We start from the raw sequence: 57,671 nt of genomic DNA on the forward strand, positions 1-57,671 counted from the left end.
GCTCACCCGACTCAAGTCCGGCCTGACGAGCATTGGCTGGATGCCCGAGCGCATTGCGCCGGTGCTGACGGCCGTGGCCCAGATGGCGCCCAGCGCGCTGGTCGAGCTGCAGATGGTGCAGGAAGAGGGCCGCCACGCCGTGCCTGCAGTCGCTGGCCCCTTGTCTGCCTCTGCCGCGCCCATCAGTCTGTCGCCTGCGCCGTCTCCATCGGCCTGGGCACAGTTGCCCGATGCTGTCGATGCGATTGGCGAAGACGAGCCCGCGATCATCGTGACCGGCTCCATGCTGGATGCCCCCAGGCCCGACAGCGTGGGGCTCTGGATTGGTGGCAAGCGGCTGGAAGCGGGTGTCTGGCTGGAGTTTCTGGGCCAAGGCGGTGGCTGGGTGCCCAAGCAGCTGAGCTGGACCAATGCGCGCGCGACCATGTTCCTGTTTGTGGCCAGCGGGGGCGCCAGCCAGTCGATCACGCGGCGCATGCTGGAGAAGCTGGCGCAGGAGCAGGCGGTACGTCCGGTCTGAGCTCCGTAGGCGGGCCGAGCAAGGGTCTTAGCAGGTTCAGACCCTCTAGGCCATGGCACAATCTTGGGTTTTGGAGCAACACGCTCCAAGGCATGCAGCCACAACAAGGCAGCAGCCACCATAAGCCAACCGCCTGGATGTGCTCAGCGTCCAGGTGCCAAGGAGACACCATGAGCCCATTCTCGCGCAGCCGCATTGCGGCCGCATGCCTGCCCTCGCGCCGCAACGTTCTGGCCGCCACCCTGCTGGGCGCGGCCGCACTGTTGCCACTGGCCTCGCAAGCCGCAGATCCCAAGAAGTACCCCGAGCGCGCCGTGCGTGTGGTCGTAGGCTTTTCTGCCGGCGGCACCACCGACGTGGTGGCACGCATCATGGCCAAGGAACTGACCGCCGAGTTGGGCCAGTCGTTTGTCGTGGACAACAAGCCAGGCGCTGGCAGCAATATCGCCACCGAGCAGGTCGCACGTGCCGAGAACGACGGCTACACCCTGCTGTTTGTCGCGGTGACCAGCGCCATCAACCAGACCCTCTACCCCAAGGTGCGCTTTGACCTGGAAAAGGACTTTGCGCCCGTCGCGCTGGGCGCTAAGGTGCCCAATGTGCTGGTTGTGAACCCCAGCGTGCCCGCCAACAATGTGCAAGAGCTGATCGCCTTTGCCAAGGCCAACCCCGACAAGGTGTCCTACGCGTCCTCGGGCAGCGGCACCTCGATCCACATGGCCGGTGAGCTGTTCAAGCTGCGCACGGGCCTCAAGACCCAGCACATTCCCTACAAGGGCAGCTCGCCGGCGCTCACCGACCTGATGGCCGGCCAGGTGCAGTTCATGTTTGACAACATGCCTTCGGCCTGGCCCCATGTGAAGGCCGGCAAGCTCAAGGCGCTGGCGGTGACCACCACCAAGCGCTCGCCCACCGCGCCCGATCTGCCCACGATGGAAGAGAGCGGCATCAAGCCTTTCGATGTTTCGTCCTGGTTTGGTCTGATTGCCCCGGCCGGTACGCCGCCTGAAGTGGTTGCAAAGCTCAATGCCGCGATGAACCGCGCCTTTGACAAGCCCCAGGTCAAGGAAGCCTATGAAAAGCTGGGCGCCGTGGCCGAGAAGAACACGCCCGAGCAGTTTGGCGCCTTCATCAAGTCCGAAGTGGCGGCCTGGGCACCAGTGGTCAAGTCCTCGGGCGCGACGGTGGATTGAGGCTGGCCCCATTCCATTCCGCACAGGCAGCTTCGGCTGCCTTTTTTATCGGCCTCACCGACCTTTGCAATCGCGGTGGGCTGGGCCTGCGTTACAGTCCCAAGCTGGCACAGCCCGACCGATCTTTCCCCTCTGATGCAATCCTCCCCCGTCCCAGCGATGACCCCCGGCCTGATGGTGATACACAGCAACCATCCGGAGGCTTTGCGTGACCTGGTCGTGGCCTGGATGCAGCGCTACCCGCTCAGGCCCCTGGAGAGCGAGACAATTCTTGTGCAAAGCAATGGCATTGCGCAGTGGCTCAAGCTCTCGATGGCGCAGCCGGTGGCAGAGGGCGGCTGCGGCATTACCGCGGCGGTCGATGTGCAGCTGCCTGCGCAGTTTCTGTGGCAAGCCTACCGGGCGGTACTGGGCAAGCACGAGGTGCCCGAGGTATCGCCATTGGACAAGCAACCGCTGACCTGGCGGCTGATGCGGCTCTTGCCTGACTTGCTGGCCCAACCTGCCTTTGCCGCATTGCAACGCTTTTTGGCGGAGGACCATGACCAGCGCCGGCGCTACCAACTGGCCGAGCGCATTGCCGATTTGTTTGACCAGTACCAGGTCTACCGCGCCGACTGGCTGCGCGACTGGGCCGAGGGCCGCGACCAACTGCGCAGTGCGCGCGGCGATGTGCAGCCGCTGGACGAAGAACAGCGCTGGCAGGCACAGCTGTGGCGGGCGCTGCTGGACGATGTGGGCGCCGCCGGCATGGAGACCAGCCGCGCCGCCGTGCACCAGCGTTTTGTGCAGTTCTGGCAAGCGCCGCAAGCCAGCAGCCCCGGCCTGCCGCGCCGCGTGGTGGTGTTCGGCATCTCGTCGATGCCGGCACAGACCTTGCAGGCGTTGGCCGCCATGTCGCGCAGCTGCCAGGTGCTGCTGTGCGTGCACAACCCTTGCCGCCACCACTGGTCGGACATCGTCGCCGACAAGGATTTGCTGCGCCACCAGTACCGGCGCCAACAGCGCAAGGGCAGCATGCAGGGGCTCATCCATGACGACGACCTGCACCAGCATGCCCACCCGCTGCTGGCCGCCTGGGGCAAGCAGGGGCGCGACTACATCCACCTGATTGACGAATTCGACCAGCCGGACCAGTACGCCTCATTGCTGAGCCCGGTCAATGGCGGACGCATTGACCTGTTTGGCGAGGCCGAGCCCAGCCACATGCTGGCCCAGTTGCAGGACGACATTCTGGACCTGCGGCCGCTGGCCGAAAGCCGCGCGCTATGGCCGGCGGTGGACCCGGCGCAGGATGGCTCCATCCGCTTCCAGACCGCGCACAGCCCGCAGCGCGAGGTGGAGGTGCTGCATGACCAGCTACTCGCCCGCCTGGGCGCCGACCCCAGCCTGCGGCCGCGCGACATCATCGTCATGGTGCCCGATATCCAGGTCTATGCACCGCACATCGATGCGGTGTTTGGCCGTATCGCGCGCAGCGATGCGCGCTTTATCCCGTATTCGCTGGCCGACCAGAGCCAGCGCGGGCGCGAGCCCATGCTCGTGGCACTGGAGCATGTGCTGGCCATGCCCGAAAGCCGCTTTGCCGTCAGCGAGGTGCTCGATCTGCTGGCCGTTGATGCCCTGCGCCAGCGTTTTGGCATTGACCCGGATGATCTCGCTTTGCTGCACCGCTGGATTGAAGGTGCCGGGGTGCGCTGGGGCCTGGACGCTGCGCAGCGCGCCCGCATTGGCCTGGCGCAAGCGGGGGAGACCAACAGCTGGCGCTTTGGCCTGCGTCGCATGATGCTGGGTTTTGCCGTTGGGCGCGGCGAGGCACTGGAGGACATCCAGCCCTACGACGAAATTGGTGGCCTCGATGCCGCTGCGCTGGGCGGCCTCGCAGCCTTGCTGCGCGCGCTGGAGGCGGCCTGCGATCTGCTGGCCGACGAGGTGGCGCCCCGCACCTGGGTGGAACGCGCCCGCGAGGTGCTCGCCTTGCTGTTTGACCCCCAGCAAGAACATGAAAAGCTGTTGCAGATGCAGCTGATCCAGGGCCTGGAGCGCTGGCTGGGCCAGTGCGAGGCGGCAGCCTTTGACGAGGCCTTGCCGCTGTCGGTCGCGCGTGAGGCCTGGCTGGCCGGCATGGATGCCAGCAGCCTGAACCAGCGTTTTATGGCAGGGGCAGTGAGCTTTTGCAGCCTGATGCCCATGCGCGCGATTCCGTTTCGCATGGTTTGCCTTTTGGGCATGAATGACGGCGCCTACCCGCGCCCGGTGTCGGTGCTGGATTTTGACCTGATGCGCCAGCAGTACCGGCCCGGCGACCGCTCGCGCCGCGATGACGACCGCTACCTGCTGCTGGAGGCTGTATTGTCGGCGCGCGAGCAGCTCTACATCAGCTGGGTGGGGCGCAGCATCCGCGACAGCACGGCCAGGCCGCCTTCGGTGCTGGTCGGCCAGCTACGCGACCATCTGGCACAGGGCTGGCAGTTGGCCGGTGCCCCTGCTGGCCTGGCAGGCCCCGCCGCTGGCGAAGCGCTGCTGCGCGCGTTGACGCAGGAGCACCCGCTGCAGCCCTTCAGCCCGCGTTACTTCGCGCAGCCATCGTCGCAGGCGGGCAGCGATGGCCTCTACACCTATGCGCAGGAATGGCATGGCGTGCATGGCGATGGCTTGCAGACCGAGTCGAGCGAAGACGCACTGGAGGCCTTGCCCGAGATGGGGCTGGAAGCAGCGCTGAACCTGCGCCAACTGCAGGACTTTGCGCAAAAACCGGTGACTGCCTTCTTCCGCCAGCGCCTGCGTGTGTATTTTGAGGACGAGGACCTGACCGGCCAGGACGAAGAGATGTTTGCGCCCGATGGCCTGCAGGCCTGGGCCTTGCAGGCCAGCTTGCTGAACGCCTTGGAGCCCTGGGTGCGCGACAACCCCCAGGCCGCAGCCGATGCGCCCCGCCTGCGTGCGCAGCTGGATGCTGCCGCCCAGCGGCTGCGGCTGGAAGGGCGTTTGCCGCTGCGTGCCTTTGCCGATTGCGCGCTGGAGCCCGCCTGCGATGCCGCCCAGCGTGCCTTGCAGGTCTATGCGGCGGCACTGCGCTACTGGCCGCAAGCCGGCAGCGATGCGCTGGAGCTGCGCTACAGCGATGCTGCAGAGGGCCCGGCCGTGGCCGACTGGCTGCGCGGCCTGCGCTGGGCCGATGCCGGCCAGCAGCATGCCGCCAAGATCAGCCTGTCCGCCGGCCGCTTGCATGCTGGCGAGCAACTGCGCTATGACCGCCTGGTGCGGGCTTGGGTCGAGCACCTGGCATGGCACAACGCGGGCCAGGCGCTGACGACGGTGGTCTGCACCGAATCGGGCATTGCGGTGTTCCCCGCGCTGGCTGCAGGCGCTGCGCAAGCGGCCTGGCGCCAGTTGCTGGCGCTGTGGCAGCAAGGCATGCGCGCGCCCTTGCCGGCCGCTGTGCGCACCTCCATCGCCAGCCTGTCGCCCACGGCATCGGCCGGCCAACTGGCCACGCTGTATGACGACAGCTACCGGGGCACCGGTGAGCTGCAGCGCTCGGCCGAGCTGGCCCGGGTGTTTCCGGATTTTGATGCGCTGCTGGCCGCCGGTCTGCTGGATGTGGCCCAGCAGCTGTACGGCGACATGCTCGCCCATGTGCAATTGGTCAATGGTCAGCATCCGCAGGCGCTGGCGCGCTTTGCGGAGGGAGATGCGGGCGACGGGGAGGGGCCGCGATGAGCGCGATGCCAAGCGATACCACCTTGCCTTTGGAGCCGCTGCGTTTTCCGCTCTGGGGCAGCCGCTTGATCGAGGCCAGTGCCGGCACCGGCAAAACCTATACGATCGCCGCGCTCTACCTGCGGCTGGTGCTGCAGCATGGCGGCGAGCAGGCCTTTGGCCGGCCGCTGGCGCCGCCCGATATCCTGGTGGTGACCTTTACCGATGCCGCCACCCAAGAGCTGCGCGACCGCATTCGCCACCGCCTGTCCGAAGCCGCCCAGCTGTTTGCACTGAACCAGGAAGACGCCGGTAGCGAAGCGGCAGCGGACCCCTTGCTGCTGGCACTGCGCGCCGATTACCCTGCCAGCCGCTGGCCCGCCTGTGCCCGTTTGCTGCACGAGGCCGCCAACTGGATGGACGAGGCGGCGGTATCCACCATCCACAGCTGGTGCTACCGCATGCTGCGCGAGCATGCGTTTGACAGCGGAAGCCTGTTCCAGCAAAGCCTCATCACCGACCAGAGCGAGTTGCTGACCCAGGTGGTGCAGGACTACTGGCGTCGCCAGTTTTACGACCTGCCCGCCACCTCGCTGCGCAGCCTGCTGCAAGTCGTTGCCACGCCGCAGGCCTTGCAAGAGGCTATCAATCCCATGCTCAGCCGCCAGGATGCCGACTGGCGCTATGAGGGTGAGGCACTGGCGCATGCCGACCAGGTCGAGCTCGCAGCCTTGCTGGCCCAGGCCAGCGAGGCCGCCGCACGCCATAGCGCGCTGGAAAACGCCGCGCGCCAATTGTGGCAGCAGCACCGGGCCGAGCTGGAGCAGCTGCTCATCGCGCTGGTGCCGGGCCTCAGCGGCACGACCTATCCCAAAAAGGACGAGCCGGGTGTGTTTGAGGCCTGGTTGGCCGCGATGGCGGACTGGAGCGCCGGCGAGCCAGCCCCCGCCAAGATACGGGCCTTCAGCCAATCGGGCATCAAGGCCAAAAAGGGCGTGACCGTGCCCGCGCATGCGGCCTTTGCCGCCATCGACGCCTGGCTGGAGGCCGTGGCGCAAGACGCAGCGTCGGCCACGCCACTCAAACCCCTGCTGCTGCGCCATGCGATTGCCCATGTGCAGCGCGCGCTGGAGGCAGAAAAGCAGCGCCGCGCTGAACTGGGCTTTGACGACCTGCTGCAGCGCCTGGATGCCGCCTTGCATGCGCCTGGCGGTGAAGCGCTGGCGCAGCGCATCCGCAGCCAGTTTCCGGTGGCGATGATCGACGAGTTCCAGGACACCGATCCGCTGCAGTACCGCATCTTTGAACGCATCTACCGCATTGAATGCAACGAGCCGGCGCAGGGCCTGTTCATGATTGGTGACCCCAAGCAGGCCATTTACGCGTTTCGCGGTGCCGATATCTACACCTACCTGCGTGCCCGTGCTGCCACCCAAGGGCGCCATTACTCGCTGGGCACCAACTACCGCTCCACGCAGGCGGTGGTGCAGGCCATCAACCACTGCTTTGTGCATGCCGAAGGCCATCCCCGCGCGGCCTTCCGCTTCCGCCAGGATGCGCAGCACAATCCCGTGCCCTTTGTGGCCGTTGATGCCAACGGCCGCCGCGACGCACTCTTTTTGCAGGGCGAGGCCATGCCGGCGATGACCTTGTGGACTATGGAGGCCGGCACGCAAGCGCAGGCCGATGGCATCGACGAGCAGGGCGATGCTGCGGCATCGGGCAAGAGCGCGCGCACCGGCGTGGCCGAATCGGCCTACCGACAGCGCATGGCGCAGTCGGCGGCCAGCCAGATCACCGCCTGGCTCAATGCGGCCCGGGCCGGGCAGGCCGGTTTTGGCCCAGCGCCCGATGCCTTGGGCCGGCCGCTGCGCCCGGCCGATATTGCCATCCTGGTGCGGGGCCGGGCCGAGGCCGAGCTGGTGCGCAATGCGCTCAAGGAGCGGGGCCTGGCCAGCGTCTACCTGTCGGACCGCGATTCGGTGTTCCAGACCGCCGAGGCCGCCGACATGCTGCGCTGGCTGCGCGCCGTCAATGCGCCGGGCCATGACGGCCTGCTGCGTGCGGCGCTGGCCACCGCATCGATGGACTGGTCCTGGCAGGACCTGGAGCGGCTCAACCACGATGAGCAGCATTGGGAGCAGCTGGCGCTGCGCAGCCGCGTGCTGCAGCAGCTGTGGCAGAAAAAGGGCGTGCTGCCCATGCTGCGCCAGTGGCTGCTGGATTTTGACCTGCCCGCGCGCTGGCTGGCCCAGCCGGGCGGCGAGCGGCGCCTGACCAATGTGCTGCACCTGGCCGAATGGCTGCAGCGCGCATCGACCGAGGTGGAGGGCGCGCAGGCGCTGATCCGCCGCCTGGCCGAGCAGATGGACAGCCCCGAGGGCGAGGAAGAAATCCTGCGCCTGGAAAGCGATGCCGACCTGATCAAGGTGGTCACCATCCACAAGTCCAAGGGCCTGGAATATCCGCTGGTGCTGCTGCCCTTCATCAGCAGCTGGCGCGATTTTGACGGCAAGAGCCGGGGCTATGCGCAGTACCACGATGCCGCATCGGGCGGCCTGGTGGTGGAGCTGAACAACAAGCACCAGGATGCCGTCAGCGCCCACAACGATGAGCGCCTGAGCGAAGACATGCGCCTGCTCTATGTGGCGCTGACACGGGCGCAGTACGCGCTGTGGTTGGGTGTGGCGCCGCTGGCCAAGGGCATGAGCCGCGCGGGCAGCCTGGAGAAAAGCGCCGTCGGCTACCTGCTGGCCGGCGGGCAAAAGCTGCCCGATCTGGGCTTGCACGCCTACTTGCAGGACTTTGCCAGCCAATGCCCGCAGATGGCGGTGGAACCGGTGCCCGAGGTCAGCCCGCAGCGCTACCAGCCCGAGCGGCCGCCCGCCGTCTACCCGGCGCGCCAGCCACGCCGGCAGGCCGATGAGCACTGGTGGATCGCCAGCTTCTCGGCGCTGACCGAGCGGCTGGGCTATGCCGCCCCTTCGCCAAGCTTGTGGATCGACGACGCACTGACAGCTGCCGAGCCCGAAACCGCGCAGCAGGACCAGTACCTGGAGCCGCAAGAGGCTGCGCCTGATGTGGCCGCAGCCGGCCAGCCGGAGCCCGGCAGCCTGCATGCCTTCCCCAAGGGGCCGGATGCCGGCAACTTTCTGCATGGCCTGCTGGAATGGTGCGCGCAAGAGGGTTTTGCCACGGTGCTCAGCAGACCAGCATCATTGGATGGCATCATCGCCTACCGCTGCCAGGTGCGTGGTTGGGCCGATTGGGCCGAGCCGCTGCAAGGCTTTGTGCGGCAATGGCTGCAGACGCCGCTGGTGTTGCAGGGCGCGCTTAGCGACACACCAACCGAGGCAGCTGCCGCGCTGCAGACGCTGGGCGATTACCAGGTCGAGATGGAGTTCTGGCTGTCGATCAACCGGGCCTCGACCGGCCAGCTCGATACGCTGGTGCAGCAGCATGTGCTGCCCGGCCAGCCCCGGCCGGCGCTGCTGGCCAACCAGCTGCACGGCATGCTCAAGGGCTATATGGACCTGGTGTTCGAGCATGGCGGCCGCTACTACGTGATGGACTACAAATCCAACTGGCTGGGTGCGGACAGTGCGGCCTACACGCCGGAGGCCATGGCCGCTGCCGTGCTGCAGCACCGCTATGACCTGCAGTATGTGCTCTACACCTATGCGCTGCACCGCTTGCTGCAGCAGCGCCTGCCCGGCTATGACTACGAGCGCGATGTGGGCGGTGTGCAGTACTGGTTTTTGCGGGGCGTGGCGGCGGAGCACCAGGGCCTCTACCATGACAAACCCCCGCGCGCGCTGATGGATGCGCTCGATGCGCTGTTTGCGCAATGATGATGAATGCAATGACGACAGAACCCCAGGACGGCATGGCCCAGGATGGCCTGCCCAGCCAGCGATCGACAGCCCGCACGCTGACCGTGCCCGACGGCGCCACCGCCAGCCTGCTGCACACGGTAGAGCGCTGGACCGCCCATGGCTGGCTGCGCAGCCTGGACCAGGCGCTGGTGCTGTTTCTGCATGAGCTCGATCCCGCCGCATCGCCGCTGGTGCTGCTGGCCGCTGCGCTGGCCAGCCACCAACTGGGCCGGGGCCATGTCTGCCTGGATCTGCAGGCCACCTTGGACAACAGTCGTTTTGCGCTGTCGCTGCCGCCCGATACCGTTGCGCAGGGCAGCGGTGCCACCGAGCCCACGCCCCTGCCGCTGCCCAGCGAGCTGCTGGCGCAGGTCAACCTGCTGCAGTGGCAATCGGCCCTGCAGGCCAGTGCGCTGGTAGCGGCGCCCGGCAAGCCCAGCCAAGGCGGCACACCGCTGGTGCTGCAGGGCGATCGCCTCTATCTGCGCCGCTACTGGCAGTACGAGCAGGATGTGGCGCAGGCCATTGGCCAGCGCATCACTGCCAGCCAGCATTTGCGCCAGGGCCGCAGCGCCGCGCAGGATGCGATGCTGCGCCAGGCGCTGGACCAGCTGTTTGCACCGGCGCCGCACCAGGTTCCCGATTCGCCCGACTGGCAAAAAATGGCCTGCGCCTTGGCAGCATCGAGCGCGTTTTCGATCATCACCGGCGGCCCAGGCACCGGCAAGACCACCACCGTCGTCAAATTGCTGGCGCTGCTGCAAAGCATGGCCTTGCAGCAGGACGGCCGGCCATTGCGCATCTGCCTGGCTGCGCCCACCGGCAAGGCGGCAGCGCGTTTGTCTGAATCCATCGTGCAGGCATTGCAACGCCTGGATGATGCGCAGATGCCGGCAGTGCCGCCAGCGCCTGGCAGTAACGAAGCGCGCAGCCTGAAACCGCTGATCCCGTCCGACGCCCAAACCCTGCACCGCCTGCTGGGCAGCCGGCCCGACAGCCGGCACTTCCGCCATGATGCCCAGCACCCGCTGGCGCTGGATGTGCTGGTCGTCGATGAGGCCTCGATGGTCGATCTGGAGATGATGGCCGCCTTGCTGTCGGCCCTGCCGCCACAGGCCAGGCTGGTGCTGCTGGGCGACAAGGACCAGCTCGCATCGGTGGAGGCCGGCGCCGTGCTGGGAGAGCTGTGCGCACAGTCCGAGCGCGGACTGTACTGGCATGAAACGGCGCAGTGGCTGCAGCAGGTGACGGGCCAGCAGGTGCCTGCCGAGCTGCAAGATATCGCAGGCAAGCCGCTGGACCAGGCGGTGGTGATGCTGCGGGTCAGCCACCGCTTCCATGCCGCCAGCGGCATTGGCCAGCTGGCCGGGGTCGTCAATGCTGGCCGGCGCAAGGCGATCAAGCCGCTGCTGAAGGCGGGCTACCCCGATCTGGCCGCCTATGCGGTGCCGGATCTGACGCATTCGTCGCTGGCCCAGCTGGTGCTGGATGGCGGCGGCAAGCGCTTTGTGGACAGCGCGGCCAAGCGTGAAGCGGGACCGGTGGGCTATGGCCATTACCTGCAGGTGTTGCGCGAGATGCCGGCCAACCCCAGCCCCGAGGCCTTGAACCAATGGGCGCTAGGTTTGCTGAAGGCGCATGGCGAGTTCCAGGTGCTCTGCGCGCTGCGCAGCGGCCCCTGGGGTGTGGAAGGGCTCAACGAGCGCATCGCCCAGCTGCTGGCCCACCGCGAGCTGATTGCACAAAGCAGCGGCTGGTATGCCGGCCGCCCGGTGCTGGTAACCCGCAATGACTACAGCCTCAAGCTGATGAATGGCGATATCGGCATCACCGTGCAGATGCCAGCGAGCCAGGTGCCCGAGGCTGGTGGGGCCGGCATGGCCCAGGGCGCCCTGCGCGTGGTGTTTGCGACCAGCGAAGGCCTGCGCTGGGTGCTGCCCAGCCGCTTGCAGGCGGTGGAGACCGTTTATGCGATGACCATCCACAAATCGCAGGGCTCGGAGTTCAGCCATGCGGCTGTTGTGTTGCCGCCCAGCCTGTCGCCCATCATGACCCGCGAGCTGGTCTACACCGGCATGACCCGGGCCAAGCGCTGGCTGACCGTCGTGGCGGGCGGCAGCAGCAATTTCTCGGTGTTGGAAGAGGCGACGGAGCGCCAGGTGAGGCGGTCGAGCGGCTTGCGACAAGGCGAGCTGTAGCCGCAGTTGGCAGAGATGGCGGAGTTGTAGACGAAGCGGGCCCGTGCAGCAGGGCAGGGCTGTCGTTCAGCAAAGACCATCGCAGCGGTAGCGCAAGTGCGCATCGGCTGCGTGGGGGTTTCATCGAAAAAATGCGTGGCTGTGCGAAAAGATCGTTGGCTGGCCAAAACGACCCTGGGGCAGAACGGGCCCCAAGAGTCGCCCCACGATGAAACAATCACAGTTGCGAAGGGCAGGAGGGCATGTTTGCATGCACCAAACCCCTGACAGCGGCGATGGGCGAATCTTAGCATTGAATGAGAATAATTATCAATATCAAATTTAAATAAAACAGGGTCGAGCACTCGTTTTGTGTAAGTTTTTGTTTTTGGTTGATTTTTCTTGACCTTTCCCCTGGAAATGGGGATGCGCCGGTTGGAGAAATTTGGTAACTTCGCAAGATCGATAAAAAATATTGCGGGAGCACCACCATGCCTGGTTCCACTTACAGTTTCAAATCCACTACGCTTGCCATGATGGCGCTCACGGCCTCTGCCTGGGCGCAGGCCGCCTGCTACACAGTCTATGACGGCAAGAACGAGGTGATTTACCGCAGTGCGGAGCCACCGGTCGATATGTCCAAGCCATTGCACCAGACTGCTGGCGAGCTGCCTAACGGCAGCCGCGTCGTGTTTACGCCCGATAGCGCTGTCTGCGTGACCGAGGTGCATGCATTGCCCGGCGCCAAGAAGCTGACGTCCAGCAGCGCCAACATGGTGACCGACCAGCTGAGCCTGGGCAGTCTGATCACGGCACGGTGAAAATGCTTTAGACGCGGAAAAGGGCAGCCATTGCGCTGCCCTTTGGTTTTTACGATCTCAAAGATATTGCAGGAGAGCTGCCCGATAGTGGCATACAGGAGTAGCGAAAAGGGCAAGATAGCGTATTCCCCCTGCGGCCTGGCTCAACTCGCATTAGCTCCAGAAGGCATCCTCGGCATCCTGGTCCTCAGAGAATAGCCATACTTCCCGGATCAGTTCGTTCTCGATGCGCAGCACATCGATGCCCGACATGGCGATGGCTGCACCTGGCTTTTCAGCGCAGAAGTGCAAGGAGGCGCTGACCAGATCGCCCTGGGCCATCAGCGGGCCGACCTTGTCGATGCGAAAGCTCCCTTGGCTGCGCTGCATGAATTGGCCCAGCAGCGCGAAGACGGCAGCCTTGCCACGGTGCAATCCAGATAGCGCGCCCTTGCCGGGCTGGTGCCATTCAATGTCGTTACTGAAAGCGGCGCCAACGCCCTCGAGATCGCCTTTTGCGACTGCCTCAAAGTAGCGGCGTACGACATCCATGTTCTGTGCTGTGTTCATCTTCTCTCCTTGTTGAATAAGACAAGCTGCCGTGGGCAGATGCATGAAAAACGATGAGATTAAAGGTAGCGATCAATAGTTGCAATAAGACACTGAAAAGTGACATAGGAACCAAAAAGTGACCATCGACCCCGGCCGCCCTGCGTGGAACCCTTATCTCGCCACCTGCCCGACCAGGCAGGTGCTCGATTGCGTAGCCGACAAATGGACCGTGCTGGTGCTGGGCCTGCTGCGCGCAGGGCCGTGGCGGTTTGGGCAGTTGCGCAAGGGCATTGAGGGCCTGTCTCAAAAGATGCTGACGCAAACGCTGCGGGCGTTGGAGCGCGATGGCATCGTGCGGCGCGAAGTCTTTGCCTGTTCGCCGCCCAAAGTGGAATACAGCCTGACTCCGCTGGGCCAGTCGCTGGCTGCAACGCTGGATGCGCTGCGCCTGTGGGCCGAGCGGCACATGGATGAGGTGATGCGCCATCGGGACAGCTACGACGAGGCGGCAGCACAGCAAGACCCGGCATTGGCAAAGCTGACCTGGGCGCCGCCGTGATTTTTTGCGCTCCCGCACGCCAAATTGCCAGAGGTTGGCCGCAGGCCATTGCCCAGCCTGCGAAAATACCGGGATGAGCGAAGCGCAGACCCCACAGAATATCCCCGAATCCCCCGACGCCGCCGAAGCGGCCCAGTTCCCCGCAGATGCCCTGAAGATCGTGTCCATGGACATGGACGCCCAGGGCGTGGCGCGCCGTGCCGATGGCAAGGTCGTCTTTGTCGATGGTGCGCTGCCTACTGAATGGGTGAGCGCCAAGACCCGGCGCAAGAAGAACAACTGGGAGCAGGCTGACCTGCTGCAGATCCACCGCGAGTCCTCGCAGCGTGTGCGGCCCGGTTGCCCCAACTTTGGTTTGCATGCCGGTGCTTGCGGCGGCTGCAAGATGCAGCATCTGCATGTGGGCGCCCAGATTGCGACCAAGCAGCGCGTGCTGGAGGACAACCTCTGGCACCTGGGCAAGGTGGTGGCCGAGACGGTGATGCGCCCCATCGAAGGCCCCAGCTGGGGTTACCGCTTCCGCTCGCGCCTGTCGGTGCGCTATGTGGCCAAGAAGGGCAAGGTGCTGGTGGGCTTCCATGAGCGCAAGAGCCGCTACATCGCCGACATGGAAACCTGCAAGATCCTGCCGCCCCATGTCGATGCCTTGCTGATGCCGATGCGTGCGCTGATCGGCAGCCTCGATGCCCGCGAAACCTGCCCGCAGATCGAAGTGGCCTGCGGCGACCATGTCACCGCCTTGGTGCTGCGCCATCTAGAGCCGCTGAGCGACGCCGATATGCAGCGCCTGCGCGATTTCGCCGCAGCCCATAACGTGCAATGGTGGCTGCAGCCCAAGGGGCCGGACACCGTGCACCTGATGGACGGCATCGGTGAGCAGCTGTCCTATGCGCTGCCCGATTTCGGCATCACGATGCCGTTCAAGCCCACCGACTTCACCCAGGTCAACCCGCACATCAACCAGGTGCTGGTGACGCGCTCGCTGCGCTTGCTGGATGCGAAGAAGACCGAGCGCGTGATCGACTGGTTCTGCGGCCTGGGCAACTTCACGCTGCCCATCGGCACGATGGCCGGTGAGGTGCTGGGCATCGAGGGTTCGGAGACCCTGGTGCAGCGCTCGCACGAGAACTATGCCGCCAACAATGCCACGCGCCCCGAAGGTAATGCATTGGCGCCTACGCGCTTTGTGGCGCGCAACCTGTTCGAGATGACGCCCGAGATGCTGATCGCCGATGGCCAGGCCGACAAGTGGCTGGTCGATCCACCACGGGAAGGCGCTTTTGCGCTGTCCAAGGCGCTGGCCGACATCCACAAGGCCCGCCACCAGGTGCCCGATACCGCGCCGCTGCCTGACAGCGCCAAGGACTGGACACCGCCCAAGCGCATCGTCTATGTCAGCTGCAACCCCGCGACCTTGGCACGCGATGCCGGCCTGCTGGTGCACCAGGCCGGCTACCGCTGTGTGGCCGCTGGCGTGGTCAACATGTTCCCGCACACCGCCCACGTCGAGAGCATGGCCGTGTTCGAATGGGATGGCCATGCACCTTCGGTGAAGACTGAGGTAGATGCGACCGAAGCCGAAGCAGAGGCTGCGGCAGAAGGCGCAGCAGCAGTCTGAGACTGACGGAGGATTACCCCCGTTTTAGGCACAAATGCTGTGATGCATGTGATTGATTAGCGTGCTGGAATGCCGTTAAGCTGGCAGGCTGAACAACCGGGTATCCCGAATCTTTCCAAGGAGTCACCATGAAAACCAAAGCAGTGCTGGAGTTGGCCGACGTCAAGGCGGTGTTGAATGCGGCCGAGGCCGAAGCGGTCAAGAATCAATGGATCGTGAGCATTGCAGTGGTGGATGATGGCGGCAACCTGCTGGGCATGATCCGCCGCGATGGTGCAGCCCCCGTGTCGGCCCACATCTGCGTGGCCAAGGCCCGCACCTCGGCGCTGGGTCGCCGCGAGAGCAAAGGCTTCGAAGACATGATCAATGGTGGACGCACCGCTTTCCTGAGCGCCCCGCTGATCGATGGCATGCTCGAAGGCGGCGTGCCTATCATGAAGGATGGCGAATGCCTGGGCGCCGTGGGCGTCAGCGGTGTCAAGGCACCGGAAGATGCACAGATCGCCAAGGCGGGCATTGCAGCCCTGAGCCTGTAAGGCACAAATATCCTGCGTGGGCGTCAAGCCCATCAACGACGAAGCGGCCACTGGCCGCTTTTTTTCATGTCTAAAGGCTGATCCGGGCGTCAAACCAGTGCCGGTGTGGCCGCCTGCATAAAGTGGGTGGTCGGCTCCGCACTGCCATCGTCGAGCACCAGCACCCGCTCGGGCCAGCGCAGCGCTGCAAGCTTGAAGTCTTTCTCGGGCGGCTGGCCAGCGAGCCGGGCGGTCCAGCGGGCGCCCACGGAAAAGTCCACGCAAAATACATTGCCGCGCAGGCCGTGCCAGGCATGCGGGTTGATGTCGGCGAACAAATCCTGATCGCCCTTGCCCAGCACCGAGCGGTCGAGTTCATGGATGCGGCGCCAGTAGTGGCCCACGATGACGGGCGTGCTGTCCGCATAGGCTTCCCACCAGGCCACACGCTCGACAAAGCGCCATTTGCCGCCGGCATAGAAAGGCTCGGTGCCGCGGCGCTCCACACCGCAGCTCAGCACCTTCAGCGGGTTGTACTGGGATTTGTTCAGCTCGCTGTCGGCATGCGCGGGCATGAAGGGCGGGCAATGGGCGCCGTCTTCCAAGTGGTAGGGCCAGGCCTGGTTTTCGGCCTTCAGGCGGGCGGGAATGCCCAGGGTCTTGGCATGCAGATAGGCTTCCTGCTCCAGGCGGTCATAGTCCTGGGCGACATGGCCGGGCCGCAGCGCGCGGGCCTGGTTGACCTTGTCGTCGATCCAGGCCGCATGGACGATGCGCAGGTCGGCGCGCTCCAGTGCCAGAGGGAGCTGTCGCAGAAACGGCAGCATTTCCTCGTCAAACGCCTGGTCGGCGCGCGCATAGGGCGCATATTTGGGGTTGTCGGCCTCGATGCGCTCGTCAAAGTACCAGCCCGATCCGTCCTTGGCATCTTCGCGCATCAGGTTGATCTCGTGGTTGCCAAGCACTGCATAGGCGTTGCCGGCTTCTACCCAGCGGCGCACCAGGGCCAGCACGCCGGGGCTGTCGGGGCCCCGGTCACAGAAATCGCCGACAAAGACCAGCTTGCGGCCTGCGGGGTGGCCGCCATCGTCGTCATAGCCCAGATGCCGAACCAGCGCCTCCAGTGCCTGGCGCTCGCCGTGCACATCGCCGATGACATCCAACGGGCCGGCGGGCAAAGCTTGTACCAGGCTCATCGTCACAGTATTCCGTCTTGTTGCGGCTCCAGGCGCTTGGTCCGGCGAGCCGCAGATTGCTATGGATTAAAAATCCATTTTGCATCAGTTTGCTGCGCTGTACCAGCATGGTGCCATCGGATACGCTGGCTGTCCTACCCGGGACGTTCAGGCTTTCCGACGCTGGTAGCAGACACAGGCAAAGGGCAGGCCGTTGCTGCTGGTCTGGGCGTCGCGCGAGACCTCCTGCCACTGCGCATCCAGCACCGGCGCATGGGCGTCGCCGTCAAAATCCTGGTCGATTTCGGTGACCCAGACCTCGTCTGCCAGGGCCAGCGATTGGGCATAGATCTGCGCGCCGCCAATCACCCAGACCGGCTGGCCCAGTGCCTGGGCCGTCGCCAGCGCCTGTGGCAGGTCGGCCGCAACATGAACCTTTTCACTGGCGGGGCTTGGCTGCCAGCCGCTTTGGCGGGTAACGACCACATTGTCGCGGCCTGGCAGCGGGCGAAAGCGTGGCGGCAGCGAATCCCAGGTCTTGCGGCCCATGACGACGGTGCCTCCGGCCGTCTTTTGCTTGAAAAAGGCCATGTCCTCGGGCAGGTGCCAAGGCAGCTGGTTGTCGCGGCCGATCACGCCATTGCGGGCGCGGGCATAGATGAGGTGAATACGGGCTTGGGTCATGGCTTGGGAGCCCCCCAGCGCGCAATGGCGCGGCGGCAGGCTTGGTAGATGGGGTGTTCGATGGCGTGGTAGTACAGCGCCGACAGCGCGACGAGCGCCGCCAGCACCAGCAACAGGCTCAGGGAGCGGTGCGGTATTTCCAGCGCCATCGAGGTGGTGAAACGCTGCGCGAGCTGGAACACCAGCAGATGCAGCAAATAGATGGCGAAGGCGTAGTCGCCCAATTTAGCGACCAGGCGCCATGCCGCATGGCGGGGCGCTGGCAGCAGCAAGGCGGCCCCTACCAGTGCGGTGGCGGCAGCCCCCACCAGCAGGGCACGCTCTGGCCAGTGGAAAAAGCCGACGATGCCCGGCGCATACAAGGTGGCGGTGACGCTGTAGTACACGGCAGCCGCGCAGAGCAGGGCACTGGTCAGCAGCCAGGCCCACCAGCGCTGCTGCGGGTGGCGTTGCAGCCAGCGGTACACAAAGTAGCCGGCAAAGAACTCCAGCACCAGCGGCGCCGCATAGAACCAGACCAGCTGCGTCGCTTGCGAGAACATGTCCGGGCGGTAGCGGCCGCTAGCGGCGTAGTACAGCACCAGCGCGACGATCACCAGGCCCCAGGCCGCGAGTGTGCGGTCGCGCCAAGGCTTGGGCAGCAGCAGGCTGGCGCCGATGAGCAGGTAGAAATACAGCTCATACACCAGGGTCCAGATCACCGCATTGATGTGGAGGCTGAAATTGGCCGGGTAGAGCAGCGCGGACGAGAGCAGGTTCACATCCGGCGGCATGGCGCCCAGCGCCTGCAAGCCGAGGACGTACAGCAGCATAGCGGGCCACCAACCGGTGTAGATGCGGGAAAAGCGGGTGGCGACAAACTGGGCCGCGGGGCGCGGGCCGCTGGGGGTATTGGTGGTAGCGAGCGCCATGATGACGCCACTGATCACAAAGAAGATGTCGACACCGACAAAGCCGCCCTCGGCAATGGCGCGCAACCACTTGGGCAGATGCGGAAAAAAGCTGAACGACTGCGCATGGTAAAGCGCCACCCACAAGGCGGCAGCAAAACGCAGGATCTGGATGGACTGGATCATGGCACGGTAGTGGGCGCAAGCGGTCAATGCCGGGCAGGCGCTGCAGCGGGCGTAGCAATGCGCATCCGCTTGGCAGTGCCTGTCACTCGCGTGCCGGGAGCGTGCGGCGCCCGCTCAGCGGAACAGCACGCCCGCTTCGTCCGGGTGCCAGGCAGGGTATTTTTCCATCACCTGCTCAAACAGTGCCGAGTCGGTCAGACGCAGCAACCAGGCTTGCAGGTGGGGCCAGGCGTGATTCTGCCATGCGGCTTCGTCAATGCCGGCAAACTGGCGTACAAAGGGGCGGATGGCCATGTCGGCCAGGCTCGGGTCACGGCCAAATAGGTAGCCGGTGGCAGCCAGCTGCTGGTTCAATGCGCCCAAGAACTCGTTGGCCGTGGCCGCTGCGGCAGCCGCATCTGCTTGCGGATAGCGGCTGGGGTATTTGCAGCGGTCCAGTGCAGGTTTGAATTCGCTGTCATGGCGGGCGATCAGCGCCTGCATCTCGTCGAGGCTGCCGGCTGTGGGGCTCAGCCACTGGTCGGGGTCATTCTGGCGCAGCGCCCAGAGCATGATCTCCAGGCTCTCTTCCAGCACGGTGCCATCGGCCAGCACCAGGACAGGCACAGTGCCCTTGGGCGATGCATCCAGCAGCGCCTGGGGCTTGTCCTTGAGGACGACCTCGCGCAGCTGGCAGGCGATGCGGGCATAGGCCAGCGCCAGACGCGCCCGCATTGCATAGGGGCAGCGGCGGAAGGAGTACAGCACTGGCAGGCCTTGCAAGGCCTCTTGCTGCGCGGCCACTTTTTGCCGGCGCGATTGCTGCGAGCTGGCCTGGGTGTGGCCCAGGTGGGTGTCCCCACGCTCTTGCGCCAGGTCCATTTGGCGCTGGCGCTCGGCCAGCGAAGCGAGTTGCTCAGGCGTGCGGCTGCCATGGCAGTAGGGGCAGCTGACGCCGCGCACATAGTGGGCATGGGCCAGCTCGTCCGCGCCCAGTGGCATGCGGCAGCTGCGGCAAAGCTGGTGCGGGCCGCGCACCAGGCCATGGCCGACCGAGACGCGCTCGTCAAACACAAAGCAGTCGCCCCACCACATCGATTCGTCTTCAGCCACCGTCTCCAGGTATTTGAGAATGCCGCCTTCAAGGTGGTAGACGTCCTCGAAGCCCTGGGTCTTCATGTAGGCGGTGGATTTTTCGCAGCGGATGCCACCGGTGCAGAACATCGCCACCTTTTGCTTGCCATGCAGCGCGCCGCCGGGCTGCGACTGCTCGGCCACCCATTGCGGAAACTCGGTAAAGCTCTTGGTGTGCGGGTTGATCGCGCCTTCAAAGCTGCCAATGCCCACCTCGTAGTCATTGCGGGTGTCCACCAACACCACATCGGGCTGGCTGATCAGCGCATTCCAGTCTTCGGGCTTTACATACTGGCCGGCATTGAGGGCCGGGTTCAGCTCGGGCACGCCCAGCGTGACGATCTCCTGCTTGAGCCGCACACGCATGCGGTAGAAGGGGTTGCTGTCGGCATGGGCCTCCTTGTGCACCAGGTTGGCCAGGCGCGGGTCGCGCTTGAGCCAGTCCAGCACCGCCTGCACATCGTCGGGCAGGCCGGCGATCGTGCCGTTGATACCTTCGTGGGCAAGCAGCAGCAGGCCCTTGACCTGGTGCTGGTCACAGAGCGCCTGCAAAGGCTGCTGCCATTGGGCAAACTCCGGCAGGTCGATGAACTGGTAAAGCGCGGCGGTAAGGTATTGCTGGGACATGGAGAAAATCTACGAAAGATGCCTGCTGGTGGGCAGCATCTGTCGGGTATGGCATGGGAAAAGCCGGGTGGACGGGAGGAGGGCCCTGGCATCCCTGGCTTGGGATGGCTGCATGGGGCTGGCGGGCAGCGCCAGCGCAGGCAGCACAGGGCCGGCCGCAGTCCAACGGCTGAACATCGTACTGTATCTGAATCGCCCATTGCTAGATCTGGATCAGCAAAATGGCCCGGCGCGCAGACGTAAAAAAGCCCGGCGGGGCCGGGCTGCGCAACGGGTGCCAAGCCTTACTTGGGGCTCAGACCGGTGATGTCGTAGAAGTTGATCTTGCCACCACCGTCGAACACACGGTCGCCGGGGTTGATGCCGGCAGGGCAGGCACCCAGGTACTCGCCCTTGATATTGCGGGTGGTCTCCACGGTGCTGCCATCGGGCATTTGCTGCTTGGTGACAGACAGCACATGGAAGTTGTGCTGGAAGTCGCCGGTGATCTTGCGGCTGCTTTCGATGCGCTGCTCCGTCTGGCCCACCTTGCAGTTGGAGGTGAACTGCCAGCCGTTGCTGTCTTTCATGCTCGCTGTCTTGCACTGCTGCACATCGTACTTGGCCTTTTGCAGTTCGCGGGTCTTGTAGAAAGTGTCCTTGTCCATGCAGTCCTGGAACTGGACCGTCTGGCCATCCTGGTCGGTGGAGCTGATTTGCCAGTGGCCCGACTTGGGGCGCGGCAGGTCTTCGATATCGCCGGTGGAGGCGCAGCCTGCTGCCAGCAAGGCGGCAGCAACGGCGGACAGGGAAGCGAGGTAGCGGGTGGAAAGCATGGATGTCCTCTCGGTGGTTGTCATTCTGCGTAGCTGCAGAGTGTTTTTTTACAAGAACGCGTTGTTACTTTATATCCTAGGCGGGAGGCTGCTGACACATTGTCTGACAAGGGCCGGGCCGCGTGTAGGAGAGCATCCGGCAGCTGCTTGGGGCAGCCCTGGGGGGCGCTATGCGCTGTGCTGCTCCTGTCCGCATTGCTCCAGCAGCCAGTGCTCAAAGGTCTGCATCGCCACGCTGGGGCTGCGCGATTTGAGCTGCGTCAGCCAGTAGCTGCCGGTGTCCAGGGTTTGCGCCAAGGGGGCGACCAGGCGGCCCGCTTGCAGATCGCGGGAGAACAGGCGCAAGGGCAGCAGCGCCACGCCCAGGCCCTGGGCCGCTGCCTCGGCCAAGGTCAGCGATGAATCAAAGACCGTGCCGCGCAGGCTGGGGCAGGCCTGCTTGGTGTGGGCAAACCACTGCTCCCATTCCCCAGCGCGGTAGGAGCGCAGCAAGGTCTCATGGGCCAGGTCGGCTGGTTGCTGCAGGCGGGCGGCGATGGCCGGGGCGCACATGGGGGTCAGCGGCGCCTGCAGCAGCTGCCTGGCCGCCGTGCCATGCCAGGCGCCATCGCCAAAGCGGATTGCGCAATCCCAGCCTTCGCCCGCCAGATCCACGCGGTTGTTGTGGGTGAACAGGCGCAGATCGACAAAGGCATGGGCCTCCTGAAAGGCGCGCAGCCGGGGCAGCAGCCAGCCCACGGCAAAGGTGCCCACCACACCGACGGACAGCACCTCGTGCGGTCGCCGGTCCTGCACCTGGGCGAGCGCACGCGACAGGTTGCCAAAGGCCTGAGCCACCACCGGCACTAGAGCCATGCCCTCGTCGGTCAGTGCCAGGCCGCGCGGCAGGCGGCGAAACAGCGGCTTGCCCAGCAGGTCTTCCAGCTGGCGTATGTGCTGGCTGATCGCGGCCTGGGTCACATGCAGCTCCAGCGCGGCCCGCGTCAGGTTGAGGTGGCGTGCAGCGGCATCGAAAGCGCGCAGGGCATTCAAAGGCAGGTGCATAAGCTATAAGTTTTTCTTTTGGGTTTTCTTGGTTTTCATCGTTGGTAAGAACGTCGCCAACCCGGTAAATTCAGTGTCATCTATCAATGACCCTAAATTTTAAGGAGTGAATCAGTGCTTAGAAGAAAGTTTTTCTTGACTATGGGTGCGGCAAGCATGATAGCGACGTCGTCGCGTGCCTGGGCCACCACACCTCCGCATCGTTCGCCGGCCGAGCTAGAGTTTCTCCGCGCCATAGAGGCGCTGGAGCGCTCGGTGGGCGGGCGGCTGGGGGTATCGGTGCTGAACACCGGCACGGGCGTGGCACTGGGCTGGCGCCAGAATGAGCGTTTCCCCATGTGCAGCACCTTCAAGATGCTGCTGGCGGGCCAGGTGCTGTCCCGCGTGGATGCCGGGCAGGAAAAGCTGGATGCACAGGTCACCTTTGACCGGTCGGCGCTGGTGAGCTATTCGCCGGTCATCGAGAAGTTTGCTGGCAAGGCGCCTATGACGGTCGATGCGCTTTGCGATGCCATCGTCACGGTCAGCGACAACGGTGCCACCAATCTGCTGCTGGAGCGTGTCGGCGGGCCCGCAGGCTTTACCGCCTACATGCGCAGCTTGAAAGACCAAGTCACGCGGCTGGATCGCATCGAGCCTGCCATGAGCGAGTCCAAGCCGGGCGATGTGCGTGATACGACCAGCCCGCTGGCCATGCTGACCAGCATGCAGACCTTGACCCTGGGTAACGCGCTGAGCCCGGCAAGCCGCGACAAGCTCGTAGCTTGGCTGGTGGCGAACACCACCGGTGACAACTGCCTGCGCGCGGGCGCCAAGGGTTGGAAAGTGGGCGACAAGACGGGCGCCGGTCCAGACACGCGCAATGATGTGGGTTTGCTCTGGCCGCCGGGCGGCGGCGCCCCCATCCTGGTGACCAGCTATCTGACCGAATGCAAGGCAGAGCCCAAGGCCCGCGATGCAGCACTGGCCACGGTGGCCGCCGAGGTGGTCAAGCTCTGGGGCTAAGTCGGCAGCCATAGCGCCGGCCCCGAAAAAACTGCCCCTGGTCAGGGGCAGTTTTGCTGTGCGCGCTTCAAGCCGGCGTGATCACAGGTACTTGACCAGCACCTGGCTCTTGCGGCTCCAGTTGTACTTGGCCTTGCGTTGCTCGGGCAGCCAGTCGGGGTCCACCGGCTGGAAGCCGCGCTTGAGGAACCAGTGCATCGTGCGGGTGGTAAGCACAAAAATGCTCTTCAAGCCCGTGGCACGGGCGCGTTGCTCGATGCGCTTGAGCAATTTTTCGCCATCGCCGGTGCCCTGGCTTTGCGGCGATACGGTGACGGCGGCCATCTCGGCGGTGCCCGCTTCCGGGTAAGGGTATAGGGCGGCGCAGCCAAAGATCACGCCATCGTGCTCAATGATCGTGTAGGCAGAGATGTCGCGCTCGATCTCGGTACGGCTGCGCTTGACCAGCGTGCCGTCCTTCTCGAAGGGCTCGATCAGCTGCAGAATGCCGCCGACATCATCGGGCTTGGCTTCGCGCAGCTCTTCCAGGCGCTCATCGATCACCATCGTGCCGATGCCATCGTGCACATAGATTTCCAGCAGCAGCGCGCCGTCGGTGGCAAACGGCAGAATGTGGCTGCGCTCCACGCCTTCCTTGCAGGCCTTGACGCAATGCTGCAGGTAAAAGCCCACATCGGTGGGCACGGTAGCAGGGGGCAGCTCGGCCAGCAGCTTTTGCGCCACATCCAGCGGCAGCTCGGTGTCCACCGGGTTTTCTTCGCTCTCTGCCTCCAGCGGGCTTTGGCGGATGCCGGCCACCTCGGTCAGGAACATCAGCTTGTCGGCCTTGAGCTCGATCGCCACGCGCGTGGCCACTTCTTCCATGCTGAGGTTGAAAGCCTCGCCGGTGGGCGAGAAGCCAAAGGGCGACACCAGCACCATCGCGCCCATGTCCAGGGTGCGGTGGATGCCGCCAACATCGACCTTGCGCACCAGGCCCGAGTGCATGAAATCCACGCCGTCGACAATGCCGACCGGGCGCGCGGTGACAAAGTTGCCGGAGATCACCCGCACGGTGGCGCCCGCCATCGGCGTATTGGGCAGACCCTGGCTGAAGGCCGCTTCAATCTCGAAGCGCAACTGGCCAGCGGCCTCCTGGGCGCAATCGAGCGCGACCGAATCGGTCACGCGGATGCCATGCGAATAGCGCGGCGCATGCCCTTTGGCTGCGAGCTGCTCATTCACCTGGGGCCGGAAACCATGCACCAGCACGATCTTGACACCCAGCGCCTGGATCAAGGCCAGATCCTGGGCAATGGATTGCAGCTTGCCCGCTGCAATCGCCTCACCTGTCACGCCCACTACAAAAGTCTGGTTGCGAAACTTATGGATATAAGGCGCCACCGAACGGAACCAGGGCACAAAGGTGAAATTGAATACAGCGGACATGGGGGGTGGGGGTGGGGTATTTCCTAGAAGCACGCCAGATCGGCGGTTTGCGGCTGCCGCTATTGTTATACAAACATGGCGCCCCTGCATGCAGTTCGCTCCGGAATCGGCCCTGTGGCCATGGGAAAAAACCATCAATGGCGCCTGTTTCATTTCTGCTGGCGCGAAGTGGAGGTTTCGCAATCACAAACGGCGCAGGTGTGGGCAAACCGGCGCGCCGGGCCGATGATGGCGGTTTTGCAAAAAATAGCCTGGAGACAAGCATGACCACCACCATCAACCGCCGCCAGATGCTGGCGCTGGGCGCAGCGCCCCTGGCCGCCGGCCTGCCTTTGCTGCATGCGGGGGCTGCGCATGCGGCCGACTACCCCAACAAGCAGGTCAAGTTCATCGTGCCCTTCCCACCCGGCGGCCCGGTCGATACGACGGCGCGCGCCTTTGTGCCGCCGCTGGGCCAGCTGTGGGGCCAGGGCACGTTTATTGACAACCGCGCCGGTGGCGGCGGCATCATCGGCGCGGAGACCGCAGCCCGCCAGCCTGCCGACGGCTACAGCCTGTTTGTTGGCGCGATCCACCATTCGGTCAACCCTTCGCTGCACCCCAAGCTGAGCTATGACATCCAGAAGGACTTTGTGCCGGTAAGCTTTGCGGCCATGTTCCCGGTGTTCCTGGTGGTCAACCCCAGCGTGCCGGCCAAGAATGTGCAGGAGCTGATTGCGCTGGCCAAGAAGCCGGGCAGCAACCTGGCCTTTGCTTCGTCGGGCAATGGCGGCGGCACCCACCTGGCAGGGGAGCTCTTCAATATGCATGCGGGCACCAAGCTGCTGCACATTCCCTATAAGGGCAGCGCTCCGGCGATGACCGATGTACTGGGCGGCCAGGTGGCGATGATGTTCAGCGATGCGCCCACCGCCATTGGCCATATCAAGAGCGGCAAGGTGCGGGTGCTCGGTGTTGCCAGCCCCAAGCGCTCGGCGCTGATGCCCGAGGTGCCGACCATTGCCGAGCAGGGCCTGGCCGGCTACGAGGCCTATTCCTGGGCAGCGCTGTTTGCGCCGGCCGGCACGCCCAAGGAGGTGGTTGCCAAGGTCAATGCCGATTTCAACCAGGTGATGCGGAACCAGGAGGTGCGCCAGCGCCTGTATGTCGCCGGTGCCGAGGCCGATCCCGGCACGCCCGACGAGATGGCGCAGCGCCTGCAGTCCGAGATCGACAAATGGGCACGGGTGGTCAAGACCGCGAAGATCCGCATCGATTGAGCCACAGCCTGCGCAGCGCGACGCAGACATGCACAATGGAGGGATCTTGTACTTGCAGACCCACCTATGGACCTGATCTCTGGCAGTGCCGACCCCCATTTTCAACCCGTCGCACTGGAGAAGGCCTACCGCCTGCTCAACCACGGGCCCACGGTGCTGGTGTCGGCCGCCGATGGCGCCGAGCGCAATGTGATGGCCGCTGCCTGGGCCTGCGCGCTTGATTTCTCACCGCCCAAGGTGACCGTGGTGCTGGACAAGGCCACCCGCACCCGCGCGCTGGTGGAGGCCAGCGGCCGCTTTGCGCTGCAGCTGCCCACAGTGCCCATCGCCGCCTTGGCGGTGGAGCTGGGCACCCTCAGCGCGCTGCAGCACCCGGACAAGCTAGCCCGGTTGGGTGTGCAGCTGTTCGATGCGCCAGGCCAGCAGACCCCGCTGGTGGCGGGATGCGCCGCCTGGCTGGAATGCCGGCTGGTGCCCGAGCCCCATAACCAGCAAAGCTATGACCTGTTCATTGGCGAGGTCACCGGCGCCTGGGCAGACGACCGGGTGTTCCGGGACGGCCACTGGCATTTCGAAACCGCGCCACAGGCGCTGCGCACGCTGCACTATGTCGCGGGCGGCCATTTCTATGCCATCGGGGAGGCCATCGATGTACCGGTGCCCAAGGTTTGATCGCGTCCCTGGCTGCTGCCGCGCCCAAGCCGGCGCTGGGCGGGTCTGATGTTTCTGATCTTTGCCGCCATCGTTGCGGCGCTGTTGGCCGTGTTGGGCTGGCGCATGCTGCGCAAACGCCGGCAATTGCGCTTTTTGCAGCAGTACCGGCTGGACGCCGCCTACCGCAAGGCGATCTGGCGTGACCACCCCTACCTGAACGATGCGAGCGTGGCGCAGGCCGAAGAGGCGCTGCGCCAGTTTTTCATCATGCACTGGCTGGCGCCGCGCGCGCAGCTGCAGATGCCCTCGCGCCTGGCCGATGCGCTGTGGCATGCGTTCATTCTGGATACGCGGCGCTACCAGCAGTTTTGCCAGCGTGCCTTCGGGCATATGTTCCACCACCTGCCCGCGCAGGCATCCAGCGCCGGAGTTTCGCAGAACCAGACAGCGCAGATGCAGTCGAGCTGGAATGCGGCCATGCACAGCCGGCGCTATATGGTGGGCGCGCTGCTGGGCGGCATCCCCTTGCTGTTTGCATTGGATGCCGCAGCCGCGTTGGAAGACGGCTGGCTTTACCCGCCGGAGCTGCTGGACCAGTGGGCGGCAGCATTTGCGCAGGCTGCAGCGGCGGCGAGCAGCAGCACGGACAGCACATCCAGCCCGGTATCGGGCAGCGACAGCAGCAGCTACCGCGACGACAGCAGCAGCAGCGCGGACAGCGATGGCGGCTCGTCCAGCTGCAGTGGCAGCAGTTGCGGCGGTAGCAGTTGCGGGGGCGGCAGCAGCGATTGAGCGGCAAAGCCTGCGTGGGCCCAAGGCGTTGTTGCGGCTTCGCAACCGGTGGGGCCCTGCTGCGGGGATAATGCTGCCCCTATGTCGCTCAAGATTACGTTTCCCGAATCCCTGCCAGTTTCCGCCCGCCGTGATGAAATCATGGAGGCCATGGACCGCCACCAGGTCATCATCGTCTGCGGCGAGACCGGATCGGGCAAAACCACCCAGCTGCCCAAGATTGCACTGGCCCTGGGCCGCGGCAAGATCAATGCCACCCCCAATGACAAGGGCGAGGTGCGCGGCCATTTGATCGGCCACACCCAGCCCCGCCGTATTGCGGCCAGCAGCGTGGCCAAGCGCATTGCCGAAGAGCTGCAGACCCCGCTGGGCGATGTGGTGGGCTACAAGGTGCGTTTCCAGGACCGTTTGTCCAAGGACGCCTCGGTCAAGCTGATGACCGACGGTATCTTGCTGGCCGAGACCCAGACCGACCCGCTGCTCAAGGCCTACGACACCTTGATCATTGACGAGGCCCATGAGCGCAGCCTCAATATCGACTTTCTGCTGGGCTATCTGCGCCAGATCCTGCCCAAGCGCCCTGATCTGAAAGTGGTGGTGACCTCGGCCACCATCGATGCCGACCGCTTTGCCAAGCACTTTGCCGGCCCGCAAGGCCCGGCGCCGGTGATCATGGTCTCGGGCCGCACCTTTCCGGTGGAGATGCGCTACCGGCCTTTTGAAGATGCCAAGGACTACGACCTCAACGATGCGATTGCCGATGGCGTCGACGAGCTGTGGACCGGCGGGGCCGGCGGCGACATTCTGATTTTTCTGCCGGGCGAGCGTGAGATCCGCGAGGCCGCCGACCATCTGCGCAAGCACCTGCAGCATTCGCCGGTGCTGCGCAATGCCGAGGTGCTGCCGCTGTTCTCGCGCCTGTCGCAGGCCGAGCAGGACCGCATCTTTGAAGGCCATACCGGCCGGCGCATTGTGCTGGCCACCAACGTGGCCGAAACCTCGCTCACGGTGCCCGGCATCCGCTATGTGATCGATGCCGGAACGGCCCGGGTCAAACGCTATTCCTTCCGCAGCAAGGTCGAGCAGTTGCTGGTCGAGCCGGTCAGCCAGGCGGCGGCCAACCAGCGCGCCGGCCGCTGCGGCCGCGTGGCCAACGGTATCTGCATCCGTCTCTATGACGAGGCCGATTTCCAGTCGCGCAGCCCCTTTACCGATCCGGAAATCCTGCGCTCGTCTTTGGCTGGCGTCATCCTGCGCATGAAGGCCTTGCGCCTGGGCGATGTGGTGAACTTTCCGTTTCTAGAAGCGCCGTCCGGCCGCGCGATTGCCGATGGCTACCAGCTGCTGGCCGAGCTCGGTGCCGTCGATGAGCAGGGCGAGCTGCTGCCGATGGGCCAGGCCTTGTCGCGCCTGCCGCTGGACCCGCGCGTGGCGCGCATGATTGTGGAGGCGCGCGAGCGCGGCGCGCTGGCCGAGGTGCTGGTGATTGCCTCGGCGCTGAGCGTGCAGGATGTGCGCGACCGCCCGCTGGAAGCCCAGCAGCAGGCCGACCAGCAGCATGCCAAGTTCGACGACGAGAAGAGCGAGTTCAGTGGCTACCTGCGGCTGTGGAAATGGCTGCAGGATGCGCGCGGCGGCAAGGTGGTGGCCAAGAGCCGCAAGGACATGGCCCAGCAATCCGCTCCGGCCAAGGGCCAGGCAATGGGGCGCAATGCCGCCTTTTTGCCGGTGGCCCAGCGCAGCACCGGTGCGACCGCAGCGGTGGACAGCGCCGCACCGCTGGCCGCTTTCACGCCGCAGGACAGCGTGGCCGACGAGGCCAGCCACAAGCTGAGCAACCGGCAGTGGGAGCAACTGTTGCGCCAGAACTTCATCAACATCCGCCGCGTGCGCGAGTGGCGCGACATCCATTCGCAGCTGCTGACGGTGGTCAAGGAGCAGCGCTGGCCGATGAACGAGGAGGCCGCCGGTTATGAGGCCGTGCACCTGTCCATGCTCTCGGGCCTGCTGGGCAATATCGGCTTCAAGACCGAGGAGGGCGATGGCTACCTGGGCGCGCGTGGCATTCGCTTCCATCCGCACCCCGGCGCCCACCTGTCCAAAAAACCCGGCCGCTGGATTGTGGCGGCCGAGCTGGTCGAGACCTCGCGCCTCTACGGGCGTGGCATTGCTGCCATCGAGCCCCAGTGGCTGGAGCAGGTAGGCGCGCACCTGCTGCGCAAGCAGTTGCTGGACCCGCATTGGGAGAAAAAGCAGGGCGAGGTGGCCGCCTATGAGCGCGCCACCTTGTATGGCCTGGTGGTCTACAGCCAGCGCCGCATCAGCTACGGCAAGATCGACCCGCAAGGCGCGCGCGACATCTTCATCCGCCAGGCGCTGGTGGAGGGCGACTGGGAGACACGCCTGCCATTTTTGCAGGCCAACCAGAAGCTGATCGCCAAGGTCGAGGAGCTGGAGCACAAGAGCCGCCGCCAGGACGTGCTGGTCGACGATGCGCTCATCTATGCGTTCTACGACCAGCAGATTCCGCAAGACATCTGCACCGGCCGGGCGCTGGAGCGCTGGGTCAAGGACGAGAGTGCGCGCAACCCCGATCTGCTGCGCCTGTCGCGCGACGAGCTCATGCGCCATGAGGCCGCCGGCATCACGACCGCCGCCTTCCCCAAGACCATCAAGATGGGTGGGGTCGATTGCACGGCCAGCTACCTGCACCAGCCCGGTGACCCGCGTGACGGCGTGACTGTCACGGTGCCGTTGTTCGTGCTCAACCAGGTCAGCGAGGAGCGTGCCGAATGGCTGGTGCCGGGCATGCTCAAGGACAAGATCCAGGCCCTGCTCAAAAGCCTGCCCCAGCGCCCGCGCAGCCGCTTTGTGCCGCTGGCCGAAAACGCCCAGCGCCTGGCCGAGCTGCTGGGCAGCGCCGAGCGCTTTGGTGCTGGCAGCCTGGTCGAGGTGCTGCTCAAGCAGGCACGCGACGAGACCTCGCTGGACATCAAGCGCGCCGATTTCAAGCTGGACATGCTCAGCCCCCATCTGTTCATGAACTTCCGCATCAGCGACGAGCATGGCCGCCAGCTGGGCCAGGGCCGCAACCTGGGTGCCTTGAAGGCCCAGTGGGGCGCCAAGGCGCGCGGCGCCTTCCAGGCGCTGGCCGAGCTCAAGATCGCGCCGCAGGCCGATGGCGTGGCCGCGCCGGCACCGGCGCAAGCCCCAGCCGCTGCTGCGAAGCAGGGTGGCAAGGCGGCCCCGGCGCCCAGCAGTGGTGCAGCCCAGGCCAAGCCGTCGGGGCCCGTACATGCGGCCGACAAGCTCTGGACCGATTGGAGCTTTGGCGCCTTGCCCGAGCTGATGGAGATCAAGAAGGGGAACCAGACGCTGATTGGCTTCCCTGCGTTGATCGACCACGGCACCGGTGTCGGCATCGAGGTGTTCGACGAGCCCGAGGTGGCAGCCAGCCGCCATGCGCTGGGCCTGCGCCGTTTGTTTGCGCTGCAGATCCGCGATGCGCTCAAGTACCTGGAGAAGAACATCCCCGATCTGCAGAAGATGGCGGTGGGCTATATGCCGCTGGGCACGCAGGAAGAGCTGCGCGAGCAGATCATCAATGTGGCGATTGACCGCGCTTTTCTGCAAGAGCCGCTGCCTGCCGATGCCGAGCAGTTCAAGCAGCGGGTGCAGGAGGGGCGCGCGCGCCTGACCCTGATCGCCAACGAGGTGGCGCGCATGGCCGCTGGCGTGCTGCAGGAATACATGGCTGCCGTGCGCAAGATCAAGGACACCAAGAACGCCCCCGAGGCCACGGCAGATGCCCAGCAGCAATTGCAAAAACTGGTGCCCAAGAACTTCATCGCCATCGCACCCTGGGCCCAGCTGGGCCACTATGCCCGCTACCTGAAGGCGATCACCGCGCGCCTGGACAAGTACCGGGCCGACCCGGCACGCGATGCCGCCAAGCTCAAGGAACTACAGCCGCTGGAGCAGCGCTACTGGCGCCTGGTAGCAGAGCGCAAGGGCCAGGTGGATGCGCGCATGCAGGAGTACCGCTGGATGCTGGAAGAGCTGCGGGTGAGCTTTTTTGCGCAGGAGCTGCGCACGCCGTACCCCGTCAGCAGCAAGCGGCTAGACAAGGTCTGGCAGCAGCTGCAGCAGTAAGGATGCAGCGACACCGGCCATGCTGCCTTGCGCAGCATGGCCGGATTTTTTGGGGTCAAACCAGGCGGGTGACCACCTCGTCCACCGTCAGCACATCGCCAAAGAACAGCATCCAGTTGTTCAAGCTGTTTATATGCTCATGGGGCGTAACGGCGGCCAGCGCGTCGTCGACCATGACGGTGGCGTAGTCCAGCATCATCGCGTCGCGCGCAGTCGATTCGCAGCAGACATTGGTGACGGTGCCGCCGATCAGCACCGTGCGCACGCCCCGTGCCTTGAGGACGGCGTCCAGGTCCGAGGCGCCGGGGGCGAGGGCGCTGTAGCAGCGCTTGACGACGGTGAGATCGCCCGGCAATACCTCCAGCGCTGGCGGCATCGCAAAGCCGGCGTGGCCACTGCCCAGCTCCAGCAGCCGGCGTGCGCTGCGCTCGGGCGTCAGCATATGGCGGTGGTGGTGGGACCAGAACTGGTCGGCGCCGTCGGCATTGGTCTTGATCCACACGACGGTGCCGCCCTTGGCGCGCAGCGCCGCAGCCAGCTGGTTGACCTGGCCAAAGATGGCGCGTGCCGGTGCGCATTCGCCCTGAAAACCGGGCTGGGTGTAGTAGTTCTGCAGATCCACGATGACAAAGGCCGTGGTCGCGGCATCGAACTGGTCATAGGGGTGGAGCACCCCCTGGCGGGCCAGCACGCGTTCTTCAATCCAGGGTTCAAACTGCATGGGGTTGTCGTTTCTTGAAATGGGGGATCATGGTCAGCGCTCAGGCGTAGCGGTGCTGCACGCTTTTCTCCAGCCGGGTGACCGCCATGTACATCACCGCTGACAGCAGCGCCAGCACGACGATCGAGGCCATCACCACATTGAGCTTGAACACCTGGCTGCCATTGACGATCAGAAAGCCCAGCCCGGCGCTGGAGGACTGGAACTCGCCGACGATGACGCCGATCAGCGACAGGCCGATGTTCATCTTGATCGCGGCGATCACCGCTGGCACGCTGCCCGGGAAGACCACGTACTTCATGACCTGGAACTTGCTCGCGCCCAAGGTGGTGGCCAGCTTGATCTTGTTGGGGTCGATGGCCTGAAAGCCTTCATAGACCACCATGATGGTGATGAACAGCGAGATGGCGACCGCCATGCCGTAGACCGAATATTCCGAGCCCAGCCAGATGTAGAAGATCGGGACAAAGGCAATCTTGGGCATGGCGTTGGCAATCACCAGGAAAGGATCCAGCACCTTTTTGACAAAGCTGCTCCACCACAGCAGGGCGGCCATGCCGATGCCCAGCAGCATGCTGATCACAAAGCCGATCACCGTGGCCTTGAAAGTGACCCAGGTGTGGCCCAGCAGGTCGCCGCTGCGGGCCAGATCGACCAGGGTGGGCAGCACGGCAGAGGGGTAGCTGGTGAGCATGGGGTTGAGGATGTGGCTGCGCGCCAGTACCTCCCAAATCAGCAGGAATGCCAGCAACAGGCCGGCGCGGCTCAGCGCCACCAGGCGCTTGCGGCGCTGGATCTGGGCCAGCCACTGGCGGTATTCGGGGCTGCGGGTGTCGGCCTGGGCCGGAGCCGCCGTGTTGGTGGTGTTCATGACGGTGCTCATGCTTATCCTTCCACGTGGGCGTCGATCTCGTCCCACAGCACATTGAAGTAGTCGTTGAATTCTGGGCAGCCCCGGGCCTCGAAGGGCGTGGGCCGTTTGCCTCCCTGCGAGGGGAAATCCATGTGGTGTACCGATTTGATGCGCCCGGGCCGGCGCGAGAGCACGATGACCCGGTCGGTCATCGCAATGGCCTCGCCAATGTCGTGTGTCACCAGGATCACCGACTTGCCTTCGTCGCGCAGCACATCGACCACCTCATCGGCAATCGACAATCGGGTTTGCGAGTCGAGCGCGGAGAAGGGCTCGTCAAGCAGCACCACATCCGGGTTGGTGACCAGGGTGCGGGCCAGCGCTACCCGCTGGCGCATGCCGCCCGAGAGCTGGCGCGGGTAGTGGTGCAGGTAGTCACCCATGCCGCATTTGTGCAGCAGCTGGGTGGCGCGCTTCTCGGCGGCGGCCAGGTCCTTGTTCTGGATCTGGGCGCCCAGCAAGGTGTTCTCCAGAATGGTGCGCCATTCGAACAGGTAGTCCTGCTGCAGCATGTAGCCGATGCGCGGGTTGGGGCCGATGATGGTCTGGCCGTCCACCAGCACCGAGCCGCTGGACGGCGGCAGGATGCCCGCCAGGATCGACAGCAAGGTGCTCTTGCCACAGCCGGACTGGCCGATCAGGCTGATGAATTCGCCCGCCTTGACCGAGAGGTTGATGTTCTGCAGCGCCTGGGTTTCGCCCTGGGGTGTGAAGTAGCGCAGGGAGACGTTGTCGACGTGGATGCGGTAGGGGAGGTTCATGGCAGCTCCTTATTTTTGCGCCAGGCTCTGCACCAGGCCCATGTCGACAAAGCGCGCATAGTCCACTTTCTTGCCCACCTCCAGCACCCCGCCTTGCACCAGCATATCCTGCAGCTGGTCCATCGCCTGTTTCTCGACCATCGGCGTTTTCTTCCACAGCTGCAGTTGCTGGTAGCGCTCAATGGCGCTGACCAGCTCGGCCTTGTCCATGCCGGTGAAGTAGCTGCCCACCAGATCCGCCAACTCGCCCGCTGGCGCTGCGGCCGTGTACTGCTGGGCTTTCGCCACCGCCTGGGTCCAGGCCTGCACGGCGGCACGGTTTTTCTTCAGGTAGGCATCGGTGGTGGTGAACACCGTGTAGTCGACCATGCCGGCTTCCTTGCCCACCGAACCCAGCGGAAAAGCCTTGCCTTGCTTCTCCAGGCTGCTGGCCTCGGGCTCCAGGAAGGTCGCATAGTCGTTTTGGCCGGCCAGCCAGGCACCGGTGCGGGCGGCCGGACCGATATTGCTCACGAGCTTGACATCCTTCTTGGGATCCAGCCCCTTCTTGCGCAATGCCGCTTCCAGAAAGATATCGGGGTTGGAGCCTGGACGGAAGGACATGATCTTGCTGCCCTTGAGCTGCTTCCAGTCAAAGTTGGGCTCGGGCTTGCGGCCCATCAGCAAGAAGCCGTCGGTGGCAGTCAGCCCGGCAAAAACAATGGGTTTGACGGGCGACTCGCTGTTGGCGACATAGATTGAGGCCTCGGGACCAATCAGCACGATATCGGCGCTGCCCGAGAGCAGGGCGGCCATGCCCTTGTCGGTGCCCTGCGAGGTTTTCATGCTCATCTCTATGCCGGCATCCTTGAACATGCCTTTCTGGATGCCCACATACATGGGAACATAGAGCACGGAGCGCACGACCTCCTCATAACGTATCTTGTGCGGTGCCTGCGCCTGGGCTGGTGACAGCGGCAGCAGCGCTGCCAGCAAAGAGGCGGCGAGGGCCGCGCGGCGGCGAAACATGTTCTTCATACCCACTCCTTGTATACAGAAAATACCAACGGATGAATAAAAACGACTTCATGCACGAGCAATGTGAAGAGAAATGCTGAAAATTTCTGCTAAATGCCATTCAATGTATTCAGTATCCAATTTATTGGGCGTGCCGAGGATCGGTGTTAACCATCAGGCCCAGGGCGCTGGATGGGGTGTAGGTCCGGGCTGCTCGGACGCGGATCGCAGCCTCTGCTGGAGCGCTGCTTGATGGGCAGGCAAGGCAGCAGGCCATGGGTGCAGAGGCTGCAGCGCATGCTGTTCTGGTCCCGTCCGCTGACGGCCGATGAATGGGCGCTGCTGGCGCGCTACTTTGGCCAGCCGCAGCACCCGGGCTGGACGCGCATGCGGCTTTACCTGCGCCGGCTGGGCGATACGCGGCGTGCGCTGTCGTTCAATGGCGCCTTTCTGTCGATGCCGGCCTACTGCTTTGCCGCATCCGACCCCCGGCAGTGCCTGCGCCTGGATGCGCCCCTGGTGGCGGGCTGGCTGGCGCATGAGGCCTTACACCACTGGCAGCGCTTGCAGGGCCGGCCGGTCACCCGGCAGGCGCTGTGCCTGCAGTGGCGCTTTTGGCGCCATGGCATCAATCCCTATGCCTATACGCCCGCCGCATCGCCAGCGGCCTTGCTGGCCCAGTTCCAGCACGCCCAGGTGGAGCAGCAAGCGCAGATGTGGCAGGACGCGGTGATGGCCGACATCGCCTGGCGCCAGGCCGCCCTAGGTGCGGACCAGCAGCGCCTGGCCGCTGCGGCCCAGCGCTGGCATGCGGTGTTGGATTGGGTGAAGATGCAGGCGGTGCCGCCGCCGCCCCCGCTGGTCCCCTAAGCGACGGGGTGCTGCCCCGGCCGCTGGGCATACTGGCCTGAACCTCGCTTTTCGACTGTTCGGAACACGCCATGACCTCTGCTGCAGACCTGCCTGCATCGACCTCCACTTCCCCGTACTGGCCTGGGCGCGTGCCCCGGCGGTTGACGGTGCCGGCCACCTCGGTCTGGGACAACCTGGCCGTCAATGCCCGCCGCTATCCGGACCATGCCGCGCTGGTGTTTTTTGACCAGGCCATCAGCTATGGCCAGATGCGGGAGCAGACCGAGCGCCTGGCCGCCCATTTGCACCAGCAGGGCGTGCGCAAGGGTGACCGGGTCATCCTGCTGATGCAGAACTGCCCGCAGCTGGTGCTGGCGCACTACGCCATCCTGCGTGCCAATGCGGTGGTGGTGCCCGTCAACCCGATGAATACCGCCGCCGAGCTGGCCCACTACATCAGCGACGCCGATGCGCGTGTGGCCATCACCACCGCCGATCTGGCGGCTGCACTGTGCGAGGCCAGCGCCAGTCTGCCACCTGCGCAGCAGCTGGTGCATATGCTCATCAGCCATATGTCAGATACGATGCCCGCAGATGCCGCAGCGCAGCCAGATTTTCCACCGGGCTGGGTGCCCTGGTTGCTCGGAAACCCGCCTTTGCCAGCTGCGGACCGGCTGGGTGCCACCACCGTCAGCCGCTGGCGGGATGCGGTCCGATGCACCGCCGAGCCCCCTGCGATCGTGGTGGCGGCCAGCGATATGGCCATCCTTCCCTACACCAGTGGCACCACCGGCCTGCCCAAGGGCTGCATCCATGCGCACAGCCATGTGCAGCATGCGGCGATGGCGGGCGTGCTCTGGGGCCGGCAAAGCACGGAGAGCGTGAACCTGGTGGTGGCGCCGATGTTCCATATCACCGGCATGGTGTCCATCATGCATGTGCTGGTCTGTGCCGGTGCTACCTTGGTGATCATGCCGCGCTGGGACCGGCAATTGGCGGCCGCGCTGATGGCGCGCTACCGGGTGACGCACTGGGCCAATATCCCGACGATGGTGGTCGATCTGCTGGCCAGCCCGAACCTGGCGCAGATGGATACCCGCAGCCTGGTCTACATGGGTGGCGGCGGCGCGGCGATGCCGCAGTCGGTGGCGCAAAGGGTCAAGGAGGTCTGGGGCCTGGACTATATCGAGGGCTATGGCATGACCGAGACCTGTGGTGCCTCCCACGCCAACCCCTATGAGCACCCCAAGCAGCAGTGCCTGGGGCTGCCGCATATTGGCATGCAGTCATTGGTGATCGACCCCGACACCGGGCAGCCCATGGCCGATGGCGAGGTGGGGGAGATTGTGGTGCAGGGCCCGCAGGTGCTGCAGGGCTACTGGAAGCAGCCTGCGGCCACGGCCGCCAGCTTTGTCGAGGTGGCGGGCCAGCGCTTTTTCCGCACCGGTGACCTGGGTTACCGCGATGCGGATGGCTATTTCTTCCTGACCGATCGCTTGAAGCGCATGATCAACGCCAGCGGCTACAAGGTCTGGCCGGCCGAGGTCGAGAGCCTCATGTACCGCCACCCGGCGATTCTCGAGGCCTGCGTGATCTCCGCCCGCGATGACTACCGGGGCGAGACCGTCAAGGCCGTCGTGGTATTGCGGCCAGAGCAGCAGGGCATGGTCAGTGCACAGGACATCATCGACTGGTGCCGCGAACACATGGCGGTGTACAAGGCGCCGCGCCTGGTGCAACTGGTGGACCAGCTGCCCAAGAGTGGCAGCGGCAAGGTGATGTGGCGCTTGCTGCAGGAAAAGGAGCAGTGACGGCGAGCAGGAGGTGGGTCTGCGAAGTGCAGGGATGCGTTACCACCAGCGCATCAGATGCAGCATTCTGTGCCAGAAACCATCGCCATACTGGACCGCGAGCCAGGCGCAAACCGCTGCGCAGGCGGCACAGAGCAAGGCCCATGCTGTCCAGCTGGGCTCGGCATGAAAACCGATCACAATCGCGATAAACAAGCCAAGCAAGCTACCAAAAAAGATGCGCACATTGCGTTCGCTGCTGTCGCGGGGTGGGTCTTCATGCATGGCTTGGAGGGGCAGTGCCGGGCCTGGCAGTGTAGGCGGATGCAGTCCGCGCTGCCAAGCCTGACGTAGGGTGCAGGCTACACGCTGCCCGCCTTTTCAATCACCAAGATGCGTGCCTCGCCCTGCGGGTGGGCCACATGCTCGCAGCCCACACCGGCGTGGAAGATATCACCGGCCTGCAAAAGCGCTTGCTTTTGTTCGCCGGCCTCGCGCCAGTGCATCACCACCAGGCCCTGCATCACCGCAAAGACTTCCTCGCCGTCGTTGACATGCCAGATGTAGGGCTGGTCTGTCCAGTGCAAACGGACGCTGGTGCCGTTCATCTGGGCAATGTCCTGGGCGCCCCAGGGGCGCTCGGCGCTGAAGTCCTGGCTGCGGATGATGCGTTGCATGCTATCTCTGCACGTCGGCCGTTTAGGCGGTCGCGTTCAGCTCCTGGCTGATGGCCTCGATCTGCTCGGACAGCTCCAGCCAGCGCTCTTCCAACTGCTCGATCTCACCATTGACGGCGCTCAGTTGCTTGCCGGCTTCGACGATGTCGGCACCGGACAGACCTGGGGTTGCCAGCTTGGTCTCCAGCGCATCGCGCTGGGTGTTGAGCTGGGGCAGCTTCTTGTCGATCTGTTCCAGCTCTTTCTTGAAGGGCTTGGTCTTGTCGGCCAGTTGCTGGCGGGCCAGCGCTGCCAGGCGGCGCGCCTCCTTGGGGTCGCCCACGGGCTCGGCCTTGGCGGGCGCAGGCGCAGGGGCTGGCGCGGGTGCCGCAACCGGTGCCGCGACGGGCGCGGCCACAGGGGCGGGCGCTGCATCCTTGCTGCGCGATTGCATATCGGCCTGGCGGGCTTCTTCGCGCAGGCGCTTGGATTCGTCCAGCAGGTAGCGCTGGTAGTCGTCCAGGTCGCCATCGAAGGGGCCGACCTGGCCACGGCCGACCATCCAGAAGTCTTCGCAGACGGCGCGCAGCAGATGGCGGTCATGGCTGACCAGCATCACGGTGCCGTCAAAGTCGTTCAGGGCCATCGCCAGCGCTTCGCGGGTGGCCAGGTCCAAGTGGTTGGTGGGCTCGTCGAGCAGCAGCAGGTTGGGGCGCTGCCAGACGATCATCGCCAGCACCAGGCGCGCTTTTTCGCCACCGCTCATGCTGCCCACGGCCTGCTTGACCATGTCGCCGCTGAAATTGAAGGTGCCGAGGAAGTTGCGCAGGTCCTGCTCGCGCGCGCTGTTGCCTTCGCTGCCAATTTCCTTGGCCAGGCGGATCATGTGCTCCATCGGGTTCTCGCTGGGGCGCAGCACGTCCAGCTCCTGCTGGGCAAAGTAGCCGATGTTGAGGCCCTTGCCCTCGGTCACGGTGCCGGCCAGGGCCTTCATCTCGCGGGCAATGGTCTTGACCAGGGTCGATTTACCCTGGCCGTTGGCGCCCAGAATACCAATGCGCTGGCCTGCCAGCACCGAGCGGTTGACGCCCTGCAAGATGGTGGTCTGCTTGCCGTCTTCGTCCTCGTAGCCAAAGGCGGCATCGGTGATGGCCAGCATCGGGTTGGGCAGGTTGGCCGGCTCCTTGAACTCGAAGGTGAACTCGGCCTCGGCCAGCACCGGTGCAATCTTCTCCATGCGGTCGAGCTGCTTGACCCGACTTTGCGCCTGCTTGGCCTTGCTGGCCTTGGCCTTGAAGCGGTCAATGAACTTCTGCAGATGCGCCATCTTCTCTTGCTGCTTGGCAAAGCTGGCCTGTTGCAGCTCCAGCTGCTGGGCACGCAGCTCTTCAAAGCGGCTGTAGTTGCCGCCGTAGCGCGTCAGCTGCCCACCCTGGATCTGCAACGTGACATTGGTGATCGCATCGAGAAACTCGCGGTCGTGACTGATGGTAATCAGGGTGCCGGGGTAGCGCTTGAGCCAGGCTTCGAGCCAGACGAGGGCGTCCAGGTCCAAGTGGTTGGTTGGCTCGTCGAGCAGCAGCAGATCGCTGGGGCACATCAGCGCGCGGGCCAGTTGCAGGCGCATGCGCCAACCGCCCGAGAAGCTGTTGACCGGGTGTTCCAGCTCCTGCACTTTGAAGCCCAGGCCCAGGATCAGCGCCTGCGCGCGGGGCACGGCATCGTGGGCACCGGCATCGGCCAGGTCGGCATAGGCCTGGGCCAGAGCCATGCCGTCACCAGATGCTTCAGCAGCCTCCAGCTGGGCCTGCACTTCCACCAGACGGGTATCGCCTTCCAGCACGAACTGGGTGGCAGATTCCTCGGTTTCGGGCATGTGCTGGGCTACCTGGCCCATGCGCCACTGGGCGGGGATGTGGAAATCGCCACCGTCTTCCGTCAGCGAGCCGTTGAGCAGCGCAAACAACGTGGACTTGCCGGCGCCGTTGCGGCCGACCAGGCCCACCGATTCGCCGGGGTTGATGGTGGTGGTGACGCCGTCAAGCAGCACTTTGGTGCCGCGGCGCAGGGTGATATTTTTCAGCGTAATCATGAATGGCTCCGATTATCGCCGCCCTGGGCTTGGCCCAGGGGCTTGGAGGGCATAGCCGTTGGTGGGCCGGCCATGGCACTGGCGCCTGCCATGTGCGTGTAGGCCGGTGCCTCGAACGGGTGTCAGTAGAGACGGGAGTAGGAATCAGTCACATGCTCAGGCTATCCAAGCGGCTGCAGCAGGGCCATACTGCCATGTGCAAACGCCATATTTCAGCGATGGCAACCACAAGGACAGTGCTATGACAACAGCCTCTGAAATACATGGACGGTCCGCCGAGGGCCACCAGGATGCAGGAGAGGCGGTTTCCGCCCGGCACCACTGGCGGCTGGCCGACATTGACTATGCGCATATCGACCATGCTGCGGTCGCGCAGGACGAGGACATGTTCTACCTGCTGATGAGCGCCTCCTTTGTCGAGACCGGCTCGGACACCTATGCGGCCAACCTGGGCGCGCACTATGCGCGTTACCCGGACATCCAGCAGTGGCTGGAAGACCGCTGGGAGCATGAAGAACTGCAGCATGGCGAATCGCTGCGGCGCTATGTAGAGACCGTGTGGCCCAGTTTTGACTGGCAAAAAGCCTATGACAGCTTTTTTGCCGAGTATTCACTGCTGTGCACGCAGGAAGCGTTGCTGGAGGATCCGCGCCTGGAGATGGTGGCACGCTGCGTGGTGGAGACCGGCACCACCGCCTACTACCATACGCTGCGCGCGCTCAGCAACGAGCCGGTGCTCACGGGGCTGCTGGGCCATATCCGCAATGACGAGGTCGGGCACTTCAAGCATTTCCTGGCCTACTTCAAAAGCCTGCAGGCCCAAGAGCCGGTAGGCCGGTTGCGCATTGCCCAGGCGCTGTACAGCCGTCTGAAGGAATTGCGCGAAAGCGACTCGGATGTCGCGCTGCGCCATGTGTATGCCCACAAGGGCGAGCTATTCAGCGACCGGCAACGCAGCTTCGATGCGGTGGCCCAGCGCATCTACCACCTGATCAGCACCGGCCTGCCGGCCCAGCTGGCGGTGCAGATGCTGCTCAAGCCCATGCTGCTGCCGCCCAAGCTGGAATCGTGCCTGCACCGGCCGATCAGCCGGCTGGCCTGCCGAATGCTGGCTTACTGAGCCAGAACAGGGTTCGCTTAGAACAGGTTCTTAAAGCTGCGTGGGTTGCTCTTGCGACCAGTGCATCAGCGCTTCACGCGTCAGCAGCAGCACCTGGTCGTCGCCGGCGCTGGTGTCCATCCAGAACACCGGCAGGCCGGGGAAGGCGGCCTCGAAGTAGGCGCGCTCATTGCCAATCTCCAGCACCAGCACACCGTCCTCATTCAGGCGCTGGGGCAGCTCCAGAATCAGGCCACGCACAAAGTCCATACCATCCTCGCCACCGGCCAGGGCCAGCACAGGCTCGGCCTGGTATTCCAGCGGCAGGCTGGCCATGCTCTGGGCATTGACATAGGGCGGGTTGCAGAGGATCAGGTCCCAGGGGCCGCGTGCGTTGGCCATGCCGTCCGACTGCACCAGTTGCACACGCTCCTGCAGGCCATGCTGGTCCACGTTGATGCGGGCCACGGCCAGCGCATCGGCCGACAGATCGGCACCGGTGACCTGCACATCCGGGTAGGCCATGGCGGCCAGGCAGGCCAGGCTGCCATTGCCGGTGCACAGATCCAGCACCTGGCGGGTCTTGTCGCTCAGCCAGTCGTCAATGCTGCCATCGGCCAGCAGCTCGGCGATCAGGCTGCGCGGCACGATCGAGCGTTCGTCGATGTAGAAGGGCACGCCTTGTAGCCAGGCCTGCTGGGTCAGGTAGGCAGCGGGCTTGCGGCTGCGGATGCGCACGGCCACCAGTTCTTCCAGCTTCAGGCGCTGTTCATCGCTGACGGCCCGGTTCGCCACCGATTCGGCGCCATCCGGGCTGGTGTCGCTGTCCACTGGCATGCCCAGCGACCAGAGCACCAGCCAGCTGGCTTCGTCTTCCGCATTGGTGGTGCCATGGCCAAAATGCACGCCAGCAGTGCGCAGGGCAGCTGCGCTGTCATCAATCAGGGTGCGGATGGTGGTCATGGCTCAACTCGGGCAAAAATCAAAGACCGCCATTGTAGGCTTGATGGCAGCCGCAAGGCGCCAGGCTGGGCTGGTGCCAGGGCTATCCGGGTGCTGGATTAGCGTGCCAGGTTTTCCAGAATGCGGCGGTAGATGTTCTTCAGCGGCTCGATATCGGCCACGGCTACGCACTCGTCAATCTTGTGGATGGTGGCGTTCGACGGGCCGATCTCGATGACTTCCGGGCAGATGTCGGCGACAAAGCGGCCATCGCTGGTGCCGCCCGTGGTCGAGAGGGCAGTTTCCAGACCTACCTCGTCGCGGATGGCTTGCTGCACGGCGGTCACCAGCACACCGGGCGTGGTCAGAAAGGGCTTGCCGCCCAGGGTCCACTTCAGGTCGTACTCGAGCGCATGGCGCTCCAGGGTGGATTTGACGCGGGCCTTGAGACTCTCGGCCGTCGATTCGGTGCTGAAACGGAAGTTGAAATCCACCACCATCTGGCCCGGGATCACATTGCCTGCGCCCGTGCCCGCATGGATATTGCTCATCTGGAAGCTGGTGGGCGGGAAGAAGGCATTGCCTTCGTCCCAGACGGTGCTAGCCAGCTCGCCCAGAGCGCCCAGGCCCTGGTGGATGGGGTTGCGGGCCAGCTGCGGGTAGGCGATATGGCCTTGTACGCCATGGATGGTGAGCTTGCCGGTGAGGCTGCCGCGACGGCCGTTTTTGACCATGTCGCCGAGCTTTTGCACCGCAGTGGGTTCGCCCACCAGGCAGTAGTCCAGCACCTGGCCGCGCTGGCGCAGCTGCTCGACGACGACCGCCGTGCCGTCCACGCTCGGGCCTTCTTCGTCACTGGTCAGCAGCAGCGCAATATCCAGCGGGGCCGCGGCGTTCTGGGCGACAAACTCTTCGGCGGCCACGACAAAGGCGGCGATCGAGGTCTTCATGTCGCTGGCGCCACGGCCATAGAGCTTGCCATCGCGGTGCGAGGGGGTGAAGGGGTGCGAGTTCCACTGCTCCAGCGGGCCGGTGGGCACCACATCGGTGTGGCCGACAAAGACCACGGTCTTGGCACCGGCCACGCCGCTGCGGCGCAGCGCCCAGAGATTGCTCACCCGAAAGCTGTCGGGGCCGCTGTCCATGCGCTCGCAGGCAAAACCCAGTGGCTGGAGCAGGTCGGAAATCATTTCCAGACAGCCTTCGTCGTTGGGCGTCACGGAGGGACGGGCGATCAGTTGCTCGGTCAGTTGCAGGGTGCGGGACATGGCGTCTAATGGGTGGGGGCGGGGAGGTCAACAACAATGCGGCCCGCAGGCCGCATTCAAGGCGTATTGCCACGGAGGCGTGGTGCGGGGCAACGGCCGCTATCTTACTCTTGGTTCACATCGAGCACGATTTCCGTGAACGAGGCCGCGTCGTCCAGCTCGGGCTTGGCGGCGACCTGGGCCTTGGCGGCATTCGCCGCCATCTGGAAGTCGTTCTGCAGGCGCCACATCAGGTTGGTTGGCGAGTCGGAATTGGCCAGGCCTTCCTCGCGGCTGATCTTGCCGCTGTGGATGAGCGCGGCCAGCGCGCCTTCAAAGGTGACCGAGCCTTCGGCCATGGACTTTTCCATCGCCTCGCGCACGGCCGAGAAGTTGCCCTGCTCGATCATCTCGCCCACCAGCTTGGTGTTCAGCATCACCTCGATGGCCGCCGTGCGCTTGCCGGTGACGGTCTTGACCAGGCGTTGCGACACGACGGCGCGCAGCGCCGATGCCAGGTCGCCCAGCATTGTGGGGCGCACTTCGACGGGGTAGAAGCTCAGGATCCGGTTGAGCGCGTGGTAGCTGTTGTTGCCGTGCAAGGTGGCCAGGCAGAGGTGGCCGGATTGGGCATAGGCAATCGCGGCCGACATGGTTTCGCGGTCGCGGATTTCGCCGATCATGATCACATCGGGGGCCTGGCGCAACGCGTTCTTCAGCGCCGTCTGCAGCGATGCGGTATCGCTGCCCACTTCACGCTGGTTGATAATGGAGCGGCGGTTGGAGAACTGGTATTCGATGGGGTCTTCCACCGTCAGGATGTGGCCGCTTTGCTGGCCATTGCGGTGGTCGATCATCGCGGCCAGTGAGGTGCTCTTGCCCGAGCCAGTGGCACCGACAAACAGCACCAGGCCGCGGCGGGCCATGATGAGTTCCTGGAAGATCTCGGGCAGCTCCAGTTGCTCCAGGCTGGGGATGTCCTGCGGCACATAGCGGATGACCACCGCGCAGCTGCCGCGCTGGTGCATCGCGCTGACCCGGAAGCGGCCCACGCCTTCGAGCGGCACACCGATGTTGAGCTCACCGGTTTCGTCGAGCTCTTCGATGCGCTCGGGCGGCACGATCTCGGCCAGCAGAGTGCGCGGCGCATCCGGCGTCAGGGTCTGGTTGTTGAGGGGGATGCACTCGCCCTGGATCTTGACCAGCGCGGGCGCATTGGCTGACAGATAGACATCCGAGGCTTTGTTGTCCGCCATCAGGCGCAAGATTCGCTCCATGGTTCCCATGTCAGTTCCCTCCAGTGATTTGTGCTTAGAACGTGTTTACGATCTCTACGCTGTCGCGGCGCGAGGAGATCGTAAATAAGTTCTTGGATTGTAGGCTTAGCGAAGCGCTGAATAAACGATGTTGCGTCCTCACCGCAGCCGGACAGGGCGCAAAGCGGCGACAAAAAAGCCCTGCAGCGCAAAGCTTGCAGGGCTTGGGGATCGCCTAGGCGGCAGATCAGTCGCGCAGCAGGTCGTTGATGCTGGTCTTGGCGCGGGTCTCGGGCGTCACTTGCTTGACGATCACCGCGCAGTACAGGCTGTGGCTGCCGTCCTTGGCGGGCATGGAGCCGCTGACCACGACCGAGCCCGAAGGCACGCGGCCGTAGCTGACTTCGCCGGTCATGCGGTTGTAGATCTTGGTGGACTGGCTGATGTACACGCCCATCGAGATGACCGAGTTTTCTTCAACAATCACGCCTTCGACGATTTCGGAGCGGGCGCCGATGAAGCAATTGTCTTCAATGATGGTGGGGTTGGCTTGCAGCGGTTCCAGCACGCCACCCAGGCCCACGCCACCCGACAGGTGAACGTTCTTGCCCACTTGTGCGCAGGAGCCCACGGTGGCCCAGGTGTCGACCATGGTGCCTTCGCCCACATAGGCGCCGATGTTGACGTAGGAAGGCATCAGGATGGCGCCCTTGGCCACATAGCTGCCGCGGCGTGCCACTGCGGGCGGCACCACGCGCACGCCGGTGGCGGCGATATCGGCTTCCGACATGCCGGCGTACTTGGTCGGCACCTTGTCGTAGAAGTTCAGGTCGCCGGCCTGCACCAGCGCATTGTCCTTCAGGCGGAACGACAGCAGCACGGCCTTCTTGATCCACTGGTGCACGGTCCACTGGCCCACGCCTTCACGGGTGGCCACGCGCAGCTCGCCCTTGTCCAGGGCGTTGATCACATGGTCGACTGCATCGACGATTTCTTTGGGTGCCGAGGCAGGCGAGAGCGTCGTGCGGGCTTCCCAGGCGGATTCGATGATGGTTTGCAGTTGTTGCGTCATGGTTTAGGCTTTTTTCCAGGATTGAATGAATTGGGCAATGCGCTGGGCGGCTTCCAGGCATTCGGCGGTCTGGGCGACCAGGGCCATGCGGATGCGGCCAGCGCCAGGATTGCTGCCATTGAAGTCACGGGCCAGATAGCTGCCTGGCAGAACCGTGACATTGTATTGGGCATAGAGTTCGCGCGCGAACTCGGTGTCGGACAAGCCCATGTGCGCGGGCACGCCGGCCCAGAGGTAGAAGCTGGCGTCGGGCAGCTGTACGTCCATCACGGCCGACAACACGGGCGTGACTTCGGCAAACTTGCGGCGGTATTGCTCGCGGTTGTCTTCGACATGGCGCTCATCGCCCCAGGCTGCAATGCTGGCCGCCTGCACCGGCGGGCTCATCGCGCCGCCCTGGTAGGTGCGGTAGAGCGTGAAGGCCTTGATCAGCTCGGCATCACCGGCGACAAAACCGCTGCGCAGGCCCGGCACATTGCTGCGCTTGGACAGGCTGGTGAAGGACACCAGGCGGCGGAAATCGCTGCGGCCCAGCTGCGCCGCTGCCTGCATGCCGCCCAGTGGTGGCTCGTCGCGGAAGTAGATTTCGCTGTAGCACTCGTCCGAGGCAATGACAAAGCCATAGCGGTCGGACAGCTCAAACAGCTTCTTCCACTCGTCGAGTGGCATCACGGCGCCGGTGGGGTTGCCGGGCGAGCAGACAAAGATCAGCTGGGTGCGCTGCCAGATGTCCTCGGGCACGCTGGCCCAGTCCACCGCAAAGTTCTTGCTGGCGATGCTGGGCACGTAATAGGGCGTGGCGCCTGCAAGCAGGGCTGCGCCTTCGTAGATTTGGTAGAAGGGGTTGGGGCAGAGCACGACCGGGTCGGGCTTGCTGCTGTCCACCACCGTTTGCGTGAAGGCAAACAGCGCCTCCCGGCTGCCATTGACCGGCAGGGTGTGCTTGTGCCCATCCACCTGCAGGCCGTAGCGCGTGGACAGCCAGGCGGCAAAGGCCTCGCGCAATGCGGGCGTGCCAGCAGTGGCCGGGTAGACCGACAGGCCGGCCAGGTTGTCCGAGAGCGCTTGCTCAATGAAGGCGGGGGTGGGGTGGCGGGGCTCACCGATACCCAGGCTGATGGGCGACTTGTCTGCGGACGGTGTCACACCGGCAAACAACTGGCGCAGGCGCTCAAACGGGTAGGGCTGCAGTTTCTGGAGCAAGGGGTTCATAAGCCAGCCATTATGGTGCAGAGGCGCGCGTTTTTTTGCGCCGTTCTGTCATGCCCGGTAGGGACTTGGCGGACTTGGGCAGGCGCCCAGCGCCGTGCAGCCGTTAAGACGAGGGCTTGCCGCCTTGTTGCTGCTTGGCTTTGGCCAAAATGGCGGCCAGGATTGCCTTTTTGTCGGCAGCGGCGGGCGCTGCCAGGTTGGCCTTGCTGGCAGCGTTATTTTGCGCTGCCGCCGCACTGACGGCAGCCGCCTGCGCCGCTTGGGCGCTGAGCCCTGCAATGGCGGCGCGTGGCGTGCTGGTAGCGCCAGCCGCCGGGGCGGATGGCTGCGGGCGGTGGGTGCCGTCCAGGCGCTGCTGGTGCCTGTAGTAGCGCTGCCGGGCCTCGTCGGCCTGCGCCGGGCTCCAGGCAGCCCAGCCGGTGGCGTCACCGCTGGCATTGTCCAGCTCGATGCAATCGACCGGGCAGACCGGCAGGCAGAGCTCGCAGCCGGTGCAGGCCTCGGGGATCACGGTGTGCATGCGCTTGTTCGCGCCCAGGATGGCATCGGTCGGGCAGGCCTTGATGCACAAGGTGCAGCCGATGCACCAGTTCTCATCGATCCTGGCGATGACGCGCACGGCTTCCAGCCCGTTGTCAGGGTTCAGCGGCAGCGCGGCCCGGCCGGTGATGGCGGCAAGCCGCGCCACGCCTTCCTGGCCGCCGGGCGGGCATTGGTTGATCGGCGCCTCGCCCTGGGCAATGGCCTGGGCATAGTGGTGGCAATCGGGGTAGCCGCAGCGCGTGCACTGGGTCTGCGGCAGGGCCGCATCAATGGCGCCAATGAAAACAGCCAGCGCAGAGGCTGGCTGGTGGCTGGTTTTGAGAAAGTCGGTCACACCGTGTGCAAGGTATTTTGCTTGGAAGTCGCTGATTTTACGTTGCCTGGGCGCTCCTCGACGCGGTTGTTGGCGAGGATGAAGTCCTTGAGCATGGGGTAGACCATGGTGCGCCAGCGCTTGCCGCTGAAGATGCCGTAGTGGCCTGCGCCCTTGACCTCGAAGTGACGGGTGTCGACCGCCTTGAGGCCGGTGCACAGATCATGCGCCGCCTGGGTCTGGCCGGAGCCGGAGATGTCATCGAGCTCGCCTTCGACCGTCAGCAGCGCGCTGTGGCGGATGTCCTGCGGCTTGACCAGCTCCAGGTTGCCCTCGGGCGAACGCACCTCCCAGGTGCCCTTGACCAGCGCAAAGTCCTGGAACACGGTCTTGATGGTTTCCAGGTAGTAGGCCGCATCCATGTCGAGCACGGCGTTGTACTCGTCGTAGAACTTGCGGTGGTGCTCGGCGCTGTCTTCGTTGCCCTTGAGCAGGTCCTTGAAGTAGTCGTAGTGGCTCATCGCATGGCGGTCGGGGTTCATGCTGACAAAGCCCATGTGCTGCAGGAAGCCGGGGTAGACCAGGCGGCCGGCACCCGGGAAGTTGCCTGGCACCGGATGGATCACATTCGACTCGAACCACTGCAGGTCGTGCGTGGTGGCCAGGTTGTTCACCGTGGTGGGCGATTTGCGGGCATCGATGGGGCCGCCCATCATCGTCATCGACAGCGGTGTCTTCTCGCCACGGGTGGCCATCAGCGACACGGCAGCGAGCACCGGCACCGTGGGCTGGCAGACGCTCACCACATGGCAGTTGCCATAGATACCCTGGATGTGGCGGATGAACTCCTGCACATAGTTGACGTAGTCATCGAGGTGGAAGATGCCTTCGCTTTGCGGCACCAGGCGCGCATTGGTCCAGTCGGTGATGTAGACCTTGTGGTCGGCCAGCATGGTGCGCACGGTCTCGCGCAGCAAGGTGGCGTAATGGCCCGACAACGGTGCCACAACCAGTACCACGGGCTGCTGCTTCATCGCTGCCAGACTGGTCTGGTCATCGGAGAAACGCTTGAAACGGCGCAGCTCGCAAAAGGGCTTGGTCAGCTCGACGCGCTCATGGATCGCGATCTCATGGCCATTGGCCTCGACGGTGTTGATGCCGAAAGCGGGCTTCTCGTAGTCCTTGCCCAGACGGTAGAACAGGTCAAAGCCTGCAGAGGCGCGCTGGGCCGTGTTGGTCTGGCTGATCGGCCACAGCGGATTGCTCAGCATCTTCGATGTGGCGTGGGCGTATTCTGCAAAGGGCTCCATCAGGGCCCGCTGGGTTTCATACAGTTGGTACAGCATCAAAACTCCGTGAATGTTGCATCGCAATATAGCAGCAGCCTGTGTCAAAAAGCACGGTCGTGCATACTCGTAAACACGGGGAGGGGCCTGAAAACCGGGTTCTTCACCTTCGTCTGCGCTGTGCTAACCGCGCCTGCCAGCCGCATGGCCGCTGCAATGCGGCTGGCAGGCAGGTCTTGTTGACAAAGATTGACTTTAGCTAATGGCTGAGGGCCTTGCTAGAGTATTGTTCCGGCGTATGTGTAGGTCCCTGGCGCACGGCCTGAGGCGGCCGGCGCTGTGGCGCCTAATCTTCGCTGGTGCTGTTGGCCGGCTGCCGCTGCAGCCACTCCTCGAAGGCCTCGCGGGCGGAGTTGCGCAGCGTTTTGCGAAAGCGCTGCTTGTCTTCCAGATAGAGGCAGTGTCGCATCACCGTGAAGGGGTTGAAGCTGCTGGACGGGTAGCGGTGCTGGAAGTCTGCCTTGTAGTGGCGCACTGTGGTGACATGCTTTTGCACGACGGCAAATAGCCAACCCGCATGGCGCACGGCAAAGTCATGCAGCAGCTCGTCGAGGAAGAACTCCACCTTCTGCGGATCGAACTCATAGCCGGGAAAGTGCTTGTGGCCAAAGGCCACAAAGCTGAAGGCATCGAGCGGCTCGTTGTTGTCGCCCAGGCCGTCACCCAGCGCGCCATCGATCTCGTCTTCAGCGCGCGAAAGCGCCAGGGCCTGGCTGGTTTCATTGCGGATCTGCAGGAACTCGCGGTCCGCCAGTTCAAACAGCGCCGACAGGATGTTGATGCGGCGCTTGAGGTTGGTCGGAATCGACTTCTTGTACTTGATCTTGTGGTCCAGCTCGCTCCAGGAGTCCTGGATGATGGTGCGGATCTGTAGCTCGAAGGCCTGGTCGGCATAGGCCTGGTGTTCGGTCAGCTGCGCCTGCTGCTGGTTGAGGCGCAGGTCCATGTGGATGCCCTTGTAGCCGAACTCCGATTCCGAGTCTTCCATTGGCGAGGTCTTGTCGGTGATCTCGATCACATCAAAGTACTCGCGCACCCGGGACATGATCGCCGGTGGCTCGTCCTCATAAAGGCAGACCACGCGCACGCCGATCAGGTCGGTGATGTAGTCCTGGATGGCATAGTCTTCGGACTGGTCTTCGACAAAGTTGCGGTACTTGCGCTTGAACTTGCGCACGCATTCGTCGGCGGTCTTCACGCGGCACTCGAACTTGGCGATGTTGACGCCTTCGAGGTTGCTCAAAATGGCGTGGATCAGAGCGTTGAACGAAGCCGCCGCTGCCTTGAGGGTAGGCAGCTGGGCGGCGTAGAAATCCAGGAACTCCTGTTTGCGGGATTCAAAATCGCGAGAGAGCATGGGGAAGGGCAGCCAAGAAGGGCGGGCGCTGTGTACCCGCCAAAAGAAGAGATTATTTGCCGCTATTGTCCACCTCGGCGGTGTCACTGATGTGGGCCTGGGGCGCAAAAAGATCCCAGACCGCGATGAACAGTGCCGCAATCAGCGGACCGATGACAAAGCCGGTGAGGCCGAACAGCGACAGACCGCCCAAGGTGGAAATCAGGATCAGGTAGTCGGGCATCTTCGTGTCCTTGCCTACCAGCAGAGGGCGCAGCACGTTATCGACCATCCCCATGATGCCTGCGCCGTAGGCGGTCAGAATCAGGCCCTCGGTCATGGAGCCGGTGGCAATGTAATAAATAGCAACCGGAGCCCAGACGATGGCCGCGCCCACTGCGGGCAGCAGCGACAAGAAGGCCATCACCACACCCCACAGCAGCGATGCTTCGATGCCCAGAATCCAGAAGATGATGCCCCCCAGCGCACCTTGGGTGGCGGCCACGGCCAGATTGCCTTTGACGGTGGCGCGCACCACGGTGATGAACTTGGCGCCCAGCTTTTTCTTGTGGGCATCGTCGAGCGGCGTGGCGGCCAGGATCTTGCGGATCAATGTCTTGCCATCGCGCAGGAAGAAGAACAGCAGGTAGAGCATGATGCAGAAGCTCACCAGAAAGCCCATGGTGTTCTGGCCAATGGCCAGCACCTTGGTCGCCACATACTGGCTCGCCTGCACGGAGATGCCGGAGATCTTCTCCTGAATCACCTTGGGGTCATTCAGGTTGAAGCGGGTGAGCAGGTCCAGCACCCACTGGGGCATCGCGTTGTAGATCTGCTGGAAGTACTGGCCGAAATTCATCTCGCCCGAGTGCACGCTCTCATAGATGGTGGCCGCTTCCTTGGCCAGCGAGATGCTCAGCAGAATCAGCGGCAGGATCACCAGCACCAGGCAGAGCGTCAGGGTAATCAGGGCCGCGATAGTCGGGTATTTCGGGAGGCGGACCAGTATTTTTTTGTGTAGAGGCGTAAACACAACAGCGAAGATCACCGCCCAGAAAACGGCGCCCTGAAAGGGGAAAAGCACGGCAAAAAAGGCAATGCTGACGCCTATTAGCAGCAAGATGAATGCTTTGTCGTGAAGAGAGTGGTTGTTGAACATCGAGCGCATCGGTGTGAAGGGATAGCGCAAATGTATCTGGTTCCTGCATAAGCCCACGCTATTTCGGATGTGTAGGCGCAGCCCCAAGGCCATCGAAGGACAAGCCCAGACGGAAGTGGCACAATACCGGTTGATCGGCCCTTCCCAGCCACAGTCGCATCCGCCAATCGGTTCAGCCGTGTCGCGGAAGGTTGTTTATATGCACCAGCTAATGCTTTCCAGAGGAAAGCGGAGGTCAGCGGAGAAAATGAGCGATACAAACTCTGTGTATCAAGCCTACCAAGGCAACACCTATCTTTTCGGCGGCAATGCGCCCTATGTCGAAGAGATGTATGAGAACTATCTGGCCAACCCAGGCAGCGTACCAGACACCTGGCGCGCTTACTTTGATGCACTGCAAAACGTCCCCGCATTGGACGGCAGCAACGCCAAGGACGTCCCTCATCTTCCCGTAGTCAATGCCTTCGCCGAGCGCGCCAAGCAGGGCGTGACCAAGGTGGTGGTTGCTTCCGGTGCTGATTCGGAACTGGGCCGCAAGCGCACGGCAGTGCAGCAGCTGATCGCTGCGTACCGCAACGTAGGCGCACGCTGGGCCGATCTGGATCCCTTGAAGCGCCAAGAACGCCCCGAAATTCCTGAGCTCGATCCGGCCTTCTACGGCTTCACCGACGCTGACCAGGAAACCGTGTTCAACATCAGCAACACGTTCTTCGGCAAGGAATCGATGACCCTGCGCGAGCTGCTCAATGCACTGCGCGAAACCTATTGCGGCACGCTGGGCGCGGAGTACATGTACACCGCCGAGCAGAACCAGAAGCGCTGGTGGCAGCAAAAGCTCGAAACCATTCGCAGCAAGCCCGCCTTCAACGCTGACCAGAAAAAGCGCATTCTCGACCGCCTGACCGCAGCCGAAGGCCTGGAGCGTTTCCTGCACACCAAGTATGTGGGTCAAAAGCGCTTCTCGCTCGAAGGCGGCGAATCCTTCATCGTTGCAATGGACCAGCTGATCAATGCTGCTGGCCAGACAGGCGTGCAGGAAATCGTCATCGGCATGGCCCACCGTGGCCGTCTGAACGTGCTGGTCAACACCCTGGGCAAAATGCCCAAGGACCTGTTTGCCGAGTTCGACCACACCGCTCCTGAAGAGCTGACCGCCGGTGACGTGAAGTACCACCAGGGCTTCAGCTCCGATGTGTCGACCGTGGGCGGTCCTGTGCATCTGTCGCTGGCCTTCAACCCCTCGCACCTGGAAATCGTCAACCCCGTGGTCGAAGGCTCGGTGCGCTCGCGCATGGACCGCCGCAATGACCCCGAAGGCAAGCAAGTGCTGCCCGTGCTGGTGCACGGTGACGCGGCCTTTGCCGGCCAGGGTGTCAACCAGGAAACGCTGGCGCTGTCCGAAACCCGTGGCTACACCACGGGCGGCACGGTGCACATCATCATCAACAACCAGATTGGTTTCACGACCTCCGATCCTCGCGATCTGCGCTCGACCACCTATTGCACGGACATCGTCAAGATGATCGACTCGCCCGTGCTGCACGTGAACGGCGATGATCCGGAAGCGGTGGCCCTGGCCATGCAGATGGCTTTGGACTTCCGCATGGAATTCTCCAAGGACGTCGTGGTCGACATCATCTGCTACCGCAAGCTCGGTCACAACGAGCAGGACACCCCTGCGCTGACCCAGCCGCTGATGTACAAGAAGATTGCCCAGCACCCCGGCACGCGCAAGCTGTACGCCGACAAGCTGGCCACGCAAGGCCTGGGCGAGACCCTGGGCGACGAGATGGTCAAGGCCTACCGCGCCGCCATGGACGCGGGCAAGCACACGGTGGATCCGGTGCTGACCAACTTCAAGAGCCAGTACGCAGTGGACTGGAGCCCCTTCCTCAAGCAGAAGTGGACCGACAGTGCCGACACCGCCATTCCTGTGGCCGAGTGGAAGCGTCTGGCCGAGCGCGTCACGACCCTGCCTGACTCGGTGAACCCGCACCAGCTGGTCAAGAAGGTGTACGACGACCGTGCAGCCATGGGCCGTGGTGACATCAACGTGGACTGGGGCATGGGTGAAACCATGGCTTACGCCTCGCTGGTGGCATCGGGCTACCCCATCCGCCTGTCGGGTGAAGACAGCGGCCGCGGCACCTTTACCCACCGCCACTCGGTCGTGCACGACCAAAAGCGTGAAAAGTGGGACGAAGGCACCTACATCCCACTGCAGAACGTGGCCGACAACCAGGCTCCGTTCACCGTGATCGACTCCATCCTGTCGGAAGAGGCAGTGCTGGGCTTCGAATACGGCTACGCGTCCAACGACCCCAACACCTTGGTGATCTGGGAAGCGCAGTTCGGCGACTTCGCCAACGGCGCGCAAGTGGTGATCGACCAGTTCATCGCCTCCGGCGAAGTCAAGTGGGGCCGTATCAACGGTCTGACTCTGATGCTGCCTCACGGCTACGAAGGCCAGGGCCCTGAGCACAGCTCGGCGCGCCTGGAGCGTTTCATGCAGCTGTCGGCTGACCAGAACATGCAAGTGACCCAGCCGACCACGGCTGCGCAGATCTTCCATTTGCTGCGCCGCCAAATGGTGCGTCCGCTGCGCAAGCCGCTGATCATCATGACGCCCAAGTCGCTGCTGCGTAACAAGGATGCGACCTCGCCTGTGTCGGAATTCACCTCCGGTGGCTTCCAGACCGTGATCGGTGAGCGCGATGAGGCCATCGTCGCCAATGCCGCCAAGGTCAAGCGCGTGATCGCCTGCTCGGGCAAGGTCTACTACGACCTGGTCAAGAAGCGTACCGAAGAAGGCAGCAACGATGTGGCCATCATCCGCGTCGAGCAGCTCTATCCGTTCCCGCACAAGGCCTTTGCCGCTGAACTGAAGAAGTACAGCGCCGCCAAGGAAGTGGTGTGGTGCCAGGACGAGCCGCAAAACCAGGGTGCATGGTTCTTCGTGCAGCACTACATCCACGAGAACATGCTCGACGGCCAAAAGCTGGGCTACTCCGGCCGCGCCGCTTCGGCATCGCCTGCAGTGGGCTATTCGCACCTGCACCAGGAGCAGCAAAAGGCGCTGGTCGAAGGCGCATTCGGCAAGCTCAAGGGCTTTGTGCTGACCAAGTAAGCACGACCTCAGCATTTAACGAATACAGAAAGAATTGTTATGGCAATCGTAGAAGTCAAAGTCCCCCAGCTGTCCGAGTCGGTCGCTGAAGCCACCATGCTCACCTGGAAGAAGAAGGCCGGTGAAGCTGTTGCTGTCGACGAAATCCTGATCGAGATCGAAACCGACAAGGTCGTGCTTGAAGTGCCAGCTCCCGCCGCTGGCGTGCTGACCGAGATCGTGCAAGGCGACGGCGCTACCGTCATCGCTGACCAGCTGATCGCCAAGATCGATACCGAAGCCGTGGCCGGCGCCGCTGCAGCACCTGCTGCCGCAGCACCTGCGCCCGCTGCCGCCGCTCCAGCCACTGCTGCTGCGCCTGCAGCTGCCGGTGGCAACAAGGGCGACGTCGCCATGCCTGCCGCTGCCAAGCTGCTGGCGGACAACAACCTGTCGGTCGGCGCTGTCGCCGGCTCCGGCAAGGATGGCCGCGTCACCAAGGGTGATGTGCTGGCTGCCGTGGCCGGTGGCGTCAAGTCCACTGCTGCCGTGATCCCCACCGGTGCACCGACCAAGTCGCTGCCCCAGGTGGCATCGCCCGCCGCTGCCCAGGACCTGGGCGAGCGTCCAGAGCAGCGCGTGCCTATGAGCCGTCTGCGTGCCCGTATCGCCGAGCGTCTGCTGCAATCGCAGTCGACCAACGCGATCCTGACCACGTTCAACGAAGTGAACATGGCACCGGTGATGGCGCTGCGCAAGAAGTTCCAGGACGACTTCACCAAGGAACACGGCGTGAAGCTGGGCTTCATGTCCTTCTTCGTGAAGGCCGCAGTGCACGCACTGAAGAAGTACCCTGTGCTGAACGCCTCGGTCGATGGCACCGACATCATCTACCACGGTTACTTCGACATCGGTATCGCCGTGGGCTCGCCACGCGGTCTGGTGGTGCCCATCCTGCGCAATGCAGACCAGATGAGCTTCGCCGACATCGAAAAGAAGATCGCCGAATTCGGCAAGAAGGCTGCTGACGGCAAGCTGGGCATCGAAGACATGACCGGCGGCACGTTCTCCATCTCCAACGGTGGCACCTTCGGCTCGATGATGTCCACCCCCATCATCAACCCGCCCCAATCGGCCATCCTGGGCGTGCACGCGACCAAGGACCGCGCTGTGGTCGAAAACGGCCAGGTGGTGGTGCGTCCGATGAACTACTTCGCGATGTCCTACGACCACCGCATCATCGACGGCCGCGAAGCCGTGCTGGGCCTGGTGGCGATGAAGGATGCGCTGGAAGATCCATCGCGTCTGCTGTTCGACCTGTAATTGGGTCGCCGGGCAGTGATGCGACGTGTTCTGGTGGCTGCAGCGTCCGCACTCGTGCTGGGCGCCTGCGGCACCTTGCCCCGTCCTGCTGTGCAGGATGTGGCCACGCAAAGCTGGAGCGGTGACTACCGCTTCCAGTGGGCAGCAGGCACACAGGCCGCGCGCCGTGGTGTGCCCGCTCCCGCACAGGTTCGCATCCGCCCGATCACATCCGCCAAGGAGGTGCCCGGCGCGAAGGCGGACGGAAATGGCCCGCAATGGGCCATTTCGTTTGTCGGTGAGCCGGGAGCGCCGCTGCCGCTCATCCCTTTCAAGGCCAGAGGCTATGAAGAGATGGGCTGGGCCGCGATGCGCGCTGGCGGCAAGATTGCGTGTCTGGAGTCCGGCTCCTTCATGTTCGTCTGCCGCACCCATCCCGGAACCACCTTGACGTTCGGTCGTCAAAACGACGAACAACTGACTACCAAGACGGGCCTCTTCGGTGTGGCATTGCACCAGGGCAGTTTTGAACTAACACCATTGGATTAATCATGAGCAAGCAATTTGATGTCGTCGTGATCGGCGGCGGCCCCGGCGGTTATGTAGCGGCCATCCGTGCAGCCCAGCTGGGCATGCAGGTGGCATGTATCGACGAGTGGAAGAACGCAGCCGGCGGCCCAGCCCTGGGCGGCACCTGCACCAACGTGGGTTGCATTCCTTCGAAGGCGCTGCTGCAGTCGTCCGAGCATTTCGAGCACGCCAATCTGCATTTTGCCGACCACGGCATCTCGACCGGCAAGGTCAGCATGGATGTGGCCAAGATGATTGCCCGCAAGGATAACGTCGTCAAGCAGAACAACGACGGCATCCAGTACCTGTTCAAGAAGAACAAGGTCACCTTCTTCCACGGCCGTGGCTCCTTCGTGAAGGCCGCCGATGGCGGCTATGAAATCAAGGTCGCGGGCAAGGAAGAGGAATCCATCACCGGCAAGCAGATCATTGTGGCCACCGGCTCCAATGCCCGCGCGCTGCCTGGCGCGCCTTTCGACGAAGACCGCATCCTGTCCAACGATGGCGCACTGCGTCTGGGCGCCGCGCCCAAGAAGCTGGCCCTGATCGGTGCTGGCGTGATCGGCCTGGAAATGGGCTCGGTCTGGCGCCGCCTGGGTACCGAAGTGACGGTGCTCGAAGGCATGGACAAGTTCCTGCCTGCCGTGGACGAGCAAATCGCCAAGGAAGCCAAGAAGTCCTTTGACAAGCAAGGCCTGAAGATCGAGCTGGGCGTCAAGGTCGGCGACATCAAGGCCGACAAGAAGGGTGTGCAGATCAGCTACACCAACGCCAAGGGTGAAGCCCAGCAACTGGACGTGGACCGCCTGATCGTGTCCATCGGCCGCGTGGCCAACACCATTGGCCTGAACCCCGAAGCCGTGGGCCTGGCGCTGGACGAGCGTGGTGCCATCGTCGTCGACGAGAACTGCAAGACCAACTTGCCTGGCGTATGGGCAGTGGGCGATGTGGTGCGTGGCCCTATGCTGGCCCACAAGGCCGAGGAAGAGGGCGTTGCCGTGGCCGAGCGCATTGCCGGTCAACACGGCCACGTGAACTTTGCGACCATTCCA

The 57,671-nt window shown here is 64.1% G+C and carries 44 protein-coding genes and 1 pseudogene (2 of these 45 running past the window's edge); 21 read left to right on the plus strand and 24 right to left on the minus strand.

Translation table 11 applies throughout. The features are described 5' to 3' along the window. The 6 genes from LPW39_RS23530 to LPW39_RS17555 form a co-directional block, all read left to right on the plus strand. A protein-coding gene (locus LPW39_RS23530; protein WP_230778159.1) for a DUF1631 family protein crosses the window boundary here: on the plus strand, window positions 1-520 show its end. It extends 1,523 nt beyond the left edge of the window; 520 of the gene's 2,043 nt are visible here — the last part of the coding sequence; its start codon lies beyond the left edge, outside the window; the stop codon is at window positions 518-520. Window positions 521-690: 170 nt separating this feature from the next. Continuing rightward, window positions 691-1,713: a tripartite tricarboxylate transporter substrate binding protein gene (locus LPW39_RS17535; RefSeq protein WP_021025452.1), complete on the plus strand. Its 1,023-nt coding sequence runs from the start codon at window positions 691-693 to the stop codon at window positions 1,711-1,713. A 135-nt stretch (window positions 1,714-1,848) separates the two neighbouring features. Continuing rightward, on the plus strand, window positions 1,849-5,436 hold the full coding sequence (gene recC / locus LPW39_RS17540; RefSeq protein ID WP_230778161.1) for an exodeoxyribonuclease V subunit gamma: 3,588 nt from the start codon (window positions 1,849-1,851) through the stop codon (window positions 5,434-5,436). Continuing rightward, window positions 5,433-9,266 (plus strand): exodeoxyribonuclease V subunit beta, encoded by a 3,834-nt coding sequence (gene recB, locus LPW39_RS17545; protein WP_230778164.1) that lies wholly within the window; start codon window positions 5,433-5,435, stop codon window positions 9,264-9,266. Before recC ends, recB begins: the two co-directional genes overlap by 4 nt. A gap of 11 nt (window positions 9,267-9,277) precedes the next feature. Then, window positions 9,278-11,488: an exodeoxyribonuclease V subunit alpha gene (recD, locus tag LPW39_RS17550; protein ID WP_230778167.1), complete on the plus strand. Its 2,211-nt coding sequence runs from the start codon at window positions 9,278-9,280 to the stop codon at window positions 11,486-11,488. A 470-nt stretch (window positions 11,489-11,958) separates the two neighbouring features. Next, a complete protein-coding gene (locus tag LPW39_RS17555; protein WP_230778171.1) occupies window positions 11,959-12,288 on the plus strand; it encodes a hypothetical protein in 330 nt (109 codons plus the stop codon). 153 nt (window positions 12,289-12,441) lie between these two features. On the opposite strand, the gene LPW39_RS17560 is transcribed toward LPW39_RS17555, so the two are convergent. Beyond that, complete coding sequence (locus LPW39_RS17560; protein WP_230778174.1) at window positions 12,442-12,837, minus strand: nuclear transport factor 2 family protein; 396 nt, start codon at window positions 12,835-12,837, stop codon at window positions 12,442-12,444. Window positions 12,838-12,955: 118 nt separating this feature from the next. Here LPW39_RS17560 and LPW39_RS17565 point away from each other — a divergent pair, with 118 nt between their 5' ends. The 3 genes from LPW39_RS17565 to LPW39_RS17575 all read left to right on the plus strand — a co-directional run bounded on the left by LPW39_RS17565 (window position 12,956) and on the right by LPW39_RS17575 (window position 15,532). Further along, the gene (locus LPW39_RS17565) at window positions 12,956-13,378 is read left to right on the plus strand and encodes a winged helix-turn-helix transcriptional regulator (protein WP_230778176.1); all 423 of its coding nucleotides are present in this window, start codon (window positions 12,956-12,958) and stop codon (window positions 13,376-13,378) included. A gap of 73 nt (window positions 13,379-13,451) precedes the next feature. Beyond that, window positions 13,452-14,996, plus strand: a complete 1,545-nt coding sequence (gene rlmD, locus LPW39_RS17570; RefSeq protein ID WP_230778179.1) for a 23S rRNA (uracil(1939)-C(5))-methyltransferase RlmD — start codon at window positions 13,452-13,454, stop codon at window positions 14,994-14,996. A 128-nt stretch (window positions 14,997-15,124) separates the two neighbouring features. After that, window positions 15,125-15,532 carry a GlcG/HbpS family heme-binding protein gene (locus LPW39_RS17575; protein WP_230778182.1) on the plus strand — a complete coding sequence of 136 codons (408 nt, stop codon included), beginning with the start codon at window positions 15,125-15,127 and terminating at the stop codon, window positions 15,530-15,532. A gap of 89 nt (window positions 15,533-15,621) precedes the next feature. On the opposite strand, the gene LPW39_RS17580 is transcribed toward LPW39_RS17575, so the two are convergent. The 7 genes and pseudogenes from LPW39_RS17580 to LPW39_RS17610 form a co-directional block, all read right to left on the minus strand. Further along, window positions 15,622-16,707, minus strand: a complete 1,086-nt coding sequence (locus tag LPW39_RS17580) for a metallophosphoesterase (protein WP_230778185.1) — start codon at window positions 16,705-16,707, stop codon at window positions 15,622-15,624. A 147-nt stretch (window positions 16,708-16,854) separates the two neighbouring features. Beyond that, a complete protein-coding gene (locus LPW39_RS17585; protein WP_230778189.1) occupies window positions 16,855-17,370 on the minus strand; it encodes a dihydrofolate reductase in 516 nt (171 codons plus the stop codon). Next, on the minus strand, window positions 17,367-18,446 hold the full coding sequence (locus LPW39_RS17590; protein WP_230778192.1) for an acyltransferase family protein: 1,080 nt from the start codon (window positions 18,444-18,446) through the stop codon (window positions 17,367-17,369). Before LPW39_RS17590 ends, LPW39_RS17585 begins: the two co-directional genes overlap by 4 nt. Before the next feature lie 114 nt (window positions 18,447-18,560). Beyond that, a complete protein-coding gene (locus tag LPW39_RS17595; protein WP_269075876.1) occupies window positions 18,561-19,208 on the minus strand; it encodes a glutathione S-transferase in 648 nt (215 codons plus the stop codon). Between the two features lie 321 nt (window positions 19,209-19,529). Beyond that, window positions 19,530-20,186, minus strand: a pseudogene (trhO, locus tag LPW39_RS17600) (oxygen-dependent tRNA uridine(34) hydroxylase TrhO); the annotation flags it as partial. Window positions 20,187-20,470: 284 nt separating this feature from the next. Further along, complete coding sequence (locus LPW39_RS17605) at window positions 20,471-21,001, minus strand: DUF3617 domain-containing protein (protein WP_230778194.1); 531 nt, start codon at window positions 20,999-21,001, stop codon at window positions 20,471-20,473. A gap of 168 nt (window positions 21,002-21,169) precedes the next feature. Then, window positions 21,170-22,045: a LysR substrate-binding domain-containing protein gene (locus LPW39_RS17610; RefSeq protein ID WP_230778197.1), complete on the minus strand. Its 876-nt coding sequence runs from the start codon at window positions 22,043-22,045 to the stop codon at window positions 21,170-21,172. 156 nt (window positions 22,046-22,201) lie between these two features. Between LPW39_RS17610 and bla the strand changes: the two genes are divergently transcribed. Continuing rightward, window positions 22,202-23,050, plus strand: a complete 849-nt coding sequence (gene bla / locus LPW39_RS17615; RefSeq protein ID WP_230778199.1) for a class A beta-lactamase — start codon at window positions 22,202-22,204, stop codon at window positions 23,048-23,050. Between the two features lie 81 nt (window positions 23,051-23,131). Here the strand turns inward: bla and argA are convergent, their stop codons facing one another. Then, entirely contained in the window at window positions 23,132-24,478 is a 1,347-nt protein-coding gene (argA, locus tag LPW39_RS17620; RefSeq protein WP_230778202.1) for an amino-acid N-acetyltransferase, read from the minus strand. Window positions 24,479-24,741: 263 nt separating this feature from the next. Here argA and LPW39_RS17625 point away from each other — a divergent pair, with 263 nt between their 5' ends. The 4 genes from LPW39_RS17625 (at window position 24,742) to hrpA (ending at window position 31,335) form a co-directional block, all read left to right on the plus strand. Then, the gene (locus tag LPW39_RS17625) at window positions 24,742-25,737 is read left to right on the plus strand and encodes a tripartite tricarboxylate transporter substrate binding protein (protein ID WP_230778205.1); all 996 of its coding nucleotides are present in this window, start codon (window positions 24,742-24,744) and stop codon (window positions 25,735-25,737) included. A 66-nt stretch (window positions 25,738-25,803) separates the two neighbouring features. Then, complete coding sequence (locus tag LPW39_RS17630; protein WP_230778208.1) at window positions 25,804-26,409, plus strand: flavin reductase family protein; 606 nt, start codon at window positions 25,804-25,806, stop codon at window positions 26,407-26,409. A gap of 48 nt (window positions 26,410-26,457) precedes the next feature. Continuing rightward, window positions 26,458-27,183, plus strand: coding sequence for a glycine-rich domain-containing protein (locus tag LPW39_RS17635; RefSeq protein WP_230778211.1), 726 nt, complete (start codon window positions 26,458-26,460; stop codon window positions 27,181-27,183). 81 nt (window positions 27,184-27,264) lie between these two features. Beyond that, window positions 27,265-31,335, plus strand: a complete 4,071-nt coding sequence (gene hrpA / locus LPW39_RS17640) for an ATP-dependent RNA helicase HrpA (protein ID WP_230778214.1) — start codon at window positions 27,265-27,267, stop codon at window positions 31,333-31,335. Between the two features lie 55 nt (window positions 31,336-31,390). On the opposite strand, the gene LPW39_RS17645 is transcribed toward hrpA, so the two are convergent. Genes LPW39_RS17645 through LPW39_RS17660 form a run of 4 tightly spaced genes read right to left on the minus strand, consistent with a single transcriptional unit; the run spans window position 31,391 to window position 34,747 of the window. Continuing rightward, window positions 31,391-32,056: an isochorismatase family cysteine hydrolase gene (locus LPW39_RS17645; protein WP_230778216.1), complete on the minus strand. Its 666-nt coding sequence runs from the start codon at window positions 32,054-32,056 to the stop codon at window positions 31,391-31,393. A 40-nt stretch (window positions 32,057-32,096) separates the two neighbouring features. Continuing rightward, window positions 32,097-32,939, minus strand: coding sequence for an ABC transporter permease (locus LPW39_RS17650; protein WP_230778220.1), 843 nt, complete (start codon window positions 32,937-32,939; stop codon window positions 32,097-32,099). A 2-nt stretch (window positions 32,940-32,941) separates the two neighbouring features. Continuing rightward, on the minus strand, window positions 32,942-33,730 hold the full coding sequence (locus LPW39_RS17655) for an ABC transporter ATP-binding protein (RefSeq protein WP_230778223.1): 789 nt from the start codon (window positions 33,728-33,730) through the stop codon (window positions 32,942-32,944). A 9-nt stretch (window positions 33,731-33,739) separates the two neighbouring features. Next, a complete protein-coding gene (locus LPW39_RS17660) occupies window positions 33,740-34,747 on the minus strand; it encodes an ABC transporter substrate-binding protein (RefSeq protein ID WP_230778226.1) in 1,008 nt (335 codons plus the stop codon). Between the two features lie 276 nt (window positions 34,748-35,023). On the opposite strand from LPW39_RS17660, the gene LPW39_RS17665 reads away from it, so the two are divergent. Both LPW39_RS17665 and LPW39_RS17670 read left to right on the plus strand, forming a co-directional pair. Further along, window positions 35,024-35,596 (plus strand): hypothetical protein, encoded by a 573-nt coding sequence (locus LPW39_RS17665; RefSeq protein ID WP_230778229.1) that lies wholly within the window; start codon window positions 35,024-35,026, stop codon window positions 35,594-35,596. Between the two features lie 71 nt (window positions 35,597-35,667). Beyond that, on the plus strand, window positions 35,668-37,389 hold the full coding sequence (locus tag LPW39_RS17670; RefSeq protein WP_230778231.1) for a long-chain fatty acid--CoA ligase: 1,722 nt from the start codon (window positions 35,668-35,670) through the stop codon (window positions 37,387-37,389). A gap of 341 nt (window positions 37,390-37,730) precedes the next feature. On the opposite strand, the gene LPW39_RS17675 is transcribed toward LPW39_RS17670, so the two are convergent. Further along, the gene (locus LPW39_RS17675; protein ID WP_230778233.1) at window positions 37,731-38,045 is read right to left on the minus strand and encodes a cupin domain-containing protein; all 315 of its coding nucleotides are present in this window, start codon (window positions 38,043-38,045) and stop codon (window positions 37,731-37,733) included. Window positions 38,046-38,067: 22 nt separating this feature from the next. Continuing rightward, a complete protein-coding gene (locus LPW39_RS17680; protein ID WP_230778235.1) occupies window positions 38,068-40,116 on the minus strand; it encodes an ABC-F family ATP-binding cassette domain-containing protein in 2,049 nt (682 codons plus the stop codon). 241 nt (window positions 40,117-40,357) lie between these two features. Between LPW39_RS17680 and LPW39_RS17685 the strand changes: the two genes are divergently transcribed. Further along, the gene (locus LPW39_RS17685) at window positions 40,358-41,236 is read left to right on the plus strand and encodes a ferritin-like domain-containing protein (RefSeq protein ID WP_230778237.1); all 879 of its coding nucleotides are present in this window, start codon (window positions 40,358-40,360) and stop codon (window positions 41,234-41,236) included. A 30-nt stretch (window positions 41,237-41,266) separates the two neighbouring features. Here LPW39_RS17685 and prmB read toward each other — a convergent pair whose 3' ends face one another. The 9 genes from prmB to LPW39_RS17730 all read right to left on the minus strand — a co-directional run bounded on the left by prmB (window position 41,267) and on the right by LPW39_RS17730 (window position 51,641). Then, window positions 41,267-42,178: a 50S ribosomal protein L3 N(5)-glutamine methyltransferase gene (prmB, locus tag LPW39_RS17690; RefSeq protein WP_230778239.1), complete on the minus strand. Its 912-nt coding sequence runs from the start codon at window positions 42,176-42,178 to the stop codon at window positions 41,267-41,269. 98 nt (window positions 42,179-42,276) lie between these two features. After that, window positions 42,277-43,425 carry a succinyl-diaminopimelate desuccinylase gene (dapE, locus tag LPW39_RS17695; protein WP_230778241.1) on the minus strand — a complete coding sequence of 383 codons (1,149 nt, stop codon included), beginning with the start codon at window positions 43,423-43,425 and terminating at the stop codon, window positions 42,277-42,279. Window positions 43,426-43,529: 104 nt separating this feature from the next. Further along, the gene (locus LPW39_RS17700; protein WP_230778243.1) at window positions 43,530-44,690 is read right to left on the minus strand and encodes a PilT/PilU family type 4a pilus ATPase; all 1,161 of its coding nucleotides are present in this window, start codon (window positions 44,688-44,690) and stop codon (window positions 43,530-43,532) included. Between the two features lie 217 nt (window positions 44,691-44,907). Continuing rightward, on the minus strand, window positions 44,908-45,732 hold the full coding sequence (gene dapD / locus LPW39_RS17705; RefSeq protein WP_230778245.1) for a 2,3,4,5-tetrahydropyridine-2,6-dicarboxylate N-succinyltransferase: 825 nt from the start codon (window positions 45,730-45,732) through the stop codon (window positions 44,908-44,910). Between the two features lie 3 nt (window positions 45,733-45,735). Further along, window positions 45,736-46,944 (minus strand): succinyldiaminopimelate transaminase, encoded by a 1,209-nt coding sequence (dapC, locus tag LPW39_RS17710; protein WP_230778246.1) that lies wholly within the window; start codon window positions 46,942-46,944, stop codon window positions 45,736-45,738. A 103-nt stretch (window positions 46,945-47,047) separates the two neighbouring features. After that, the gene (locus LPW39_RS17715) at window positions 47,048-47,779 is read right to left on the minus strand and encodes an RnfABCDGE type electron transport complex subunit B (RefSeq protein WP_230778345.1); all 732 of its coding nucleotides are present in this window, start codon (window positions 47,777-47,779) and stop codon (window positions 47,048-47,050) included. Window positions 47,780-47,817: 38 nt separating this feature from the next. After that, window positions 47,818-49,146 carry a polyhydroxyalkanoate depolymerase gene (locus LPW39_RS17720; RefSeq protein WP_230778249.1) on the minus strand — a complete coding sequence of 443 codons (1,329 nt, stop codon included), beginning with the start codon at window positions 49,144-49,146 and terminating at the stop codon, window positions 47,818-47,820. Window positions 49,147-49,432: 286 nt separating this feature from the next. Beyond that, window positions 49,433-50,503, minus strand: coding sequence for a GTP pyrophosphokinase (locus LPW39_RS17725; RefSeq protein ID WP_230778252.1), 1,071 nt, complete (start codon window positions 50,501-50,503; stop codon window positions 49,433-49,435). Window positions 50,504-50,555: 52 nt separating this feature from the next. Next, entirely contained in the window at window positions 50,556-51,641 is a 1,086-nt protein-coding gene (locus tag LPW39_RS17730; RefSeq protein ID WP_230778347.1) for an AI-2E family transporter, read from the minus strand. Between the two features lie 247 nt (window positions 51,642-51,888). Here LPW39_RS17730 and LPW39_RS17735 point away from each other — a divergent pair, with 247 nt between their 5' ends. The 4 genes in view from LPW39_RS17735 to lpdA are tightly spaced (at most 39 nt apart) and all read left to right on the plus strand, a layout consistent with a single transcriptional unit that may run on beyond the window. Continuing rightward, window positions 51,889-54,768, plus strand: coding sequence for a 2-oxoglutarate dehydrogenase E1 component (locus LPW39_RS17735; RefSeq protein ID WP_230778255.1), 2,880 nt, complete (start codon window positions 51,889-51,891; stop codon window positions 54,766-54,768). 39 nt (window positions 54,769-54,807) lie between these two features. Then, window positions 54,808-56,070, plus strand: a complete 1,263-nt coding sequence (gene odhB, locus LPW39_RS17740) for a 2-oxoglutarate dehydrogenase complex dihydrolipoyllysine-residue succinyltransferase (protein WP_230778258.1) — start codon at window positions 54,808-54,810, stop codon at window positions 56,068-56,070. 18 nt (window positions 56,071-56,088) lie between these two features. Further along, complete coding sequence (locus LPW39_RS17745) at window positions 56,089-56,598, plus strand: hypothetical protein (RefSeq protein ID WP_230778261.1); 510 nt, start codon at window positions 56,089-56,091, stop codon at window positions 56,596-56,598. Between the two features lie 2 nt (window positions 56,599-56,600). Further along, window positions 56,601-57,671, plus strand: the 5' portion of a protein-coding gene (gene lpdA, locus LPW39_RS17750; RefSeq protein ID WP_230778264.1) for a dihydrolipoyl dehydrogenase. Its footprint extends 357 nt past the window's final position; the window shows 1,071 of its 1,428 coding nt (coding positions 1-1,071); the start codon lies at window positions 56,601-56,603; its stop codon lies off the right edge, out of view.

It is taken from the genome of Comamonas koreensis, from assembly GCF_021026195.1.
Classification (GTDB): domain Bacteria; phylum Pseudomonadota; class Gammaproteobacteria; order Burkholderiales; family Burkholderiaceae_C; genus Comamonas; species Comamonas koreensis.

Excerpts from the sequence above, each read along its gene's own strand:
- LPW39_RS17685 (WP_230778237.1), top strand. The coding sequence starts at position 40,358 with ATGACAACAGCCTCTGAAATACATGGACGGTCCGCCGAGGGCCACCAG.
- dapE (WP_230778241.1), bottom strand. The coding sequence starts at position 43,425 with ATGTCCCGCACCCTGCAACTGACCGAGCAACTGATCGCCCGTCCCTCC.
- LPW39_RS17635 (WP_230778211.1), top strand. The coding sequence starts at position 26,458 with ATGTTTCTGATCTTTGCCGCCATCGTTGCGGCGCTGTTGGCCGTGTTG.
- LPW39_RS17665 (WP_230778229.1), top strand. The coding sequence starts at position 35,024 with ATGCTGTTCTGGTCCCGTCCGCTGACGGCCGATGAATGGGCGCTGCTG.
- LPW39_RS17585 (WP_230778189.1), bottom strand. The coding sequence starts at position 17,370 with ATGACCCAAGCCCGTATTCACCTCATCTATGCCCGCGCCCGCAATGGC.
- LPW39_RS17610 (WP_230778197.1), bottom strand. The coding sequence starts at position 22,045 with ATGCACCTGCCTTTGAATGCCCTGCGCGCTTTCGATGCCGCTGCACGC.
- argA (WP_230778202.1), bottom strand. The coding sequence starts at position 24,478 with ATGTCCGCTGTATTCAATTTCACCTTTGTGCCCTGGTTCCGTTCGGTG.
- prmB (WP_230778239.1), bottom strand. The coding sequence starts at position 42,178 with ATGACCACCATCCGCACCCTGATTGATGACAGCGCAGCTGCCCTGCGC.
- LPW39_RS17745 (WP_230778261.1), top strand. The coding sequence starts at position 56,089 with ATGCGACGTGTTCTGGTGGCTGCAGCGTCCGCACTCGTGCTGGGCGCC.
- LPW39_RS17655 (WP_230778223.1), bottom strand. The coding sequence starts at position 33,730 with ATGAACCTCCCCTACCGCATCCACGTCGACAACGTCTCCCTGCGCTAC.
- LPW39_RS17535 (WP_021025452.1), top strand. The coding sequence starts at position 691 with ATGAGCCCATTCTCGCGCAGCCGCATTGCGGCCGCATGCCTGCCCTCG.
- LPW39_RS17680 (WP_230778235.1), bottom strand. The coding sequence starts at position 40,116 with ATGATTACGCTGAAAAATATCACCCTGCGCCGCGGCACCAAAGTGCTG.
- LPW39_RS17700 (WP_230778243.1), bottom strand. The coding sequence starts at position 44,690 with ATGGGAACCATGGAGCGAATCTTGCGCCTGATGGCGGACAACAAAGCC.
- LPW39_RS17555 (WP_230778171.1), top strand. The coding sequence starts at position 11,959 with ATGCCTGGTTCCACTTACAGTTTCAAATCCACTACGCTTGCCATGATG.
- recB (WP_230778164.1), top strand. The coding sequence starts at position 5,433 with ATGAGCGCGATGCCAAGCGATACCACCTTGCCTTTGGAGCCGCTGCGT.
- LPW39_RS17675 (WP_230778233.1), bottom strand. The coding sequence starts at position 38,045 with ATGCAACGCATCATCCGCAGCCAGGACTTCAGCGCCGAGCGCCCCTGG.
- recD (WP_230778167.1), top strand. The coding sequence starts at position 9,278 with ATGACGACAGAACCCCAGGACGGCATGGCCCAGGATGGCCTGCCCAGC.
- LPW39_RS17590 (WP_230778192.1), bottom strand. The coding sequence starts at position 18,446 with ATGATCCAGTCCATCCAGATCCTGCGTTTTGCTGCCGCCTTGTGGGTG.
- LPW39_RS17660 (WP_230778226.1), bottom strand. The coding sequence starts at position 34,747 with ATGAAGAACATGTTTCGCCGCCGCGCGGCCCTCGCCGCCTCTTTGCTG.
- LPW39_RS17650 (WP_230778220.1), bottom strand. The coding sequence starts at position 32,939 with ATGAGCACCGTCATGAACACCACCAACACGGCGGCTCCGGCCCAGGCC.
- LPW39_RS17670 (WP_230778231.1), top strand. The coding sequence starts at position 35,668 with ATGACCTCTGCTGCAGACCTGCCTGCATCGACCTCCACTTCCCCGTAC.
- LPW39_RS17580 (WP_230778185.1), bottom strand. The coding sequence starts at position 16,707 with ATGAGCCTGGTACAAGCTTTGCCCGCCGGCCCGTTGGATGTCATCGGC.
- rlmD (WP_230778179.1), top strand. The coding sequence starts at position 13,452 with ATGAGCGAAGCGCAGACCCCACAGAATATCCCCGAATCCCCCGACGCC.
- odhB (WP_230778258.1), top strand. The coding sequence starts at position 54,808 with ATGGCAATCGTAGAAGTCAAAGTCCCCCAGCTGTCCGAGTCGGTCGCT.
- LPW39_RS17730 (WP_230778347.1), bottom strand. The coding sequence starts at position 51,641 with ATGTTCAACAACCACTCTCTTCACGACAAAGCATTCATCTTGCTGCTA.
- LPW39_RS17720 (WP_230778249.1), bottom strand. The coding sequence starts at position 49,146 with ATGCTGTACCAACTGTATGAAACCCAGCGGGCCCTGATGGAGCCCTTT.
- hrpA (WP_230778214.1), top strand. The coding sequence starts at position 27,265 with ATGTCGCTCAAGATTACGTTTCCCGAATCCCTGCCAGTTTCCGCCCGC.
- LPW39_RS17630 (WP_230778208.1), top strand. The coding sequence starts at position 25,804 with ATGGACCTGATCTCTGGCAGTGCCGACCCCCATTTTCAACCCGTCGCA.
- LPW39_RS17560 (WP_230778174.1), bottom strand. The coding sequence starts at position 12,837 with ATGAACACAGCACAGAACATGGATGTCGTACGCCGCTACTTTGAGGCA.
- LPW39_RS17575 (WP_230778182.1), top strand. The coding sequence starts at position 15,125 with ATGAAAACCAAAGCAGTGCTGGAGTTGGCCGACGTCAAGGCGGTGTTG.
- LPW39_RS17735 (WP_230778255.1), top strand. The coding sequence starts at position 51,889 with ATGAGCGATACAAACTCTGTGTATCAAGCCTACCAAGGCAACACCTAT.
- LPW39_RS17605 (WP_230778194.1), bottom strand. The coding sequence starts at position 21,001 with ATGCTTTCCACCCGCTACCTCGCTTCCCTGTCCGCCGTTGCTGCCGCC.
- recC (WP_230778161.1), top strand. The coding sequence starts at position 1,849 with ATGCAATCCTCCCCCGTCCCAGCGATGACCCCCGGCCTGATGGTGATA.
- LPW39_RS17645 (WP_230778216.1), bottom strand. The coding sequence starts at position 32,056 with ATGCAGTTTGAACCCTGGATTGAAGAACGCGTGCTGGCCCGCCAGGGG.
- dapD (WP_230778245.1), bottom strand. The coding sequence starts at position 45,732 with ATGACGCAACAACTGCAAACCATCATCGAATCCGCCTGGGAAGCCCGC.
- bla (WP_230778199.1), top strand. The coding sequence starts at position 22,202 with ATGATAGCGACGTCGTCGCGTGCCTGGGCCACCACACCTCCGCATCGT.
- LPW39_RS17725 (WP_230778252.1), bottom strand. The coding sequence starts at position 50,503 with ATGCTCTCTCGCGATTTTGAATCCCGCAAACAGGAGTTCCTGGATTTC.
- LPW39_RS17625 (WP_230778205.1), top strand. The coding sequence starts at position 24,742 with ATGACCACCACCATCAACCGCCGCCAGATGCTGGCGCTGGGCGCAGCG.
- dapC (WP_230778246.1), bottom strand. The coding sequence starts at position 46,944 with ATGAACCCCTTGCTCCAGAAACTGCAGCCCTACCCGTTTGAGCGCCTG.